The sequence below is a fragment of the Luteibacter sp. 621 genome (assembly GCF_050435445.1).
Classification (GTDB): Bacteria; Pseudomonadota; Gammaproteobacteria; order Xanthomonadales; family Rhodanobacteraceae; genus Luteibacter.
The window spans coordinates 56403-113077 of the sequence record NZ_JBNDKI010000018.1; the positions used below are offsets into that span (position 1 = coordinate 56403).

The 56675-nt window shown below is 64.7% G+C and carries 49 protein-coding genes (2 of these 49 cut by a window edge); 30 read left to right on the top strand and 19 right to left on the bottom strand.

Going from position 1 to position 56675, the window contains the following annotated elements; all coding sequences use genetic code 11:
- On the bottom strand, nucleotides 1–1804 hold the 5' portion of the coding sequence (locus tag ABIE56_RS17315; RefSeq protein WP_429245039.1) for an arylsulfatase. 551 nt of this gene lie to the left of the window's left edge; only the first 1804 of its 2355 coding nucleotides appear in the window; its start codon is at nucleotides 1802–1804; the stop codon falls past the left edge of the window.
- 27 nt (nucleotides 1805–1831) lie between these two features.
- A complete protein-coding gene (locus ABIE56_RS17320) occupies nucleotides 1832–4186 on the bottom strand; it encodes an arylsulfatase (RefSeq protein ID WP_429245040.1) in 2355 nt (784 codons plus the stop codon).
- A gap of 400 nt (nucleotides 4187–4586) precedes the next feature.
- Here ABIE56_RS17320 and ABIE56_RS17325 point away from each other — a divergent pair, with 400 nt between their 5' ends.
- The 3 genes from ABIE56_RS17325 (at nucleotide 4587) to ABIE56_RS17335 (ending at nucleotide 7509) form a co-directional block, all read left to right on the top strand.
- Nucleotides 4587–5666: a sensor histidine kinase gene (locus tag ABIE56_RS17325; protein ID WP_429245041.1), complete on the top strand. Its 1080-nt coding sequence runs from the start codon at nucleotides 4587–4589 to the stop codon at nucleotides 5664–5666.
- Nucleotides 5663–6406 (top strand): LytR/AlgR family response regulator transcription factor, encoded by a 744-nt coding sequence (locus ABIE56_RS17330; RefSeq protein WP_429245042.1) that lies wholly within the window; start codon nucleotides 5663–5665, stop codon nucleotides 6404–6406. Before ABIE56_RS17325 ends, ABIE56_RS17330 begins: the two co-directional genes overlap by 4 nt.
- A 125-nt stretch (nucleotides 6407–6531) precedes the next feature.
- Nucleotides 6532–7509: a hypothetical protein gene (locus ABIE56_RS17335; RefSeq protein WP_429245043.1), complete on the top strand. Its 978-nt coding sequence runs from the start codon at nucleotides 6532–6534 to the stop codon at nucleotides 7507–7509.
- A gap of 134 nt (nucleotides 7510–7643) precedes the next feature.
- Here the strand turns inward: ABIE56_RS17335 and ABIE56_RS17340 are convergent, their stop codons facing one another.
- Complete coding sequence (locus ABIE56_RS17340; RefSeq protein ID WP_429245044.1) at nucleotides 7644–8546, bottom strand: tetratricopeptide repeat protein; 903 nt, start codon at nucleotides 8544–8546, stop codon at nucleotides 7644–7646.
- A 268-nt stretch (nucleotides 8547–8814) separates the two neighbouring features.
- Here ABIE56_RS17340 and ABIE56_RS17345 point away from each other — a divergent pair, with 268 nt between their 5' ends.
- Complete coding sequence (locus ABIE56_RS17345) at nucleotides 8815–9105, top strand: hypothetical protein (protein ID WP_429245045.1); 291 nt, start codon at nucleotides 8815–8817, stop codon at nucleotides 9103–9105.
- Between the two features lie 393 nt (nucleotides 9106–9498).
- On the opposite strand, the gene ABIE56_RS17350 is transcribed toward ABIE56_RS17345, so the two are convergent.
- Nucleotides 9499–10035, bottom strand: coding sequence for a type II toxin-antitoxin system PemK/MazF family toxin (locus ABIE56_RS17350; protein ID WP_429245046.1), 537 nt, complete (start codon nucleotides 10033–10035; stop codon nucleotides 9499–9501).
- A gap of 157 nt (nucleotides 10036–10192) precedes the next feature.
- Between ABIE56_RS17350 and ABIE56_RS17355 the strand changes: the two genes are divergently transcribed.
- Nucleotides 10193–10846 carry a LuxR C-terminal-related transcriptional regulator gene (locus tag ABIE56_RS17355; RefSeq protein WP_429245047.1) on the top strand — a complete coding sequence of 218 codons (654 nt, stop codon included), beginning with the start codon at nucleotides 10193–10195 and terminating at the stop codon, nucleotides 10844–10846.
- A 50-nt stretch (nucleotides 10847–10896) separates the two neighbouring features.
- The gene (locus ABIE56_RS17360) at nucleotides 10897–11436 is read left to right on the top strand and encodes a hypothetical protein (RefSeq protein WP_429245048.1); all 540 of its coding nucleotides are present in this window, start codon (nucleotides 10897–10899) and stop codon (nucleotides 11434–11436) included.
- Here the strand turns inward: ABIE56_RS17360 and ABIE56_RS17365 are convergent.
- Complete coding sequence (locus ABIE56_RS17365; protein ID WP_429245049.1) at nucleotides 11420–14050, bottom strand: hybrid sensor histidine kinase/response regulator; 2631 nt, start codon at nucleotides 14048–14050, stop codon at nucleotides 11420–11422. The genes ABIE56_RS17360 and ABIE56_RS17365 overlap by 17 nt on opposite strands.
- Nucleotides 14051–14164: 114 nt before the next feature.
- On the opposite strand from ABIE56_RS17365, the gene ABIE56_RS17370 reads away from it, so the two are divergent.
- Genes ABIE56_RS17370 through ABIE56_RS17380 form a run of 3 tightly spaced genes read left to right on the top strand, consistent with a single transcriptional unit; the run spans nucleotide 14165 to nucleotide 18068 of the window.
- Nucleotides 14165–15490 carry a dicarboxylate/amino acid:cation symporter gene (locus tag ABIE56_RS17370; protein WP_429245050.1) on the top strand — a complete coding sequence of 442 codons (1326 nt, stop codon included), beginning with the start codon at nucleotides 14165–14167 and terminating at the stop codon, nucleotides 15488–15490.
- Between the two features lie 2 nt (nucleotides 15491–15492).
- Nucleotides 15493–16521, top strand: a complete 1029-nt coding sequence (locus ABIE56_RS17375; protein ID WP_429245051.1) for an alpha/beta hydrolase — start codon at nucleotides 15493–15495, stop codon at nucleotides 16519–16521.
- Between the two features lie 17 nt (nucleotides 16522–16538).
- A complete protein-coding gene (locus ABIE56_RS17380; protein ID WP_429245052.1) occupies nucleotides 16539–18068 on the top strand; it encodes an OprO/OprP family phosphate-selective porin in 1530 nt (509 codons plus the stop codon).
- A gap of 4 nt (nucleotides 18069–18072) precedes the next feature.
- Here the strand turns inward: ABIE56_RS17380 and ABIE56_RS17385 are convergent, their stop codons facing one another.
- Nucleotides 18073–18435 (bottom strand): hypothetical protein, encoded by a 363-nt coding sequence (locus ABIE56_RS17385; protein WP_429245053.1) that lies wholly within the window; start codon nucleotides 18433–18435, stop codon nucleotides 18073–18075.
- Nucleotides 18436–18619: 184 nt separating this feature from the next.
- Here ABIE56_RS17385 and ABIE56_RS17390 point away from each other — a divergent pair, with 184 nt between their 5' ends.
- The 6 genes from ABIE56_RS17390 to ABIE56_RS17415 all read left to right on the top strand — a co-directional run bounded on the left by ABIE56_RS17390 (nucleotide 18620) and on the right by ABIE56_RS17415 (nucleotide 26306).
- Entirely contained in the window at nucleotides 18620–18850 is a 231-nt protein-coding gene (locus ABIE56_RS17390; protein ID WP_429245054.1) for a tautomerase family protein, read from the top strand.
- A gap of 795 nt (nucleotides 18851–19645) precedes the next feature.
- On the top strand, nucleotides 19646–20368 hold the full coding sequence (locus ABIE56_RS17395; protein ID WP_429245055.1) for an SDR family oxidoreductase: 723 nt from the start codon (nucleotides 19646–19648) through the stop codon (nucleotides 20366–20368).
- A 58-nt stretch (nucleotides 20369–20426) separates the two neighbouring features.
- Nucleotides 20427–20807 carry a hypothetical protein gene (locus ABIE56_RS17400; RefSeq protein ID WP_429245056.1) on the top strand — a complete coding sequence of 127 codons (381 nt, stop codon included), beginning with the start codon at nucleotides 20427–20429 and terminating at the stop codon, nucleotides 20805–20807.
- Nucleotides 20808–20875: 68 nt separating this feature from the next.
- Nucleotides 20876–22120, top strand: a complete 1245-nt coding sequence (locus ABIE56_RS17405; protein WP_429245057.1) for a TolC family protein — start codon at nucleotides 20876–20878, stop codon at nucleotides 22118–22120.
- The gene (locus ABIE56_RS17410) at nucleotides 22117–23190 is read left to right on the top strand and encodes an efflux RND transporter periplasmic adaptor subunit (RefSeq protein ID WP_429245058.1); all 1074 of its coding nucleotides are present in this window, start codon (nucleotides 22117–22119) and stop codon (nucleotides 23188–23190) included. The genes ABIE56_RS17405 and ABIE56_RS17410 overlap by 4 nt, the downstream gene beginning before the upstream one ends.
- The gene (locus ABIE56_RS17415) at nucleotides 23190–26306 is read left to right on the top strand and encodes an efflux RND transporter permease subunit (RefSeq protein ID WP_429245059.1); all 3117 of its coding nucleotides are present in this window, start codon (nucleotides 23190–23192) and stop codon (nucleotides 26304–26306) included. The genes ABIE56_RS17410 and ABIE56_RS17415 overlap by 1 nt, the downstream gene beginning before the upstream one ends.
- Nucleotides 26307–26323: 17 nt before the next feature.
- Here ABIE56_RS17415 and ABIE56_RS17420 read toward each other — a convergent pair whose 3' ends face one another.
- Entirely contained in the window at nucleotides 26324–26866 is a 543-nt protein-coding gene (locus tag ABIE56_RS17420; RefSeq protein WP_429245060.1) for a hypothetical protein, read from the bottom strand.
- Nucleotides 26867–27102: 236 nt separating this feature from the next.
- Entirely contained in the window at nucleotides 27103–28002 is a 900-nt protein-coding gene (locus tag ABIE56_RS17425) for an SDR family oxidoreductase (protein WP_429245061.1), read from the bottom strand.
- Between the two features lie 98 nt (nucleotides 28003–28100).
- Here ABIE56_RS17425 and ABIE56_RS17430 point away from each other — a divergent pair, with 98 nt between their 5' ends.
- A complete protein-coding gene (locus tag ABIE56_RS17430; RefSeq protein ID WP_429245062.1) occupies nucleotides 28101–28934 on the top strand; it encodes a helix-turn-helix transcriptional regulator in 834 nt (277 codons plus the stop codon).
- A gap of 14 nt (nucleotides 28935–28948) precedes the next feature.
- Here ABIE56_RS17430 and ABIE56_RS17435 read toward each other — a convergent pair whose 3' ends face one another.
- Nucleotides 28949–29158, bottom strand: coding sequence for a dodecin (locus tag ABIE56_RS17435; RefSeq protein WP_429245063.1), 210 nt, complete (start codon nucleotides 29156–29158; stop codon nucleotides 28949–28951).
- Between the two features lie 136 nt (nucleotides 29159–29294).
- Between ABIE56_RS17435 and ABIE56_RS17440 the strand changes: the two genes are divergently transcribed.
- A complete protein-coding gene (locus tag ABIE56_RS17440; protein ID WP_429245064.1) occupies nucleotides 29295–30902 on the top strand; it encodes a PAS domain S-box protein in 1608 nt (535 codons plus the stop codon).
- Nucleotides 30883–32295 (top strand): PLP-dependent aminotransferase family protein, encoded by a 1413-nt coding sequence (locus tag ABIE56_RS17445; RefSeq protein WP_429245065.1) that lies wholly within the window; start codon nucleotides 30883–30885, stop codon nucleotides 32293–32295. Before ABIE56_RS17440 ends, ABIE56_RS17445 begins: the two co-directional genes overlap by 20 nt.
- 105 nt (nucleotides 32296–32400) lie before the next feature.
- Here ABIE56_RS17445 and ABIE56_RS17450 read toward each other — a convergent pair whose 3' ends face one another.
- Complete coding sequence (locus ABIE56_RS17450) at nucleotides 32401–33414, bottom strand: NAD(P)H-quinone oxidoreductase (protein WP_429245066.1); 1014 nt, start codon at nucleotides 33412–33414, stop codon at nucleotides 32401–32403.
- Between the two features lie 127 nt (nucleotides 33415–33541).
- On the opposite strand from ABIE56_RS17450, the gene ABIE56_RS17455 reads away from it, so the two are divergent.
- From ABIE56_RS17455 to ABIE56_RS17465, 3 genes are all read left to right on the top strand, one after another.
- On the top strand, nucleotides 33542–34306 hold the full coding sequence (locus ABIE56_RS17455) for an SDR family oxidoreductase (protein WP_429245067.1): 765 nt from the start codon (nucleotides 33542–33544) through the stop codon (nucleotides 34304–34306).
- 177 nt (nucleotides 34307–34483) lie between these two features.
- Nucleotides 34484–36091 (top strand): ATP-binding cassette domain-containing protein, encoded by a 1608-nt coding sequence (locus tag ABIE56_RS17460; RefSeq protein ID WP_429245068.1) that lies wholly within the window; start codon nucleotides 34484–34486, stop codon nucleotides 36089–36091.
- Between the two features lie 161 nt (nucleotides 36092–36252).
- Nucleotides 36253–36927: an NYN domain-containing protein gene (locus ABIE56_RS17465; RefSeq protein WP_429245069.1), complete on the top strand. Its 675-nt coding sequence runs from the start codon at nucleotides 36253–36255 to the stop codon at nucleotides 36925–36927.
- A gap of 347 nt (nucleotides 36928–37274) precedes the next feature.
- Here ABIE56_RS17465 and dkgB read toward each other — a convergent pair whose 3' ends face one another.
- Nucleotides 37275–38081, bottom strand: coding sequence for a 2,5-didehydrogluconate reductase DkgB (dkgB, locus tag ABIE56_RS17470; RefSeq protein ID WP_429245070.1), 807 nt, complete (start codon nucleotides 38079–38081; stop codon nucleotides 37275–37277).
- A gap of 100 nt (nucleotides 38082–38181) precedes the next feature.
- Here dkgB and ABIE56_RS17475 point away from each other — a divergent pair, with 100 nt between their 5' ends.
- Both ABIE56_RS17475 and ABIE56_RS17480 read left to right on the top strand, forming a co-directional pair.
- Nucleotides 38182–39084 carry a LysR substrate-binding domain-containing protein gene (locus ABIE56_RS17475; protein ID WP_429245071.1) on the top strand — a complete coding sequence of 301 codons (903 nt, stop codon included), beginning with the start codon at nucleotides 38182–38184 and terminating at the stop codon, nucleotides 39082–39084.
- Nucleotides 39085–39222: 138 nt separating this feature from the next.
- Nucleotides 39223–39993, top strand: a complete 771-nt coding sequence (locus tag ABIE56_RS17480; RefSeq protein WP_429245072.1) for a DNA/RNA non-specific endonuclease — start codon at nucleotides 39223–39225, stop codon at nucleotides 39991–39993.
- A 60-nt stretch (nucleotides 39994–40053) separates the two neighbouring features.
- Here the strand turns inward: ABIE56_RS17480 and ABIE56_RS17485 are convergent, their stop codons facing one another.
- Both ABIE56_RS17485 and ABIE56_RS17490 read right to left on the bottom strand, forming a co-directional pair.
- Nucleotides 40054–41091 carry a L,D-transpeptidase gene (locus tag ABIE56_RS17485; RefSeq protein WP_429245073.1) on the bottom strand — a complete coding sequence of 346 codons (1038 nt, stop codon included), beginning with the start codon at nucleotides 41089–41091 and terminating at the stop codon, nucleotides 40054–40056.
- The gene (locus ABIE56_RS17490; RefSeq protein WP_429245074.1) at nucleotides 41088–42335 is read right to left on the bottom strand and encodes an FAD-dependent oxidoreductase; all 1248 of its coding nucleotides are present in this window, start codon (nucleotides 42333–42335) and stop codon (nucleotides 41088–41090) included. Before ABIE56_RS17490 ends, ABIE56_RS17485 begins: the two co-directional genes overlap by 4 nt.
- Nucleotides 42336–42437: 102 nt before the next feature.
- Here ABIE56_RS17490 and ABIE56_RS17495 point away from each other — a divergent pair, with 102 nt between their 5' ends.
- Genes ABIE56_RS17495 through ABIE56_RS17505 form a run of 3 tightly spaced genes read left to right on the top strand, consistent with a single transcriptional unit; the run spans nucleotide 42438 to nucleotide 44467 of the window.
- A complete protein-coding gene (locus tag ABIE56_RS17495; RefSeq protein WP_429245075.1) occupies nucleotides 42438–43097 on the top strand; it encodes a glutathione S-transferase family protein in 660 nt (219 codons plus the stop codon).
- A 12-nt stretch (nucleotides 43098–43109) separates the two neighbouring features.
- Entirely contained in the window at nucleotides 43110–43808 is a 699-nt protein-coding gene (locus ABIE56_RS17500) for a DUF899 family protein (RefSeq protein ID WP_429245076.1), read from the top strand.
- 50 nt (nucleotides 43809–43858) lie between these two features.
- Complete coding sequence (locus ABIE56_RS17505) at nucleotides 43859–44467, top strand: helix-turn-helix transcriptional regulator (protein ID WP_429245077.1); 609 nt, start codon at nucleotides 43859–43861, stop codon at nucleotides 44465–44467.
- Here ABIE56_RS17505 and ABIE56_RS17510 read toward each other — a convergent pair.
- On the bottom strand, nucleotides 44451–45359 hold the full coding sequence (locus ABIE56_RS17510; protein WP_429245078.1) for a LysR family transcriptional regulator: 909 nt from the start codon (nucleotides 45357–45359) through the stop codon (nucleotides 44451–44453). The two genes, ABIE56_RS17505 and ABIE56_RS17510, sit on opposite strands and share 17 nt — an antisense overlap.
- A gap of 104 nt (nucleotides 45360–45463) precedes the next feature.
- On the opposite strand from ABIE56_RS17510, the gene ABIE56_RS17515 reads away from it, so the two are divergent.
- Genes ABIE56_RS17515 through ABIE56_RS17525 form a run of 3 tightly spaced genes read left to right on the top strand, consistent with a single transcriptional unit; the run spans nucleotide 45464 to nucleotide 48235 of the window.
- Complete coding sequence (locus ABIE56_RS17515; protein ID WP_429245079.1) at nucleotides 45464–46417, top strand: NAD-dependent epimerase/dehydratase family protein; 954 nt, start codon at nucleotides 45464–45466, stop codon at nucleotides 46415–46417.
- 57 nt (nucleotides 46418–46474) lie between these two features.
- Nucleotides 46475–46795 carry a metalloregulator ArsR/SmtB family transcription factor gene (locus ABIE56_RS17520; RefSeq protein ID WP_247430846.1) on the top strand — a complete coding sequence of 107 codons (321 nt, stop codon included), beginning with the start codon at nucleotides 46475–46477 and terminating at the stop codon, nucleotides 46793–46795.
- 36 nt (nucleotides 46796–46831) lie between these two features.
- A complete protein-coding gene (locus ABIE56_RS17525; RefSeq protein WP_429245080.1) occupies nucleotides 46832–48235 on the top strand; it encodes a DUF2867 domain-containing protein in 1404 nt (467 codons plus the stop codon).
- Between the two features lie 3 nt (nucleotides 48236–48238).
- On the opposite strand, the gene ABIE56_RS17530 is transcribed toward ABIE56_RS17525, so the two are convergent.
- From ABIE56_RS17530 to ABIE56_RS17540, 3 genes are all read right to left on the bottom strand, one after another.
- Nucleotides 48239–49804, bottom strand: coding sequence for a methyl-accepting chemotaxis protein (locus tag ABIE56_RS17530; protein WP_429245081.1), 1566 nt, complete (start codon nucleotides 49802–49804; stop codon nucleotides 48239–48241).
- Between the two features lie 74 nt (nucleotides 49805–49878).
- On the bottom strand, nucleotides 49879–51711 hold the full coding sequence (locus tag ABIE56_RS17535) for a GGDEF domain-containing protein (protein WP_429245082.1): 1833 nt from the start codon (nucleotides 51709–51711) through the stop codon (nucleotides 49879–49881).
- Between the two features lie 271 nt (nucleotides 51712–51982).
- Nucleotides 51983–55015: a TonB-dependent receptor plug domain-containing protein gene (locus tag ABIE56_RS17540; RefSeq protein ID WP_429245083.1), complete on the bottom strand. Its 3033-nt coding sequence runs from the start codon at nucleotides 55013–55015 to the stop codon at nucleotides 51983–51985.
- Between the two features lie 433 nt (nucleotides 55016–55448).
- On the opposite strand from ABIE56_RS17540, the gene ABIE56_RS17545 reads away from it, so the two are divergent.
- Nucleotides 55449–55853: a helix-turn-helix domain-containing protein gene (locus ABIE56_RS17545; protein WP_429245084.1), complete on the top strand. Its 405-nt coding sequence runs from the start codon at nucleotides 55449–55451 to the stop codon at nucleotides 55851–55853.
- Between the two features lie 18 nt (nucleotides 55854–55871).
- Here the strand turns inward: ABIE56_RS17545 and ABIE56_RS17550 are convergent, their stop codons facing one another.
- Together ABIE56_RS17550 and ABIE56_RS17555 are read right to left on the bottom strand one after the other, a co-directional pair.
- The gene (locus tag ABIE56_RS17550; protein ID WP_429245085.1) at nucleotides 55872–56489 is read right to left on the bottom strand and encodes a histidine phosphatase family protein; all 618 of its coding nucleotides are present in this window, start codon (nucleotides 56487–56489) and stop codon (nucleotides 55872–55874) included.
- A 40-nt stretch (nucleotides 56490–56529) separates the two neighbouring features.
- On the bottom strand, nucleotides 56530–56675 hold the 3' portion of the coding sequence (locus ABIE56_RS17555; protein WP_429245086.1) for a DksA/TraR family C4-type zinc finger protein. The gene runs 121 nt beyond the window's last position; only the last 146 of its 267 coding nucleotides appear in the window; its start codon lies beyond the right edge, outside the window; its stop codon occupies nucleotides 56530–56532.

The window sequence follows — 56675 nt, forward strand, 5'->3', positions numbered from 1 at the left end:
AGTACACGCACTTCTTGCGCCCCACCGAAATCTGCGGGCGCTCCTCTGCGAAACGCTGCGTGCCGCGGCTATCGATGGGGAGCACGTTGTACTTGCCCGCTTCGACGTACCACATGCCGATCATGGCGATAAGGCGATCCTTTTCCGACGACGCCAGGTCATTTGTTTCCGCGAAGTCCTCGGCGATGTTGTAGAGCTCCCAGCCATGGGCATCCAGTTCGGTGAGCTTGTCGTAGTCGATCGGATCACCGAAGTGCCCGCCGGACTCTTTGAACGAGGTACCTGGCCATGGGCAGACCGCACGCCAGCCATCGTGGTACAGCGAACGGTGCCCGAACATCTCGAAGTACTGGGTGACGTGGAGCGACTCCGCCTTGGGCTCGTCGAAGCACGAGGCCAGGCTGAAGCCCTGCAATGGCGACTGCGATACACCGCGGATGTGGGTGGGCGCGTCCAACCCGATCGCATCCAGCACCGTGGGGACCATATCGATGGCGTGGCAATACTGCGTACGTAGCTCGCCCTTCGCCTTGATGCCGTTGGGCCAGCACACGATGAACGGATCGGAGACGCCCCCGCGGTAGGTTTCGCGCTTCCACCGGCGGAAGGGCGTGTTGCCGGCGTGCGTCCACCCCCAGGGATAGTGGTTGAAGTACTTTGGCCCACCGATATCGTCGATCGCGGCGAGGTTCTGCTCCAGGTTATCCGGCACGTTGTTGAAGAACTTGCCTTCATTCACCGAGCCGGAAGGGCCGCCTTCCGGGCTCGCGCCGTTGTCGGAGATCAGCATGATCAGGGTGTCGTCGTACTCCCCAATTTCCTTGAGGAACGCAATCAGCTCGCCAATATAGTGATCGGCGTGTTCCAGGAAGCCGGCGAACACCTCCATCATGCGTGCATAGAGGCGGCGCTCATCCGCGCTCAGCGCGTTCCAGTCCTGTACGTCCGGATCGTGGCGCGACAGCGTTGTGCCTTTGGGTACCAGCCCTTTCTCGACCTGGCGCTCGAACACGTGCTTGCGATAGTCGCCCCAGCCACCGTCGAATTTTCCCTTGTACTTGTCGGCCCACTCCCTGGGCACATGGTGGGGCGCGTGGGCGGTGCCAAGCGCCAGGTACATGAAAAACGGCTTGTCCGGCGCCACCTGCTTCGAATCCGCGATCATTGCCTTGGCATGGGCGATGAGATCAGGAGTGAGGTGGTAACCCTCCTCCGGCGTGCTCTCGGGTTCGACCTGGTGGTTATCGCTCACCAGTTCGGGGTAGTACTGGTGGGTATCGCCGCCAAGGAAACCGAAATAGCGCTCGAAGCCACGGCCCAGCGGCCAGCGGTTGTAGGGGCCGGCGGCGGAGGTCTGCTCTGCGGGTGAAAGGTGCCACTTGCCAATCGCATACGTGTTGTAGCCGTTCTGCAGGAGGATCTCGGAGATGAAGCCGTTCTCGAAGGGAATGTTGCCGTTGGAACCGGGATACCCCATCGACCCTTCGGTAATGCAGGCCATGCCATTGGAATGATGATTGCGCCCGGTAAGGATGCAGGACCGGGATGGCGAACAGAGCGCCGTGGTGTGCATGTTGTTGAACTGCAGGCCGTTGGCCGCCAGCGCATCGATGTTGGGTGTGCTGATCGGGCTGCCGTAACACCCGAGCTGGCCGAAGCCGGTGTCGTCCAGCACGATGAACAACACATTGGGTGAGCCCTTCTTTGCACGCAGTGGCTCGGGCCACGCGGGTTTGGATACATCGAAGGTGCGGCCAATGACACCGCTGAAGGCCTGCCCGGGCTTGTATTCGTTCAGAGGCATGAGGGTTCTCCGTCGGGTATCGATCGGTTAGTCGTGCGCGCCGGCGAACGCCGTGTGCATCTGGTGCAGCTTCGTTTCGTCTTCGGCCGAGAGACTCCTTGGCCCCAGCACGATGTCCACCTTGTCGATCTTGCCGGTGAAGCGGAACGGCAGTTTGTAATCGTCAGTGACGGGCGAACCCGTGTCTAAGCCGACGCCGAAGGTATCGATGCCGAAGCGGCCGGCGACGGTGTTGTTGATACGCGCGCGGCCGACGGGCTTGCCGTTGATGGCGATGGTGACGTCGCCACCCTTGCCCAGGCCGCCGCCGTCGTAAGCGAACTCGACGGCCACGGTGGATTTGCCGGCCGGTAACTCCATATCCGAGACCACCTTCGTGCGCTCACGCTCGAACCAGTTGTACTGATACACGAGCTTGCCGTCTTTCACGTAGAGCACGTAGCCGGCCGATCCACCACCGGCTGCCACGATCACGCCCTCGCCCCCCTTCTCGGGCAGGTCGATATCGGCGGTGATCCGATGCGACCGGTTCTTGGTGTTGGGTGCCGCAGTTTCGGCCAGCCGCGACGCACCGGCGTAGTAGGTGAAGTGCGTGCGGTTCGGGTCCGAGCCACCCGGTGATGGCTTGGGGACGGCGAGACGGCCCGCACCGCGGTCATCCAGCGGGTAGACGTGGTTCTTCTCCGCCTCTTCGTCGAAGATGGCCTTCAGCTCGGCGAGCTTGTCCGGATGTTTCGCGGCAAGATCGTTCGCCTCGCTGAAATCTTCGTCCAGGTGGTACAGCTCCCAGCGGTCGTTCTCCCAGTGGCCAGGCGCCAGGTCCTGCCGCCATGGCAGCGTGTGCTGCGCGCAGGCGATCCAGCCTTTGTCGTAGATGGCCCGGTTGGTAAAGATTTCGAAGTACTGGCGCTCGCGGACCGGACGCGCATTGGCGTCGCCGAACGTCGAAAGGATGGAGACGCCATCGAGCGCCTTCTGTTCCACGCCATTCACCGACTCAGGCGCAGGGATCTTTGCCGCCGCATAGATCGTGGGCGCGATATCGATCAGGTGCGAGAACTGGTCGCGCACGCCGCCCACGTCCTTGATCTGCGCGGGCCACGACACCACCATGGGGTTACGTGAACCGCCGAGGTGTGATGCCACCTGCTTTACCCACTGGAACGGGGCATTCCCGGCCCACGCCCAGCCCAATGGGTAATGCGGCTCCGTGTTGGGCGCACCGATCTCGTCCATCTTCTTGAGGTTGTCTTCCAGCGACGAGGGGACGCCGTTGAGGTTCATGACCTCATTGAGCGTGCCTTGCGCCCCGCCTTCGGAACTCGCGCCGTTGTCGCCCACGATGTAGAAGATGAGGGTGTTGTCCGCATCGGGCAGCGCTTCGATCGCTTGAATCAGACGGCCACACTCGTGGTCGGTAAAGGCCAGGTAGCCGGCGAAGTTCTCCATGAAGCGCGCATAGAGGCGCTGCTCGTCACCGCTCAGCGTATCCCACGCTTTCACCCACTCGGGCCGCGGCGTGAGTTCGGTACCTGGCGGAATCACGCCCAGTTCCAGCTGCCGCTTGTACGTCGCCTCGCGCACGGCATCCCAACCGGCATCGAACTTCCCGGTGAATTTTTCGCGCCAGGCCACGGGTGCATGGTGCGGCGCGTGTGCGGCGCCAGGCGCGAAGTACATGAACAACGGCTTTTGCGGTGCCACCGACTTGGCGTAGCGCATCCAGTTGATGGCGCGATCGGTCATGTCGGTCATGAAGTGGTAGCCCTCTTCGGGCGTTTTGTCCGGCTCGACCGCCACGGTGTTCTCGAACAGCACGGGGTAGTACTGGTGCGTCTCGCCGCCGATAAACCCGTAGAAGTAATCGAAGCCCATACCCGTGGGCCAGCGATCGAACGGACCGGCGACGCTGCTTTCCCAGTCGGGCGTGTTGTGGTTCTTGCCAAACCACGCCGTGCCGTAGCCGTTGCCTTTCAACACCGCGCCCACCGTCGCCGTGCTGGGCGGGATCACGTTGTTGTAGCTGGGGAAACCGGTGGCCCATTCGGCGAGGAAGCCCACACCACAGTTGTGGTGGTTGCGCCCGGTAATGAGTGCGGCGCGCGATGGCCCGCAGATGGCCGTGGTGTGGAACCGGTTGTAGCGCAGGCCGCGGGCGGCGAGCTTGTCCAGCTCCGGCGTGGGTACCGGGCCGCCAAAGGTACTGACCTGGCCGAAGCCCACGTCATCGAGCAGGATGATCACCACGTTGGGCGCCCCTTCGGGCGGCGTCGGCACTGCCGGCCAGTCTTCCTTCGAGTCGAGGTAGGTTTGCCCGATCTTCCCCTTGAAGGGCGGCATAGGAAGGGGGAGCCTGCTGCGGTCGATCTGTTCTGCGGTCATGGGGACGTCCTCGCGCGGGGCCTGCATCGGAGAGGGGAGCCGGAAGGCACGGGTGTTCGCGCTGCGCGACACAGCCCATTCGCCATCTTGTGTCCGGGGATCTTTACGCAGCGGCCGCGGTGGGCGCCTCCGCGAAAGCACGCGGGCGCGGTCGGTATAACTACTGGGGCAGCCGGTGCGCGTTCACACGTGGCCGCCCGTCACGCGGAATCCGCCGCTTGTCACGCACCGCAACCATTCATCCCACCAGGGACTCACGCACTGCGTACGGTGGTTCATGCTCGTCCCCGCCAGGCCATGGGACCGGGACGGATCCCGGGCCAACTAACGACACTGTGCCCCGACGGGGGCGGCTCACATAATCGGCCCGTTGCGCGGAGGGGCGCCTGTGAACGATCCCATGGCCTGGCCACGTTGGAAGCAGTACGGCGCGGTGTTCGTGTTCTGGACGGTGCTGGGCTTGTCCTACGCCGCCAGTTCCGTGATTTCCGCGCGGGCGGAAGGCCACCCGGCAACCTGGGGCCGGCCGCTGGTCTGGACGTTCAGTGATTTCTACCTGTGGATGCTGCTTACCCCGCTGGTGGGCTGGCTCGGTCGCGTGGGTAGCCGGGGCGGGTGGGTACGTTTCCTCGGCGTACATGTGCCCGCGGGGCTCGTGCTGGCGAGCGGGCAAATGCTGTTCACGGTGTCGCTGTACTGGGGCGTGTTCGGTGCGCCGCCGAGTATGCAGGGCATGACCTTCGCCACCTTCCTGCGCACGAGCATCGTCTACGAGACACACCTTGGCCTGATTACCTATTGGGTGTTGCTGGGCGCGCTGCGCGGTATCGAATCGCAGCGGCGCCTGCGCGATGAACGACTGCGTAACTCACTGCTTGAAACCCAGCTCGTGCAATCGCAACTGCAAACCCTGCGCGTGCAATTGCAGCCGCATTTCCTGTTCAACACGTTGAACGCCATCTCGGCCTTGGCGCTGGCCGATCCGATGCAGGCACGGCTGATGATTTCGCGACTCAGCGATTTCCTCAGGCTCACGCTGGAAGAGAGGAACACGCAGCAGGTACCGCTTTCGCGCGAGCTTGAGTTCCTTGAGTGTTACCTCGGCATCCAGCAGGTGCGCTTCCAGGACCGCCTGGTGACCGAGATGGATGTGGCGGGCGACAGCACCCGCGCCCTCGTGCCGAACATGATCCTGCAGCCGCTGGTGGAAAATGCCTTGCGGCACGGCCTGCTGGATAAGCCCGAACGCGGCACGCTGCGCATCGCAACCCGACGCGAGGGCGACCACCTGCATGTGCAGATCGAGGATGATGGCCTTGGCTTGCCGCCGGGCGGCCCCAGGGACGGTATCGGCCTGGGCAACACGCGCACACGGCTGGATATGCTGTTTGGTGATCTGGCTACGCTGGAGCTGTCGCGCAGGGATGATGGTGGCACGCGTGTGGAGCTGCGCTTCCCTTACCAGGAGCAAGCCGCATGAACGTGCCTGCCATCCGTGCGCTGCTCGTGGATGACGAATTACTCGCCCGCCTCGCCATCCGCCAGGCACTGGCTACGCACAGCGACATCACCATTGTCGGTGAGTGTGGGAACGCGACTGAGGCGAAGCAGGCGATCGAAGCGCTCAGCCCCGACCTCATCTTCCTGGACATCAAGATGCCGGGCATGGACGGCTTTCGCCTTCTGCACGGTATGCGCCGTGACACGGCACGGCCGATGATAGTGTTCGCTACCGCCTACGGACAGCATGCCCTGCAGGCGTTCGATGCCAACGCGATCGATTACCTGCTGAAGCCGATCGACCAGGCACGCTTCGACCAGGCCATGGCGCGGGTGCGCCAGCACTGGGGTGGCTTGAACAACGTTGCGACGGCAGCGAAATCGGCTTACCAGCAACGCATCAGCGTGGTCTGTGGTGAACACGTGCGCGTCATTGCCGCGTCGGATATCGACTGGATCCGCGCCGATGGCAATTACGTGCACATCCACGCAAGCGGAAAATCGCACCTGCACCGGGAAACGTTGACCGGCCTGCTAGCCAGCCTGGATCCGGCGCGCTTTCTACGCATTCATCGCGGCATCGTGGTGAATGTGGACCGGATCGCCGAGGTGCACCCCCTGTTCCAGGGCAGTGCCGAGGTGGTGCTGCACGATGGCACGCGACTGAACCTCAGCCGCCGCTTTCGCGCCAGCGCCCGCCTCGCACTGGGGATGAGCTGACCGCTCACCACGCGCCGCGTGCCGCTCGTCCCTGCGCCGGTGCCACCAGCCCCAACGCGCATGCGCCACCCGCAACAGGCGGGCATCGTTGGCTGAGCAACGCTCACCGACAAGGACCTGACGCCATGCGCTATCACGCCATCCTCCTGACCATCCTCTTCCTGCTGGCCGGCATCGCGCCACCGGTGGAAGCGGGGGAACTGTTTGCCCCCGGGGTTATCTCCACCGGCCTGCAGGAAACGTCTTCTGCCTTCAGTCCCGATGGCCATACCGTGTACTTCATGCGTTCGGACTTCATGGAGAAGGATGACACCATCCTTGTTTCCCGCCTGAGCGGCAGCCAGTGGTCCGTGCCGGAGGTGGCCTCGTTCTCGGGCCAATGGCACGACTCGGAACCGGCCATGTCACCCGATGGCAAGCGGCTGTACTTTGTCTCCAACCGGCCGGTTTCACCGGGCGGTGAGCCGCTTACTGTCGAGATGATGGGGCAGCGCTATCCCGGCACGAACCTCTGGTATGTGGAGCAGCTGGCGAACGGCAAGTGGGGCGAACCGGTGCACGTCGATGGTGCCATGAACGACGGCAACCAGGTCTACAACCCGTCGGTCGCCGCGAACGGAAACATCTACTTTTCCGCACACCGCCCGGATTCCGGCAAGTTCTATCAGGTGTATGTGGCTCGTCGCACGGCCACGGGCTACGCCGCGCCGGAGAAGCTGGACCTTGGTGATGTGGAGCAGAACCGCATGGACCCGGGCGTGGATCCACAGGAACGCTATATCGTGTTCGCCAGCAGCGGCCCGGATTCGCTCGGCAGCGCCGATATCTACATCAGCTTCCGCAACGCGGACGGCAAGTGGGGCAAGCCCGAACACCTGCCGGGCGACGTCAACAGTGCTGCACTGGAGAACGCACCGGTGCCCGGCCGTGCCTTTGGTGAGCTGTACGTCTCAAGCAGCCGCTCCGATGCGCCGACGTATCCGAAAGAGCGCGATACGCTCGCCACCCTGCAACACCGCCTTGCTGCGGCCGCGAACGGATCGCGGAATATCTGGCGGTTCGACATCTCCGACGTGCTGAAGGCGCACGGCATCACGCTCTGAGCACCTGGCGATCCATGGATGAATTTCCTCGCACAGGACGGGCGCACTGCCTCCAGCAAACCACGATGTAATCGAGGGCCGGAGGGACGATGTCCGCTTCGCGGCTCCGTCCTTCCGGCCATGGCGCTACGGGCTTACCACTGGTTATCGTCAAACGATCCGCCATCATCCGATGACGAGCTGCTGTCGTCCCATGAGCTGTCGTTGTTACCCATGTCGATTGGATCGTTGCGCAGGTCGTTGTACGCATCGCCGGAGGGGTCGCGTTGCACGTCGCCGGTGTTGCCACCCACGTTGCCCCAACCGCCCGCGTTGTTGCCTTCGTTCTGGTTGTGTCCGCGCAGTGCTTCGTCCAGCAGCATGCCGGCGGCCAGGCCGCCCACACCCGCGGCGATGGTCGAACCGACACCCGACGACGGCGGCGGCGCGTAACCGGGATAGCCGCCCGGGGCACCGCCGTACGGCGCGCCGCCATAAGGGGAGGCCGGCGGGGGCGGTACGGAACCGTATCCCGGGAACTGGCTATCGGCGGCGCGGCGGCGGCGCGACCACAGGAAGGCGATACCGCCAATCACCACGACGAGCAGCACAATGCCGCCCACGCCGAAGCCACCACCGCTCTCGCGGCCGCCAGCCGGGCGGGTTTCCGCGTAGCGCACGGGGCTGCTGGCCGAGCGGTTGGCCGACGCAGGGGCGAGTGCCTGGCCCAGCTTCTGCTGGAAGGCCTGGAACTTGGCCGGGTCGGTGAAGTGCGTGCCCGGATCGAGCACGGCGGCCTTGTTCGCTTCGGCCTGGGCTTCACCGATGTTGCCTTCGTGGGCGAGCACTTCGGCGAGCACATAGTGGGCCTTGGCACTCTGCGGGTGATCGGTCACCGCCTGGCGCAGCGCGGCTTCGGCACCGGAGTAGTCGCCGCGGGCGATCATCGCCTGCACGTCCTTCGGCGAATCAGCGGCGCTGGCCACCGAGGCGGCAACCAGCAGGATCAGGGAAAGCAGCAGCTTTTGCATGATGTTGTCCGGGCTCCAGGAAGCCATGGTGAATAACGCCGTGTGGCGCTGAGACTTTGGGGGGAGGCGCCGTGCCCTTCAAGGGACATGTGTCATACGGCACGGACGCAAGAAATTGCAGTAGACCGGCATTAAGCGTCTTAAGGCCACTGAGACCATCGTGAAAAAAGTGTGGTGGCAAGCCTGAACGAAACGCCTTTCTCCGGTCTTGCTGATTCATCCCGCCGCAAGGAATCCAAAGGCAGACTCGAAGAGGCAGTGAACCCGGCCTCGTGCCTCGTACGGAGATATACCCATGCGCCATTCCGCCCTCCTCCTGGCCGCCTCGCTCGGCCTCATCATGGCTTCGCAGGCGTTCGCCTCGGACCGCCCCGATCCGGGCAAGCTCACCACCAAGTGCCTTGATTCGGCCGCGAAGAAGTTTGATGTGAAGAACGACTACATCCAGCTGCAGCCGATCCAGGCCGCCGATTCCGGCTATTCGATCGCCGGCGTGGCCGATGCCGGCATGGATGGCAAGAAGAATTTCACCTGCGAGTTCGACAAGAAGGGCAAGCTGGCCAATCTCGTTCCCGAGGGCAAGTGATATAGGTACACGGCGCCGGTCAATCGAGCGGCGCCGCACTTATCTCTGTCGTGCATCACCGAAAGACCCGCTGCGTGTCGGTCGAGCCGACAAGCGGTCGTAAAAACGCGATTGAACAAGACGACCTGGCCAGCGCGGCAACCTGCCGTAAAGGCCGGTCTGCTCGTGTTCAAATTTCGAACACCAGAAATGACTGAGCCCAGGGCCGAAGCACCTGGGCTCTACGAGGGAAGATCTGGAAGGGATGTCATGCCCTCCTTCCCTGCCTGGTTGCCGCCAAAAAGGCCTGACCTAGGTCTTCGAGTGTCCGTGTGTATTGGACGCTTGACATTCTGACTCCGAATGTCACGCATTTCAAGCCTAGCAATCAACAACTTATAGCGCCCGCTCGGCTCATTCAGCCTCCGGTGCAGCTTCGGCCGCCATCGGAGTGCCACCGTCTATCTTCGCCATGGCCGTGTGGAGCTGGTCCTCAGCAGCACTGGCCGCTTGCCCATACTCCCAGAGGCTCTTGCGAATGCCGAAGACGGAAGCAACCGCCTTCTTTAACCTCACGACCGTTTCTTGATCGACGTAGCTATCGTAGTAGGTAACTCTCCCGCCGCGCCGGGGCCCCTCATAACGGTTGAGGCGACTCCACCCAACGGTCACGACCATATCGCATTTTGCCCACCGCGTTCCCTGCTTGCTACGAGCAGGTGCTGGAATGCAATCAAGGGGAATTTCTACGTGCCATGGCTCAAGCACCTTGGGAGGCGTCATGCTGATCGGCACTACATGCAGAAGCTTTCCACGGCGCTGGTGCTGCGGCGAAAGTACGATGACTGCACGCGTCTTGACCATGTTTCCGTCGCTAGCCAGCTCAAGCTCATGCGGATTGAATTCGCACATCAGGATGGCGCCGTTTCGAGGGCTGCCGAGTATCGCCATCGCTGGCCTCCATGCTCTTCGATTAGTGCGGGTGAGTATATCGAGCACCGTTCGCCTAAGAGCGCTTGCTGGGTACGTACCGCGTGACGCCAATGACGTCGACAGACCGCCGGTTCCGCGGCACCGGACGGTATGCTCCGAGCGCTACAATGTGTTCATGCCCCTGACGCTCCTGATCGCCGACGACCACCCCATGTTCCGTGGGGCCTTGCTCCACGCACTATCGGCATTGCTTGTCGATGGGCGCGCGCTGGAGGCGGGTAGCCACAGTGCGATGGAAGCCGTGCTTGCCCGTGGCGAATCCGTGGATCTTGTCCTCCTGGACCTCACCATGCCGGGTGCGATGGGCTTTTCCTCACTCCTATGGCTGCGTGGCGAGCATCCGGATATTCCCGTTCTTGTGGTGTCCTCCAACGATCACCCGCGCAATGTGCGCCGTGCGCAGCAGTTTGGCGCGGCAGGGTTTGTTTCGAAGTCGGCACCGTCCGAGATCCTGCGTGAGGCAGTCGAAACCGTGATGGCCGGCGGTACCGCGTTTATTGGCGCGCGAGCCGAGCGCAGTGACGACGATGCGAAGCTGGCTGCGCGGCTGGCCAGCCTCACCCCACAGCAATTCCGTGTATTGATGCTGCTGGCCGAAGGCCTGCTCAACAAACAGATCGCCAGCGAGCTGGGCCTGGCTGAGAACACGGTGAAGATCCACGTGACCGCGGTGCTATCGAAGCTGGAGTGCCGCTCGCGTACGCAGGCGGCCGTGCTGGTGAAATCACTCGACCTCGACGAGGGTGTCGAGGGCTCGCACCCGGGCTAGCCCGCTGCTGATACCATCGCCCCACCAAGGGATATGGGGGGGATGAATCGATGACAAATGAAGCCGATTTGGTCGCGGGCGTTCGGCGACGGTTCGCCGAAACCGATACCGACGTTCTTCGCGCCATGTGGGGCTCTGAAGACCGGACGGACTGGGCCGAGGCCGCGCTCCGTGATGAGTTGATCGCACGCGGCGACTCGCCCGAGGTCCTGGATGCCATCGCTGCGCGCCGCGAGGAAATCGCGGCTAATGCGCCCCCGGATGCCAAAGAACTTCGCTGGGAATACGGGATACAGGGCCGCCTGTTGACCATGGCCGCGGTCTTCCTGTGGTGCTTTCTGGTGCACGTGACCGTTCGTTGGGCCCCCCCTGGCCTGGGCCGGCAGCACCGCGATCATCGCCGTCTACGCTTACCTCCTTACAAAACGCACGGCGCGACAGGCAGCCCACCCTTCAAACGGCGTGACGAGGTTTGCCTGGGGATGGCAGCTTTTCTGGACATGGGCTTTCGTTGCGTTTGCCGCGATAGGCATGTTGTTTTCGTTCTTTTGAACCAACTGCTGGGCATGGCCGCTAGTTGTGAACCATAAGTAGGCGAGTCAACACCGCACGGACGCGGGCCGGAGCGAGAGGCTTCACCAGATAACGCAGGCCTTGGGCGGTTGCGCGCTCGATATCGGCCTGGCGTGGCGCGGCGGCCATGAGCACCGTAGGCGGTAATTGACCCCACCGCGAAGCAAGGCCCGCCCGCAGGGCGTCGCCATCGCGGCCATCCAGCGGGTCGTCCATCAGGATCAGCGCCGGCGCCTCATCGGTTTCCGCGTAACGCAGGGCGCCGCGCTCGCTGCCGACGCCGGTCACGTCGCAGCCCCAGCCCAGCAGCAGGTCCATCGCCTGGCGGCGCGTCAGCGGGTCGTTGTCGATGACGAGTACGCGTTTGCCAGCGAAGGGCGACTCGTCGTCTGCCGGTGCCGCGGGTGACGCCAGCTCGGCACCTGCTTCGCCCAGTGGTAGCGTGATTGAGAACACGCTGCCCCGCCCTTCCCATGAGCGAACCGCAACCGTCGCGCCAAGCAAACGCGCGATACGATCGACGATGGAAAGGCCCAGGCCCGCGCTGCGGCGGTCGCGATCCACGCCGTTATCCAGGCGCAGGAATTCATCGAAGATGGCGCGTGTCTTCGCTTCGGGAATGCCGACGCCGGTATCCCACACTTCGATACGGGCATGCCCCGCGAGCCGCCGTACACCCACGAGCACGCGGCCGCGCGGTGTGTAATGAATGGCGTTGCTCAGGAAGTTTTGCAGCACGCGACGCAGAAGCAGCGGGTCGCTGCGGACGGTGAGGCAGGTACCGACGTGGTGCAGCACGAGGCCACGCGTTGAAGCAAGCACGGCCGATTGACGCGCAAGATCACGCAATAGCGGATCCAGTGGCACGCTGGCAAAGCGGGGTGCCACGGCACCGCCTTCCAGCCGCGAGATATCGAGCAGGCTGGCCAGCAACTCGTCCTGTGTATCGAGCGCACTCCGCACCTGCTCGACCAGATCATGCCCTTCCTTGTCGAGCTTGCCCCCGGCCAGGCTGCCCACGAACATGCGTGCCGCGTTCAATGGCTGGAGCAGATCGTGCACGGCGGCAGCGACGAACCGCGTCCGCGAGCGGTTGGCTTTGTCCGCTTCCGCCTTCGCAGCGATAAGGTCACGCGTGCGTTCTTCCACGCGCCGCTCCAGCGACGAAGCGAGGCCGCGCAGCTCGCGTGCGGTGGCCTTGTACGCCGTGATATCCGCATAGCTGGTGACGAAGCCGCCACCCGGGAGCGGGTTGCCACGGATTTCCAGCGTCGTGCCATCCGGTCGTTCGCGCTCGTACATATGCGGGCTGCCCGCACGCAGGTATTGCAGGCGGCGCTCGATCGCTTCATCCGTATCGCCCGGCCCCAGCAGTCCTTTGCGCGCATTGAAGCGGAACATGTCCTCGATGGGCCGGCCCACCTGCATGTATTCATCCGGGAAGCCGAAGATCTGCTGGTACCGGGAGTTCCACGCCACGAGGCGCAACCCGGCATCCACCACGCTGACACCCTGCGGCAGATGCTCCAGATTGCCGTGCCCGCCTTGCGCTGCTTCGTTAGCCGCAGCAACCACGCTGTCCTGGGCCGAACGCAGTGCGGAGGCGTGATGCGCCACCATTCGTTCGAGCTCGTCACGGCTGCGCTGGCGCAGGCGTGCCAGGCGCACGCGCTGCTGCATGAACATGCCCAGCAGCAGCACGGGCAACCAACCCGCCAGCACGCCAAACACCGCGTTGCGCGCGGCGGCGACCGCCGGCCGGGTGTCGGCGAGCAGGTGCAGGGTCCAGGCCTGGCGTGGCATGGCCAGCGAGCGCCACATGGTGTCGTGGGCCAATGCGGGTGACGTCATGCGTACGCGCAGGGTTTCGGCGCCTTGCGGTTCCAGCACTTTCCACACCATGGGTTGCAGCGGGCGCGTCCCGTACTGGCGCGTGGCCGCGATGGCGGCGGCATCCGCCGGGGAAAGCGGGAACAACACCCGATAGACCCATTCAGGGCGGTTGGCCAGGAACACGACGTTGTGCGCGTCGGAAAGAAACACCAGGTCACCGCCCGGCACCCAGTCTTCCTGCAGCGCATCCAGCGAAATCTTCAGCACGACGACGCCGATACGCTGCCCAGCCCCATCCTCCACGGCCTGCGCGATGAAGTAGCCCGGTACATTGGTGGAGACGCCCAGCGCGTAGAACGTGGCGAAGCCATCGCGCATGGCATCGCGGAAGTACGGCCGGAACGCGTAATCCAGGCCGACGTTGCTTTCGGGGGTGTTCCAGTTGTTGGCCGCGAGGGCTTTGCCATGGCGGTCCAGCAAGGTGAGCGTGGAAGCGCGCACGGCATCGTTTGCGCGATCCAGCTTGGCGTTTAGCGCGGCGGTATCCGCCGCGCCAGGCGCACCTTCAAGCGCTGCCTTCAGCTCGGGATCCAGTGCCAATACACGAGGAAGCACCCGGTAGCGGTCGATCAGGCGTTGCACCGCCAGGGCGTGCAGGCTCAGCCGTTCGCCAGCCTCATCGCCGATAGCGCCCAGTGCCCGGCGCCATGCCATCCACCCGCCCAGCGCCGCGCTGCCCGCTACCAGCAGCAGGAGAAGCAGGAGCCACAGGGCGCGTGGGGAGCGGGTTCTGGCCATATTCGTGGGGGTGATCGTCGCACAGCCGGCGGGCACCTAGCCGGAATGTGCTATGGGGCTCCGGCGCCCGGCGGGCTACAAAGCCACACCCCTCGCTGTAAGCCGCCGTACGCCATGCTTGTGCAGACCACCTCCCCCGCCACCCCGGTGCCCTTCTACCGCCAGACCTACGTGCAGGTCCTGGTGGCCATTGCGCTGGGTGCCATCCTCGGCCACTTCTGGCCCGCGTTCGCCGAGCAGATGAAGCCGCTCGGCGATGCCTTCATCAAGCTGGTGAAGATGGTGATCGCCCCGGTGATCTTCCTGACCGTGGTCACGGGCATCGCCGGCATGCCGCACCTGAATGCGGTAGGCCGCGTGGTGCTGAAGGCGATGGTGTATTTCCTGGTGTTCTCTACGCTGGCGTTGATCGTCGGCATGGTGGTAGCCAACGTGGTCCAGCCGGGCGCGGGGCTGAACATCGATGCGTCGACGCTCTCCACCAAGGAGATCGCCACGTACGCCTCCAAGGCGCACGACATGACGCTCACGCATTTCCTGCTCGATATCATCCCGGATACCGTGTTCGGCGCCTTCACCTCGGGCAATATCCTGCAGGTGCTGCTGTTCGCCGTGCTGTTCGGTATCTCGCTGACCCTGGCGGGTGAACGCTCGAAGCCAGTCATCGCGTTCTTCGAGGCACTGACGGCACCCGTGTTCAAGCTGGTGCATCTGTTGATGAAGGCCGCACCGATCGGCGCGTTCGGCGCCATCGCTTTCACCATCGGCCGTTACGGCATCGGCTCGCTGTCGAACCTGATGTACCTGGTAGCGACGTTCTACGTCACGGCGCTGCTGTTCGTCATCGTGATCCTCGGCACCGTGGCGCGGATCACCGGTTTCTCCATCTTCCAGCTGCTGCGCTACCTGAAGGCCGAGCTGCTGCTGGTGCTTGGCACGTCATCGTCCGAGGCGGCGTTGCCCTCGCTGATGGAAAAGATGGAACGCGCCGGTTGCGACAAGTCCGTCGTCGGCCTGGTCGTGCCCACCGGGTACTCGTTCAATCTGGATGGCACGAACATCTACATGACCCTGGCCGCGCTGTTCATCGCGCAGGCCACCAATACGCCGCTCACGCTTGGCGAGCAGGTCGCGCTGCTGCTGGTGGCCATGGTGAGCTCCAAGGGCGCCGCCGGCGTCACCGGCGCGGGCTTCGTCACGCTGGCCGCGACGTTGTCGGTGGTTCCATCGCTGCCCGTCGCGGGCATGGCGCTGATCCTTGGCGTCGATCGCTTCATGAGCGAATGCCGCTCGCTGACCAATTTCGTGGGCAATGCCGTGGCCACCATCGTGGTGGCCCGCTGGGAGGGTGCGCTCGATCGCGAGGCGCTGAACCAGGCCCTGTCCAATCGTGCCGGGGAGAGCGGCACGCCTTCGATCATCGCTACCCAGGGGGAATAACCATGACGTTACTTCGCACCGCGTTGCTCGCGGCCGCCGTGGCACTGGCCAGCACCAGTGCCACGGTAGCCCAGGCCGCGCCGCCGGCCGGCAAGCCCATTACGTACGACCTGTGGCCCGGCACGCCACCCGGCGGTGGTGGCCCCAGCGGCCCCGAGCGCATCGGCCAGACCGGCACGGGGGTGGGTGCGGTATCGAACATCAGCCGCCCGCGCATCGAGGTGTATAAGCCGGCCAGCCCGAATGGCGCGGCGGTGCTGCTCATCGGTGGCGGTGGTTACTTCCGCATCGGTATCGGCCATGAGGTCATGCCGACCGCACGCTGGCTTGCCGCACTTGGCGTCACGCCGGTGGTTCTCTACTACCGTCTGCCCGCCGATCGCTGGCCGGCAGCAGCGCCCTTCCAGGATGCGCAGCGTGCCGTGCGCCTGGTTCGTGCGCATGCGCAGGAACTGGGTATCGATCCGAAGCGCGTGGGTGTCATCGGCTTCTCGGCGGGTGGCAACCTGGCAGGTATCGCCGAGACGCGCTTCGCCGATGCGTTCTACCCCGCCGTGGATGCCAGCGACACGCTCTCGGCACGCCCGGACTTCGCCGGCCTCATTTACCCGGTCGTGTCGTTGCAGAAGCCGTACGACACCACGCGTTCGTTCCGCGAGCTCTCGTCGCAGAGCGATGCGGTGCAAGCGTACTCGGTAGAACTGCATGTTACGCACGACACACCGCCCACGTTCCTGGCGCAGGCCGCGGATGACCCCATCGCCAGCATCGGCAACAGCCTGGTGATGTTCGATGCGCTCCGCCGCAACAGCGTGGATAGCGAGCTGCACGTGTTCGACAAGGGCGGCCATGGTTGGGGGCTGGGCGATCCGGGCAGTGCGCCATCCGCATGGCCACGCCTGTTTGCTGCCTGGGCGCGGCGCGCTGGCTTCTTCAGCGCCGTGGATGCCGGCCCGTTCGCCACACCGGCCGCGACGCCGGCCTCCCCAGCCGCATCGTCCGACGATGCCGGCGGTGTCGACGACAACTAAACGCAGGGAACGCCAACATGATGATCAAGTCCCGCCTTTACCCGGCGCTGGCTGCGGTGTTGTTCGCCGGTGCCTGCACGCCCGCCTTCGCGGCACACGAAGTGACCAACGCCGAGTTGTTAAAGCTCATCAAGGCGCAGTCGGCCGAGATCAACGAGCTGAAGCAGCGCCTTGCCGCGGTGGAAGGTGCACGTGGAAATACGGTGGCTACGGCAGCCGCCAACCCCAACGCTGCCCCTGGTACGGCGGCCGCGAGCGCTTCGTCCCCCATCGCTCCAGCCACTGATGAAACCGCCCGCCGCCAGGCCCAGGTGGACAACGCCATTGCCGACACCCGCGAAAGCGAGATGGCCGTGGCCATGGCCCGCGGTACGGGTAAGGCGGGCGGTGGCTCCGGCGCGCGTTGGGGCCGCGGTGGCGAAGCGGGCCCCATGTTCCGTAGCGACGATGGCTTCTTCACCTTCAAGCCCGATGGCCGCCTGCTGTTCGATATCAGCCGCACGTCCGGGTCAGGCTACGAAACACGCAACATCACCGGTTCGCAGATCACCAGCGCACGCCTGGGTGGCGAGGGCACGATCGGCGCACTCGGTTACCACATCGAGGCGGACTTCGCCGATAACGAAGTGGCGCTGCGCCAGACGTACCTGACCTACACCACGCAGGTGTTCGGCAACCGCACGAAGTTCTACCTCGGTAACTTCCTCAAGGACCTTGGCACGGAAGGCTCATCCGAATCCGCGCGCGTGCCGTTCATGCTACGCAACGCCGCGACGGCAGTGGGCCAGCCAGTGGTGAGTTACTTCGGTATGGGTGGCCAGATGCGCATGTACGGCGACGGCTGGCACGTCAGCCTTTCGGTGAATGGCAACGCGCCGAACAGTTCCACTTCAGGCACGAACACCGACAGCACCACCTACCTCACCCGTGCGCACTGGAACCCGCTGAAGGGCGCGGATGGCTTCATCCACATGGGTGCCTGGTACTACTACGAGAAAATCAGCGATGGCGTCACCAGTATCAATAACACGCCGGCCATCGCTGCCGACTACAACGACAACCTCGCTGTCTCGGCCAGCTCCATCGCTAACCCCACGCAAGACCACGGCAAGGGCTTTGAGCTCGGCGGCGTGTACCGCAACTTCTGGATGATGAACGAGTACGGCAAGCGCACCATCGATTCCAGCACGGCGGACTCGGTGAGCCGGCATGGTTCGTCATTTGCCGCGGGCTGGATGATTACCGGCGAAGCACCCGGCTTCTCGAGCACCTCGGGCAGCTGGAAGGCGGTGAAGGTGACCAACCCGGTGACCTCCGGCGGTTGGGGCGCCTTCGAACTGGCCGGCCGCGTCGATCACTACGACTATGCCGATGCCCCACGCGGCGGCAAGGGCAAGAGCTACACCCTGGGCGTCAACTGGTACCTCAACGACTGGTCGCGCCTGATGATGAACTGGGTGCACTGGAACACCGCTAACAAGGTGGGCAGCTTCCAGGGGCCGGATGCGGGGAATACCGTATCGATGCGGGCGCAGGTGGTGTTCTGATGAATCAGGAAGGGCGCCGGTCCTGAAGGCCGGCACCCTTCCTGCGCGCAGCCATGGTCAGGACGACGCCCAGTACGGCAGACGCTACGCCCTTCGCCACGGACGGCCACGCGATCACGTCATACCCCGATGGTGCGAAAGAAGCGTTCAGCACCGCGTGTCCTATCACCACCACGAGGCAGACGGCCAGAGCGTGTTCCCAGAGGCGCTCCGCGAGCGAGCGAAGGAACACTAGGTAGACCACGACGAGGTTTATTACCGTGCCCACCGCCACGCACAGGCGAAAGATCACCGCTGCGGCATCGGCCCGGGCAGCGAGGTCATAGACATGCCGGCCCATGAGAAAGCCCAGGAGGATATCGGGCAAGAGCGTTACGAGGAACGCCACTAACGAAAAGACTGCGGTCCGCCCCAGGCGCATGTGCCCTCCCTGACAAAGTCTTGAAGTACCCGCTTGTTCCACGCGGAGGAACGATGTTGTCCACGTCGGGGGGATTATGTGTCAGGAAGGATGCGCAAGCATAGGCCTCCTACCTTACGGGACCCACACCATGCCTTTTGCCAACTTCAAAATGCCCCAGGGCGTGCTTAACCACGCCCAGAAAGAAGAGATCATCCACCGCACCACGGCCCTGTTCGTCGAGTACTTCGGCGAAGGCGTGCGACCTTTCAGCATGGTGCTGATCGACGAAGTCGCCGACGGCGGTTGGGGTCGCGCTGATGAGGTATTGACCATGGAGAAGATGGGGATCGGAGATGCCGCTCACGAGGCAAGCGACTAAGCGGCCTCCTTCACGCATCTGGATCTCTTAATCCGGGCGGTAGGAAACACTCGAAGAACAACGGCGACGCGTTCGCCTGTGACGACGGCTGTCGCGCTCTGCCATCAGAACCTCAGCCTCTTTTCGTAAGCGCGCCCAAGCCTCCTCGTGAGGAACCATCGTCATGGTGCCTGCGTCAACCTGGCGGAGGGTTTCGCTTATCTCAGCACGTACCCACGCGCCATGGTCGAATGATGCCTCGATTTGAGAAGATTGATACCCGTTCGCCGCAGCACATGGCGAAGATTCTTCGTCACTGTGATACCCAGACATGTCAATTGATTGCGGAACAAGTCCGATTCGACCAAGCACGTCCACGGCGTTGGCGGACGTGGCAAATTGCCATATACGGCCGCCCCTGCTCGCAAGGACATACTCGTACTGCCCAGCACGCACATGAACAGTAAAGCGCCCCGTCTGCGGGAGAAGGATCGCGGATGCGACGACGCCACACTCGACCATAGCGCGCAACTCTGCCAGACAAATCGGCTCTATCACCGCACACCCAATCAACATTCGTCTGTACTCCATGAGGTATCAGTCGATTCCAACATGCAAACAACCAAGCGTCTGTCAGAGATCGCCCCGCGAGCGTGTAGGTGGAGCCCAAGCACGTTCGCCGGCGCCCCCCGCATGCTCGCGATTGAAAGACGTTCGAAATTCCTGAAAGAGTTGTTCGATCCCTTCGGTTGTATTCCTTCTGGCGCGTGACCACGTTCGGGGCCGTGGGTGGAGTTGAAGACCAGAAGGTGAACCATGAAAACCCGTACATTTCTTATTACTGGCGCCAGCAAGGGCATTGGCCGCGCGCTTTCCGACATGCTGGCCGCACAGGGCCACCGGGTCGTGGGTGTTGCGCGCAATGCGGACGATCCGACGTTTCCGGGCGAGCTGGTCGCCATCGACCTTTCCGATCGCGAGGCGACCGATGCCGGTCTGAAAGCGCTGGTGGCGCGTTATGACTTTGATGGCGTCGTAAACAACGTCGCGCTTGTCCGGCCGCAGCGAATCGGCGAGGTGGATCTGGACGAGCTGGACCTGACATTGCGCGTGAACCTGCACCCCACCGTCCAGGCGGTGCAGGCACTGTTGCCGGGCATGCGCGAGCGTGGCTGGGGCCGCATCATCAATATCTCCAGCCTCACTATCCTTGGCATGGTGGAACGTACCGCGTACGCCGCCGCGAAGAGCGCGATGGTCAGCTTCACCCGCTCGTGGGGCCTGGAACTGGCGCGCACCGGCATTACCGTCAATGCGGTGGCACCGGGCCCCACCGAGACCGTGCTGTTCCGTGAGAACAACCCGCCGGGCAGCGAGGGCGAGAAGCGTTACCTGGCCTCGGTGCCGATGAATCGCTTCGGCAAGCCGGAGGAGATCGCCGCAACGATCGCGTTCCTGCTGGGCGACGAGGCGTCCTTCATGACCGGCCAGACGTTGTTCGTCGATGGTGGTGCATCGATCGGCAAGCTGCCGTTCTGATCGCCGGCTGGTGGTGCGTGATTGTCTAACACGCAGGAGGCTGCTTATCCTGTGGCCCATGCATGCTCGCACCGCCAGCCTGTTCCAGCGCCTGCGCTCCCATAAGGGGGCGTGGTTGCTCGTGCTGGCAGCGATCATGATCAAGGTCGCCGCGGCGACGGTGTGCGTCCTCGATGGCCCCAAGGTGGTCGCGCTGGCTACGTCGCAGGCCGTCGCCGCACAAGCCGACGCTACGCACGCCAGCAGCGCCACGGGCGATGAAGACTGCCTGCTCGGCGAAGTCGGTGGCTGTCACTGCGCCTGCGCCCACGCGGCCACGTTGCCGGCCACGGCGCCGTTCGTCGCATCGCTCGTCATTCCGCCGACAGTCACGGCGCATCCGCCGGTATCACCCTCGCCGCGCGTCAGTCCTTCGCCGTTGCGCCCCCCTATCGCCTGAACACGTGAACTGGCGCGCCATGACCCTTCGGTCGTGGTGCGGATCTTCCGTGCTTCAGGAGAAAGCCCATGTTCCCCATGCGTGCAGCGCCGCTCGGCGCGGTGTGCGTATTCCTCGTGGCGTCCGTCGCCGCGAGCCCCTCACCGCCGCCCCTAAAAGCCGCGGTGGAAGCGCTTTGGCGCGATAACCCCCAGGTCCAGGCCGCTGACGCCAGCCTGCGTGCCGCGCGCGAGCGGGCGAATGCCGCCGCGCAGCCCTTCTACAACCCCGCGCTGCAACTGGAAGGCGAGAACGCCGATGTCGACCGTCGCACCGCCGGTGCCAGCCTGGCACTGGATGTCACGGGCAAGCGTAAGGCCCGAGTCGCCGAGAGCCATGCCGATGTGCGCGCACGTGAGGCCGAGAACGACCTGGCCCGCCGCGATGTCGCGCTCGATTGGCTGAAAGGCTGGACCGGCCTCACGCTGGCGCGCGAGCAAGTCGCGTTGGGGCGGCGCCGCCTTGAGCTCATGCGCACGTTCGATGCGCTCGCGGCACAGCGCCTGAAAGCCGGCGATATCAGCAGCCCGGAACGTGATCTCGCCGCGCTCGCCCTGGGCGAGGCACAGGCCCAGCAGGCGACGCTGGAAACACAGGAATCGGATGCACAGGCCGCGCTGGCGGTCACCGGCGCCACGCACGGCGATGACGTTCCGGTATTCATATCAACGCTCCCCCCGGTGGCGGCCAGCGTTACCCCGTTGCCTGCCACCGAACGACCGGAGCTGTTGCTCGCCCGCGCCGAACAGGAGCGTGCCGATGCCGCCGTGACGGTGGCCGATCGCGCACGTCGACCGGATCCCACCCTCAGCCTCACCGGCGGCCAGGTACGCAGCGGCCCACGAACGGATCGTGTCATCGGCGTGAGCGTTTCCATGCCGTTGCCGATTCTCGATGCGGGGCGGTACGGCGTAAGCGCCGCACGCGCCGAAGCGGATGCGACGTACGCCTCGGCACGCGGCGCCATGCTTCGCGCGCAAGCACAGCTTGCACGCGCGCAGACGACTTACACCGCCGTGCGCACGGCAAGCGAATCGTTCCGCCAGGGCCGCGCAAGCGCCTTCGACGAACGCGCGCGCCTGCTCGTGAAGCTGTGGCAGGCCGGCGAGATCACCACCTCGGATTATCTGCTGCAACTGAAGCAGAGCCTCGATACCGCCGTTTCCGGCGTCGCCCTGCAGAGCCAGGCCTGGCAGGCGTGGTTCGACTACCTCGCCGCCGCGGGCCGCCTGCCCGCATGGATCGACGGCACCTACCAGGACACTTCCCCATGATGCGTACCCTCTTCTACCTGGCGCTGCTCAGCGCCGCGCCGGCAGCGTTCGCCGAACCAGCCAATCCGCTGGTCCTCGACGCGAAAACCGTCAAGGCCGAAGGCATCACGCTGAGCATCGCGAGCCTGCGCACGCTGGCTGACCAAGTGCGTGCACCGGGTGAAGTGCGTGCGGATGCCTACGCCACGGCACTGGTGTCGCCACGCGTGCCTTCGCAAGTCGTCGCCCGCAAAGCGAAGCTCGGTGATGTCGTTAAGGCAGGCCAGCCGCTGGTCGTCCTCTCCAGCGTTGACGTCGCCGAGACGCAGGGGCAGCTCATCGTGGCGAGCCAGGATTGGGCGCGCGTGTCGTCACTAGGGCCGCAAGCGGTGTCCGCGCGGCGCTACAACGAGGCGCTGGTGCAGCGTGACCAGGCCCGCGCGAAGCTGAAGGCCTACGGCCTGTCGGATGGGCAGATAAGCCAGCTCACGCGGCGGGGCTCCGGCGCAGCCGATGGCAGCTTCGAACTGCTCGCACCGCAGGCCGGCCGCATCACCACGGATGATTTCATGCTGGGCGAGCGCATCGAGCCGGGCCGCACGTTGTTCACGCTTGTCGCCGAGTCCTCCGTGTGGGTGGAAGCGCGCATGGCCCCTGGGCTCGCCGAGCAGGTGCGCACGGGCGCAGCGGCCACCATCACCGCCCACGGCAAGGATCTGAAGGGCACGGTTATCCAGCGCTCTCATCAGACCGACGAGAAGACCCGCACGGTGAACGTGCGCATCCAGGTCCCGAACGAAGGTGACCTGCTGCACCAGGGTGAACTGGTTGAGTGCCGCATCGCTGTCGAGGGCCAGTCGCGCCAGCTGGCGGTACCCGCCGAGGCCGTAGTGCTTCTGCAGAACCAGGCCACCGTGTTCGTGAGCGGCAAGCAGACCGGCCAGTTCGAACCGGTATCGGTCGATGTCGGCGAAACACGCGATGGCTGGACCGAGATCAAGCGCGGCCTCGCCGAAGGCACGCCCTACGTCAGCAAGGGCGCCTTCGCCTTGAAGGCACGGCTACTGCGCTCGCAGCTGGGAGAGGACTGATGCTCGCGCGCCTCGTTGAACTCTCGCTCAAGTACAAGGTACTGGTGCTGATCGCCTTTGCCGCAGTGGCGGCGTTCGGCTACCAGGCCGCGCGTACGCTGCCGATCGATGCCTTCCCGGATGTCACGCCGGTGCAGGTGAACGTATACACCGAAGCCCCGGGCCTGGCAGCGGAGGATGTGGAACAACTCCTGACCACACCAGTAGAATCGGCGCTCGGCGGCCTGCCGAAGGTGCAGGAAATTCGCTCGGTCAGTCTGTTTGGCCTGTCGTACGTCTCGGTCTATTTCGACGACAGCATGGATATCTACTTCGCCCGGCAACTGGTGAACGAACGCCTGCAACAGGTGGGCGAGCGCCTGCCCGCGGGCTACGGCAAACCCGAGATGGGCCCGAATACCTCGGGCCTCGGCCAGGTGTTCTGGTACACCGTGGAGCGCGGCGACAAGGCATTGAAGGACAGCCCTTCGGACATGGACCTGCGCACCCTGCAGGACTGGACCGTGCGTTTGATCCTGCGCACGGCGCCCGGCGTGGACGACGTCACCTCGTGGGGCGGCCAGGAAAGGCAGTACCAGGTACGCGTGGATCCGTTACGCCTGATCGCCCACGAACTGGGCTTCAAGGATGTACTGCAGGCGCTGGAAACCAACAACGCCCAGGTCGGTGGCAACTTCATCGACGTGGGCCGCGAACAATACCTGGTTCGCGGCCTGGGCCTTGTAAAGAACGCCGCCGACATTGGCAACATCGTGCTGAAAACCGAGGACGGCACTCCTGTATATGTGCGCGATGTGGCTACCGTGACCGAAGCGGGCGCCCCCCGCACAGGCGCGGTCACCCGCGATGGCAAGGAAGTGGTGATGGGCCAGGCGCTGGCGCGCATTGGCGAGAACGCACGCAGTGTCGTGGATGCGGTGAAGGCACGGCTGGATACGGTGAAGCAGGCCTTGCCCGAGGGCGCCGTGGTCAAGCCGGTGTACGAGCGTACCGACCTCGTGAACGCCGCCGTCGGTACGGCAGTGCGCGCATTGATCGAGGGCTCGGTGCTCGTCGCGCTGGTGCTGTTCCTGTTCCTCGGCGAGCTGCGCAGCGCGCTGGTCGTGGTCATCACCCTACCCCTGGCCATGCTGATTGCCTTCATTGGCATGGAGAAGGTGGGCCTCTCGGCCAATCTCATGTCATTGGCGGGGCTGGCCATTGGCATTGGCATGATGGTGGATGGCGCCGTCGTGGTGGTGGAAAACGCCTTCCGGCTCATGGCGGAGAAGCGCGCGCACGGCGAGACCGTCGACAAGACGGCCGCCGTCCTGGCCGCCGCCCGCGAAGTGGCCAACCCCGTGGCCTTCGCGATCCTGATCATCATCGTCGTGTTCCTTCCGCTATTCGGCCTGCAAGGGCTCGAAGGCAAGATGTTCAAGCCGATGGCATTCAACATCGCCTTCGCCATGGGCGGCTCCCTGCTGCTCTCGCTTACCTTGGTACCCGTCCTCGCGGCCATGGTGCTCAAGCCGAAAGAGGAGAAGGACACGCGCCTGGTGGCTTACCTCAAGCGCGGCTACGCACGGGTACTGAGCTACGCGCTCGCGCGTCGTCGGGCGGTCGTTATCGTTGCCGCGGCGTCACTGGTTGGTGCGCTCGCCCTGTTCCCGTTCCTGGGTAAGGAGTTCATGCCCAACCTGCGCGAGGGCGCCATCATGTGGCGAATCACGTCCATTCCTTCGGCGTCGCTGGAGGAATCGATCGACGTGTCGCGGCGCGTGGCCGAACGGATCAAGGCGAAGTTCCCGGAGGTGGATACGACGCTGGCGATGATCGGCCGCGCCGAAAAAGGCGAGACGGCCGACGTGAACTACATGGAGGTGTACACACCGCTGAAGCCGAAGGACCAGTGGCGGGATGGTGAGACGCTGGAATCGCTGGAGGAGGCCATGCAAGCCGAGCTCACCGAGCTTCTGCCGACGGCCGTGGTCAGCTATACCCAGCCGATCCAGATGCGCATTGAGGAACTGATTTCCGGTGTCCGGGCGACGCTGGCGCTCAAGGTCTACGGTAACGACCTCGGCGAACTGGACCGGCTTGGCGCACAGCTAAAGGCCACGCTGGGCCGCGTCCCAGGCGTGGCTGACCTCGCCGTCGAAGCCAACATTGGCAAGCCACAGGTGCGTATCGATGTCGATCGCGATGCGCTAGCCCGCTATGGGCTCAATGCGGATGACGTACTTACCGTGGTCCGCAACGGTATCGGAGGTGAACCGGTCGGTACCCTGCTCGATGGTGTCAAACGCTTTGCTATCGCCGTACGCCTTGATGATGCCAGCAAGGCAAACATCCAGGCTATCGAGCGAATCCCCATCCGCACGCCTTCCGGCGCGCTGGTGCAGTTGAGCCAGGTGGCGAGCGTCACGACAGCGGAAGGGTATTCCTTCATCCGCCGGGAGCAGCTGCAACGCTACGCCGTGGTGCAGATGGATGTGCGCGGACGCGACATCGATGGTTTCGTGCAGGAGGCGAACGCCGCGATCGCACGCGAGGTGAAGCTTCCCCCAGGCTATTACACCGAGTGGAGCGGCGCCTTCGAGAACCAGCAACGGGCGCTGGCCCGGTTGGCGATCATTGTCCCGGCGACGATCTTCCTGATCTTTATCCTCCTCTATACCGCGTTCAACTCGGTGCGCTATGCGGCGCTGATCCTCGCCAACGTACCGTTCGCCACCATCGGCGGGATCGTCGGCCTGTTCATCACGGGACAGTACCTCTCCGTCCCCTCGGCCATCGGCTTTATTGCGGTATTTGGCGTGGCCATGCTCAACGGCATCGTGCTGGTGAGCTTCCTCAATGAACAGCAGCACGCGGGGCTCACCGTGCGTGATGCCGTGCTACGCGGCACGGCGCTGCGCCTGCGTCCCGTGCTTATGACCGCGAGCGTGGCGATTCTTGGCCTGGTGCCGATGCTGCTCTCCACGGGCGTGGGTGCGGAAACACAACGACCACTGGCGACGGTAGTGGTGGGCGGCCTGATCACCTCGACCCTGCTCACGCTGGTGTTGCTGCCGGTGCTGTACGACTGGATGGAGCAGCGGCGCGTGAAGGCCGGGGCCGGGGCCGGGCGGTAGGCAACGCTTGAACCGGTCTAGTTTCCAGCCAGCTTTGCCGCACACAACCCGGCAGGCTTCCACGTGGAAACGCGTGTCGTCGCAGGCAGCGTCGAATCATGCAGCACGAGCGCGAACGCCTTGCGCGGTGTCGTGCCGATCGCCATTAGCAGCATCGGCTCGCCACCGTTCATCACAGCGGTATTGCCCTGGCCGTAGCCGGTGTGCGCGCCGCCAGGCATTTCGAGGCACGTGTCACCCTCGATCGCATAGAAGCCCTCGGGCCCCGAATGCTTGTGAATCGGTGCCGTCGTCCCGGGGGTAAAGAAGGAGTGCACGTACTCGGCGGTGAACGCGTCCGCTTTGTCCACTGGCAGCGGCCCGATCGTCGCGACATGCGTTCCCCCCTTCGCGTGCCAGGCTTTGCCCGCGATAGTGAACAGCCAGACCTTCCCGAAATCACTGACGACGGTGCCGGCCGCATCCTTCGCCATGAGCGCGCTGCCTTCGTCGGGGAAGGTTTCGATGTGCCAGTAGACCGGCTGATTCGACAGCGCGCCGATATCGTTGCGCGCGAGCAAACACGCCGGGCCCGGCGCCGGGGGGGCGTTGCCAAAGTCGCATGGCCGCGAGGTAACGACGGCGGATGGGTCCTGCGTGGTTGGGGGGCTTGTCGCGCTCGCCACGCTGGCAAGGCACACGATGACGCTGGCGCTTACTAGTGCACGTACCATCGGAACCCCTCCTGGCGTGGTCGCGATAACCTACGCCAGGAAAGTGCCCCGGGCCATTCGCCAAAAGTGACAGGGACGCTCCGTCAGGCAGCCACGGCCGCGTAATCCATATGGCGCAGATCTTCCAGCAGCGACGGTCCGACCGGGTTCCAGCCCAGGCGCTCGCGGGTGAGCTGGCTCGATGCACTGAGGTCCAGGCCGGCGAACATGCCGAGCCAGCCGAAATGCGCCTGCGCCTCTTCCGGCGTGAGTGATTTCACCGGCAGGTTCAGCCCGGCACCGAGCACATCGGCGATCTCGCGCACCGCCACACCTTCTTCGGCGACGGCGTTGTAGCGCGCGCCGGCCTCGGCACGCTCCACCGCAAGCCGGTAGAGCAACGCCACATCATCGACATGCGCCGCGGGCCAGCGGTTGCTGCCATCGCCCAGGTAACCGACCAGACCCTTCTCGCGCGAAATCTCGATAAACGGCGTGATCAGGCCCTGCTTCTTTGTGTCATGCACCTGCGGCAGGCGGACCACCGAGACATTCACGCCGGCATCGAGCTGCGCCTGGCCTTCCTGTTCGGAGGCGACGCGCGGATTGGGATGAGCGAAGTTCACAACATCCTCCCGCGCGAGTTCCCCGTGGTTGGCCTGGCCAAGCCCGGTGCCGGAGGTGATGAGCAGCGGGCGGTTCGAGCCCTTCAGCACCGAACCGAGGGCCGCGATCACCCGGCGGTCCTTCTCGCAGTTGGCTACAAAGTTGGAGAAATCATGGTCGAACGCCGTATGGATCACGGCCTCGGCGTTGGCCGCGCCAGCACGGATGCTGTCTACATCTTCGAGGGTGGCGCGGTGTGCCTCGGCGCCGTTTTCGCGCAACCACGCCGCGCCGCTGTCCGAACGGGTCATGCCCAGCACCTGGTGCCCGGCGGCGAGCAGCTGCGGAACGATGCGGGAGCCGATGAAGCCGGTGGCGCCGGTGAGGAAGATACGCATGGGTTGTCTCCAGTGGGTGGCTGGTACCCAGTCTGGCGGCCCGTTCTTCCATGTTAAAGTAGTGGCGTTATCATGGTATAGGAACCACCTGCCTCACCATGCCCCTCGACTTCGGCAACCACCTCGGCACCTTCCTGCGCGACAGGCGCGCCCGCCTGGACCCGGCGACGTTTGGCTTTGTTCCCGGCCGCCGGCGCACCCCGGGCCTGCGCCGCGAGGAAGTGGCCCAACGCGCGAACATCAGCCCCACGTGGTACACTTGGCTGGAACAGGGCCGCGGCGGCGCGCCGTCGGCCGATGTGCTCAACCGCCTGGCCACCGGCCTGATGCTCACCGAGCCCGAGCGGGAGCACATGTTCATCCTGGCGCTGGGCCACCCCCCGGAACCCCGCTACAGGGAACCGGAAGGCATCACCCCACGCCTGCAGCGCGTGCTCGATGCCATGCCCACCAGCCCGGCGATCCTGCGCACCGCGACGTGGGAGGTGGTGGCATGGAACCGCGCCGCAGCCGCCCTGCTCACCGACTATTCGAAACTGCCACGCGAGAAGCGGAACATCCTGCGCCTGATGTTCTCCGACCAGCGTGTGCGCGCGGCCCAGGAGGACTGGCTGCGCGTGGCACAGTTCGTCGTGGCCGCTTTCCGCGCCGATGCCGCGCGTGCTGGCGCCACCGCGGAAATCACCCAATTGGTCGAGGAGCTCTCACGCACCAGCCCGGAGTTCGAAGCGCTCTGGCGCAACAACGACATCGCCAGCCACGGCGATGGGTTGAAGCGCTTGCATCACCCAATGCTGGGGCCGATCGAACTGGAGTTCTCGACGTTCGCCGTGGAAGGCCGGCCAGACCTCACCTTGATGATCTATAACCCGAGCACGGCCGAAACCACCGAGGCGGTGCGCAAGCTGGTCGAGAGCGGAACACCGGGATAACCCCGGGGCCACGCTCACTCTTCGAGGGTGAACCCCACCTTCAGCGTGACCTGCCAGTGGGCCACCTTGCCGTCTTCGACGTAGCCGCGGGTTTCCGTCACTTTGAACCAGCGGATATCGCGAATGGTCTTGGAGGCGCGCTCGATCGCGCAACGAACGGCGGCGTCGGTACCGTCGGGCGAGGAGCCCGTGAGTTCGACGGTCTTGTACACGTGGTCGGTCATGGCAGCACCCTCTGTGGACGAGGCGTCAACGATCCGATATGCCGCGTTGTAACGGCGTGAGGCCAGCACGGTCGCGGGGGCTGGCGAACGGCTTGCGTCCGGTCCATGCTGCGCGGTGTCGATAGGGGTGGGGCGCATGGTCGAGGGACAACTCAAGGGCACGGGCGGCGGCATGCCGCTGGGCCAGAGCGACACGCAATTCCGCCTGCTGGTGGATGGCGTGGCCGACTACGCCATTTACATGATCAGCCCCGAGGGCCTGGTGGCAAGCTGGAACTCCGGTGCGCAGCGCATCAAGGGCTATGCACCGGCCGAGATCATTGGCCACCACTACAGCCAGTTCTATACCGAGCACGACCAGGCCACCCACGAGCCGGAGACCAACCTGCGCCGCGCCGCCACCGACGGGCGCGTGGAGGCCGAGGGCTGGCGGGTACGCAAGGACGGCACGCAGTTCTGGGCCCACGTGATCATCGACCGGATCCTCGATGACGAGGGCAAGCTGCTCGGCTTTGCCAAGGTCACCCGCGACGTCACGGAACAGCGCCTGGCGGCGCAGCAGCTGGAAGAAGCGCGCGAGGCGCTGTTCCAGTCGCAGAAGATGGAAGCCATCGGCCAGCTCACCGGCGGCATGGCGCACGACTTCAACAACCTGCTCATGGCCATCCAGAGTTCACTCGATCTGCTCGGCCGCTACCTGCCCACCGACGAGCGCGTGCAGAACCTCATTGGCGCGGCGCAGGCGGGGGTAAATCGCGGCAAGAACCTCTCGCAACGCATGCTGGCATTTGCCCGGAAACAGGAGCTACGGCCGCAGGCCATCGATGTGGTGGAGCTGGTTTACGGCATGTCCGAGCTGATCGATGGCGCGCTCGGCTCTCGCTTCCAGCTGGCCACGCGCTTTGCCTTCCGGCTGGATCGGGTCATGGTCGACCCGCACCAGTTGGAACTGGCCCTGCTCAACCTGGTCGTCAACGCACGCGATGCCTACGGCGACGAGGGTGGCCGCATCTCGATCGAAGCGGACATGAGCGAGGCGCCGCACGGCGATGTTCCGGGCCTCGCCCCAGGCACTTATGTGCGGCTGTCGGTCATCGACCAGGGCCCGGGCATGGACGAACGTACGCTGGCGCGGGCCACGGATCCGTTCTTCACCACCAAGGGTGTCGGCAAGGGGACGGGGCTGGGCCTGTCGATGGTGCACGGCCTCGCGGCGCAGTCGCGTGGCCGCCTGGTGCTGCGCAGCCAGGTCGGTGTGGGCACGCGGGCCGATATCTGGCTGCCCATCGTGACCGCGAGCGAAGCCGCAAAACCGGCCGCGCCGGCCGCCCCCACCCCCGCGCCAGCCAGGGCACCCGTCGAGGCCCTGCGCGTACTCGCCGTGGATGACGACGTGCTGGTGCTTTCAACGCTCAAGGCCTTGCTGGAAGACATGGGCCATGTCGTCATCGCGGCCTCATCTGGCCAGCGCGCCATCGAACTGTTGCGCGGCGAGGAGCGCTTCGACCTGCTGCTCACCGATTACGCCATGCCCCAGCTCACCGGCGGCGATGTGGCACTGGCCGCCATGGCCGCGCGGCCCGGCCTGCCCATCGTGCTCGCCACCGGCTATGCCGACATGGCGATGGAAGATTTCCCGGGCATGCAGCGCCTGGGCAAACCCTTCGACCGGGATAACCTGGCACACGCGATCGATCGCGCCACGGCGCAAGGTGCCGCGAACGATGTCCCTACAAGAGGCTGACTGGCGCGCCGCGCTGGACGAACCGGGTCCGCGCTACCTGCAGATCGTGCGGTTCATGGAGAACGCCATCGCCGACGGCCGGCTGCGCCCCGGCGACCGCTTGCCGCCCCAGCGCGAACTGGCGAGGGCACTGGGCATCGATCTCACGACCGTAACCCGCGCCTATGCCGAGGCGCGCGGGCGTAACCTGCTGCACGCGCGCGGCGCCTTGGGCTCGTTCGTTTCGGCACCGCGGTTCGATACATCTGAGTTGCTCGACCTGGGTATGAACCTGCCGCCACCACCGCTCGGCGTGGACCTGGGCGAACTGCTGCGGCATGGCTTCGAACAGGTACTCACCCACGTTGAAACCCATGCCTTGATGAGCTACCACCCCGGCGGCGGCACGCTGGCCGATCGGCAGGCGGGCGCGGCGTGGCTCACCCGGCCGCTGGGCAAGGTTGACCCGGAGCGTATCGTGATCTCACCCGGCGCCCAGGTGGCGCTCTCGGCGTTACTGCTCACGCTAACCGGCCCCGGCGAACCCATCGCCTGTGAACCATTGATCTATCCGGGCGTATTGAGCGCAGCTCACCAGCTCGGCCGCCGCGTGCTGCCGTTGCAGGCCGATGCCGAAGGCATGCTGCCTGAGGCCCTTGAAGAAGCCATCGCGCAAGGCGTACGTATCGCGTACCTCAACCCGACCTTGCGCAACCCCACGGCAACCACGATGGGTGCCGCGCGGCGTGACGCGCTGGCGGGCGTGGCCAGCCGGCATGGCCTGGTCTTCATCGAGGACGATCCGTACTGGCCCTTGGCCACGCAAGCGCCCGCGCCACTCGCCGCGCGCGTGCCCGACCGCACGTATTACATTTCCACGCTTTCAAAGGCGCTTACACCCGGCCTGCGCACGGCGTACGTTGTGACACCGGACCGCGATGCGCGCGCACGCTTCCTCTCCAGCCTGAGCGCCCTGGTGCTTATGTCCACGCCGGTGATGACCTCGTTGGCCACGCAATGGATCCATGATGGCACCGCGGCGCGCATCGTCGATGGCGTGCGTGCAGAAGCCAGCGAACGCCGGCGCATGGCGGTCAATACGTTACTGCTTGATCCCACGGTGCCAGGCGAAGGCATCCACCTGTGGCTGCCGCTGCCCGCACAGTGGACTGCACAGGCGTTGGCCATGGCGGCACGCGTGGAAGGCCTGGCGGTTACGCCATCGCAGGCCTTCGCAGCCGAACCACCGGCGACGGAAGCGATCCGCGTTTCGCTTGGCGGCATTCGCGAACGCTTACGCCTGAAACACAGCCTCGAGCGACTCGCGCGCTTGTTAAACGAAGCCGGCCCCCACGATGACACCCTGCGGGCTGATGCCGAACCCGCTGCGCCGATGCCAAATCCGCCGGCCTGACGCCAAACCCGCCAGCTGACCCTGTAGGAGCGCGCTGCCGCGCGATGGGACGTTGCCGCAAGCACCCATCGCGCGCCAGCGCGCTCCTACAAGAGCGTTGTTTACTCAGGGCGTGAGCACGATCTTGCCTACGCTCTCGTTGCTTTCCATACGCTCATGCGCCGCGGCGGCTTGCGCCAGCGGGAAGACGCTATCGACCACCGGGTGGAGCTCGCCATTGGCGAAGTGATCCAGCCACGTATCGCGGAAGCGCTTGGTCATTGCCTGCTTTTCGGCCTGCGAGCGTGATTTCATCACGGTGCCGAAGATATGCAGGTGGCGGTAGAGCAACCGCTTCAGGTCGAGCACGGGCGTTTCGCTGCCACCCAGCAAACCCACCTGCACCAGGCGGCCGCCAAAATCGAGCGACGCTAGGTTGCGCTCGAAATACGGCGCGCCGATGAAATCGATGATGACGTCGACGCCGTCGCCTCCTGTCGCCTCCTGGATGGCGTCGGCGAAATCGGTAGCCGTGTAGTCGATGCCGACATCCGCGCCCAGTTCGCGTACGCGATCAAGCTTCGCACCCTTCGCGGTGGCGAAGACACGCGCGCCGCAGGCCTTGGCCAGCTGCACGGCGGCGGAGCCGACACCGCTGGCGGCGGCGTGGATCAGCACGGTTTCCCCGGCGACAAGGCGGCCCAGGTGCACCAACGCTTCGTGCGCCGTGACGAATACTTCCGGGATGGCGGCGGCCTGTATGTAATCCATGCCACCTGGAATGGCCATGGCCATGCGGTAATCGATGCGTGCGAACTCGGCGTAGGCACCCCCGCCGACAATACCCATCACCCGGTCGCCCAGGCGCCACTGCCGCACGTCGCTGCCCATGGCCACTACCTCACCGGCGATCTCCAGGCCCATCAGGCTGGAATCGCCAAAGTCCGAGCGGCCGTAGTAGCCCTCGCGGTGGAGCACGTCCGCCCGGTTCACCCCGGCGGCGCGCACCCGCACCAGCAGGTCGTGCGGGCGTACGGCGGGTTCGGGGAGGTCGGCCAGCTGCAGGACCGAGGCGGTGCCAAATTCGCTGAAATCGATGGCTCGCATGTGCGTCGTCACGAAGGTGAAAGCGCATAGCATGCGCCACTCCGTGCATGCGTGTCGTCATGTTCGATCCGGTCGAACGTTCCCGCCATTGGGGTGGAACGACAATCCCCGGTCGGCGGTGCATCGTATCTCCATCCTCAAATGCACCCGGAGTTACGCCATGTCCCGCCTTGCCAACAAAGTTGCCATTGTCACCGGTGCCAGTTCCGGTATCGGCCGCGCTACCGCCAAGCTGTTCGCGGCCGAAGGCGCACGCGTGGTCGTCGGTGCCCGTCGCGAAGCCGAGCTGCAGTCGCTGGTCGCGGAGATCGAAGCGGCTGGCGGCCAGGCCGTCGCCCTTGCAGGTGATGTGCGCGAAGAGAGCTATGCCAAGGCATTGGTTGAGCTTGCCGTGGCACGTTACGGCCGTCTCGATATTGCCTTCAACAATGCCGGCACGCTGGGGCAGACCGGCCCCTCCACGGAAGTGACCGAATCCGGCTGGGCCCAGGCCATCGATATCAACCTGACCGGCTCGTTCCTCGGTGCCAAGCACCAGATTGCGCAGATGCAGAAGAACGGCGGCGGCTCGGTCATCTTCACTTCCACCTTTGTGGGCTATTCGTTCGCGTTCCCAGGTACGGCGGCGTACGCGGCCAGCAAGGCCGGCGTCATCGGCCTTACCCAGGCGCTTGCGGCCGAATACGGCCCGAACAACATCCGCGTGAACGCGGTGCTGCCGGGTGCCGTGGAAACCGATATGTACCTGGAAATGAACAACACGCCGGAGTCGCAGGAGTTCATGTATCGCCTGCATGCGCTGCGCCGCGTGGCCGCACCGGATGAGCTGGCCAAGGCCGTGCTGTTCCTGGCTTCGGATGATGCCTCGTTTGTCACCGGCACGGCCTCGCTGGTGGATGGTGGTGCTTCGATCAGCCGCAGCTGATACCCCTCGCCGTGACTTTCGCCACGGCGAGGGTTCAGGAGGGCGCGCTACAATGCGCCCTCCTTTCGCCCTGTAGAGGTGTGCGTCCGATGCGCCAGTAATGCCGCCGTCCTTTGACGGCCAGCCCTCCTCCCGCCCCGTATCCGCGGGGAGTGCACGGCATGCCTGGTGATTTCCATGACGCGATCCCTCCTGACGCTCGACGGCGTCTCGTATTCCCTGCCCGATGGCAGGATCCTCTTCCACGATCTCCACGAAACCCTCGATGCCCGGCCTACCGGTCTGGTCGGCGGGAATGGCGTGGGCAAATCGGTGCTCGCACAACTGTGCGCGGGGCTACGTACTGCCACCTCGGGCCGGTGCGAACGCGACGTATCCGTGCACTACCTGGCACAACAGGCCGATGCAGGCGCGGGCACGGTGGCAACGCTCGCCGGGGTTGGATGCATCATCGACAGCCTGGCCCGGATTGAAGCGGGTAGCGTGGATGCCGCGGATTTCGATACGGTCGGCACCCGGTGGGATATGCGAGACCGGCTGGCCGATGCGCTCGGCGATGCGGGCCTTGCTCACCTCGATGCCGCCGCCCCTGCAGCGCGGCTGAGTGGTGGCGAGGCCATGCGTGTGGCCTTGCTTGGCGCGCAACTTTCCGGCGCCGGGTTGCTCATTCTCGATGAGCCGACCAACCACCTCGATGCGCCCAACCGGGCGGCACTGATGGCATGGCTCGCTTCATGGCAAGGCGGCCTCATGGTGATCAGCCATGATCGCGCGCTGTTGGAGAGGATGGAGCGAACACTGGAGCTTTCGCCTTCCGGCCTGCGCTCGTTCGGCGGTGGATACACGTTCTACGCTGAACAGGTTGCACGCGAGCGCGAGGCCGCGCAGCGCGAGCTCGCCAGCGCGAAGGCCGAACGTCGCCGTGGTGAAGACGCCTTGCGTGAGCAAGCCGAACGCCAGGCACGGCGTGCTTCACGTGGTAACCGCGAGGGAAAGACCGCAAATCTTGCGCCTATTCTTCTCGGGCGGCGCAAGGAAAAGAGCGAGGGCACCATGGCGCGCCTGCGTGACCAGGCAAGCGATGTGCGCGAGCGCCTTGGGCAACGCGTCGCATCCGCGGCCGCCGTAGCGGGGCATGAGGCAGGCGTGGTCCTTCGCGCACCCGGCGCGTCGGTGGCACACGGCCGCGTGGCCCGGCTTGCCGATGTGGTGTTGCCCTGGGGACCACCTCACCTGCGACAGATCGACATCACGATCGGTGGCACGCAGCGCATCGGCATCCTCGGCCCCAATGGCAGCGGCAAGTCCACGCTGCTGAAGGTGCTGGCTGGCTACATCGCACCCGTATCCGGCACGGCTGAGCTTTACGTGCCGTTCGCGCGACTGGACCAGCGCCTGTCCCACCTTGAACCCGAGCGCACCCTGCTCGCCCAGCTCATCGACGCCGCACCAGGTGCGCCGGAGGGTGACCTTCGATCAAGGCTTGCATTGCTGGGCCTCGATACCGAAACGATCACCACGCCCACATCCCGACTGAGTGGCGGCGAGCGACTGAAGGCCGCCCTCGCCATGGCTCTGTTAGCGACGCCGCCCGCACAACTCCTGCTGCTCGATGAGCCGACGAACCACCTGGATATCGCTTCCACACTCGCGGTTGAGGCGATGCTTCGCGAATACCGCGGCGCATTGGTCGTCGTCTCCCACGATGTGAGTTTTCTAGACAAGGTCAATCTCGCGCAGCGCCTGACCGCCACGCCCACGGGATGGAAAATGGAGATGTGGTAACGGCAGCGCCTACAGGCTTTGTCGTCATTCCCTGACTTGCTCATCCATTTCATGATCGGCAGGATGTCTGCATGACGATCCCCTTATGCACGCAGCATTGCGTCCGTGCCCGGGGCGGAGACACTGGCCTCGGCCGGCGTTTTCTTTTCAAGGAAGAGAGCATGCGCACAATCGCTTACGTTGATGGGCAAAATCTGTACTTCAGCTGCCTCAAGGGCACAGCGTTTAAGTGGATCGACCTTGAACGCCTCCTCAAACGCATCGTTTGCGAAGTCAAACCTGAAAGCGAGTTGATATCGATCCGATACTTCACCTCGCCCATCAAGGGGAACCTCGCGCGACACGGCAAGATCTCGGCGCATGCGCAAGCTGAGTATCTCCGAGCACTTAAGTGCAACCCCATGATTGACATCATCGAAGGCCGGTTCTCAGTCCGAGGCGTGCACGCTCTCCGACACCTCATCCCACCCGATCTAACGGCCCGGGTAAGGATATGGCGCGCTGAGGAAAAGGAAACAGATGTATCCATTGCAATGGCCATGTACAGGGACGCTCGCGACGGCGCCGCCGACCATCTCGTCTTAGTCACGAACGACAGCGACCTTTTACCAGCCCTCAGAGCCATTCGCGATGATGCAACGGTGATGGTGGGGGTAATACTTCCCTTGAAGAAAAAAGTTGCCAGTGAGTCGGCGGCGCCTCGACCTAGCACCAGCTTGGCGCTACACGCTGACTGGTTGCTTCCCCACATTGCTGAGGCGGATCTGGCAGCTTGCCAACTGGCCCCGCTAATTCATACGCGCAGGCGACCCGCACGCCGGCCTGCACACTGGTGATGCCCACCTTGCACAACGTAGGCATCGGCCTACGCAAGAAAGCGTACAACGCCTATGGCCAGGGAAAATGAAGCTTGGCATCATGCGTTCTGTGATCTGTCCCTTGCGTGCGCAGCATTGCGGTCATGCCTGGGCCGAAAGCGTCCGTCAATCTCGGCGCTTTCTTCCAACCGCGTTGAGCTTTTGTATCGTCATGGTCAACGCGGGCTCGTAGTCTGAGTGGGTTCCGAGGTTTCAGCTCGGTGGATGGAGCACTCTCTGCTACGCCCCTCTCGCGCCCGCATGGCTGCGATCGTGCCTGAGGACAAAACACCGGCTTCGGCCGGTGTTTTTTTGTGCCCGGGTGATCAATCATCCCAAACCGGCGCCAGGCCTTCCGGGTTCACCTCACGCCCATGGCGCTCGAGCATCGCGATCGCCGCCATGTCCTCGTGCGTGAGCTCGAGGTCCTGGGCCAGCAGGTTGCTCGCGAGGTTCTCCCTGCGGGTGGAGGAAGGGATGACGGCGTAGCCGCTTCGCAGCGCCCAGGCCAGCGCGACCTGCGCCACGGTCGCCTCGTACTTGCGAGCGATCGTTTCCAGGACCGGATCCTTGAGCACTTTGCCGTAGGCCAGCGTCATGTACGAGGTGACCGGGATACCGCGGGATGCCAGGAACGCGACGAGCTTGCGGTTCTGCAGGTAGGGGCTGAGCTCGATCTGGTTAGTAGCCAGTGTGCCCTCGCCGACCACGCCGATCGCGCGGCTCGTGTGCTCGATATTGAAGTTGCTGATGCCGATGGCGCGGGTGAGACCGCTGGCCTGGGCCTTTGCCAGCGCCTCCATCGTCTGTTCGAGCGGTACGGCGTGGCCCGGCACGGGCCAGTGGATCAGGGCCAGGTCCACGCGATCGGTGCGCAGCTTGACCAGGCTCTCCTCCAGGCTGGCTGCGAGCTTATCGGGGGCGTGGTGGTCGATCCAGACCTTCGTGGTGAGGTAGAGCTGGTCACGCGGTACGCCGGAGTCGACGATGGCCTGGCCAATCTCGGCCTCGTTGCCATAGATCTGCGCGGTATCGATGGCGCGGTAGCCAAGCTCCAGGCCCGTGCTGACGCTATCGATGACGGTCTGGCCGGTGAGCCGGAAGGTGCCCAGGCCGAAGCGGGGAAGTGCCATGAGGGTAAGCCTCTGAAGGTTGCGATGAGCAGATTCTCCGGGGCTTACCTTTGACAAAAAAGCCGCGTATAAGCGAATCACACTTACCGCGAACGCAACGATGAACATCACGCTCGACGAGATCCAGAACTTCATCGCCGTGGTCGATACCGGTTCGATCACCAGCGCGGCGCAGCAGCTCGACCAGACCGTATCGGCCGCCAGCCGCACGCTGGGCCGCCTGGAACAGAAGCTGCAGACCACGTTGATCCGCCGTACCACGCGGCGCATTGAGCTGACCGATGAGGGTGAAGCGTTCCTCGAGCGGGCCCGCGATATCGTCTCTGCGGTCGAGGGTGCCGAAGAAGCCATGGCGACACGCCGGGCGCGGCCTGCGGGCCGCCTGCGCGTGGATGCGGCCACGCCGTTCATGCTGCACGTGGTGGCACCGCTCGTGGCGGGCTACCGCGAGCACTTTCCTGATGTGGAACTCGAACTGCACACCAGCGAGGGCTACATCGATCTGCTGGAACGCCGCACCGATGTCGCGCTGCGCATTGGCCGGCTGAAGGATTCCACGCTGCATGCGAAGCCCATTGGCAGCAGCCGCATTCGCCTGTTCGCCAGCCCTGCGTACCTTGCCAGTCACGGTACGCCACGCAAGGTGGCCGACCTGGCGGGGCACGCGCTGCTGGGCTTCACCGAGCCGGATTCGCTCAACGACTGGCCGCTGCTCGATGCGCAGCGCCAGCCCGTGCACATCAAGCCCACCATCTCCTCATCCAGCGGCGAAACGTTGCGTCACCTGGCCTTGGGCGGCAACGGCATCGTCTGCCTTTCCGATTTCATGACCTGGGAAGATCGCGAGGCAGGCACGCTGGTGGAAGTGCTTGCGAAACAGAACATCGAACATCGCCAGCCGATCAATGCGGTGTACTACCGCAACACGGCCATCTCTGCGCGCATCGCATCGTTCGTGAATTACCTTGCCGAAACCATAGGCGAAAACGGCTTCGATCGCTGAACGAACGATTGATAAGTGCGTAAGCGTGACCGCGGTCGCACTTCACCGCGCATGCGTTGACCACAAGCGTCACATGAACATGGCAAGTTGTCCGGGCTCGCGAACAGGGGACTCCGCGTCCATTTGGGGAACAGCACCATGTTCAAACGCCATGCGCGCGCATTTTGCGCCGTCGTCGCCTTTGTGCTCGCCGGTGCGGCACATGCCTCGGAATCATCGTGCCCGCAGTTGTTCCAGGGGTCACAGGCACCCGATCTGATCGATACATCGCTCGCGGAACGGACCACCACGCTGTGCTTTGATGCCTATTCACTCATTGCCTCAGGCGTCACCAAGGGCCCGCTGTGGTCCGCCGAACACCTCACCACGCAGCAGATCGAGGATGCGCAGGACACGCCGCGCAAGGATGCGTTCCATGCCGAAACCGGCATACCGGCAGACGATCGCTCCGAGCTCGCCGATTACAAAGGCAGCGGCTATGACCGCGGGCACATGACACCCAGCGGCGATGAGCCGAACGCGACGGCCCAGCGCGAAAGCTTCTCGCTGGCGAACATGGTGCCGCAGAACCACACGCTGAATACCGGCAAGTGGGAGCGTATCGAAACCAGCCTGCGCAACATGGTGCTGGATGATGGCGAGATCTACGTCGTGACCGGCCCGGGCTTCGATGGTGCCACACCGGATACGATCGGTGACGATGCGGTCGTGGTGCCTAACTACACGTGGAAGGCGATCTACGACCCGGCTGCGGGTGGCGCGGCGGCATGGCGTTGCACGAACGTGGATACGCCGGTGTGCACGGTGGTGTCGATCGAGGACATCACCGACGAGACGGGGGTGGATCCGTTCCCGGCGTTGAGCGCCAGCGTCAAGGCGAATCCGATCTCGTTGCCCTTGCCGAATTGAGGCGTCGCGGGATCGCGCGCAAGCGCGCTCCTACAAGAGCGCGCGTCGTCGGGGCGCGTCTTACGGGGCGCGCTCGGGCGGGTTGGAATCGATGACCTGCACCTTGGGGCCGGTGGTGGAAGGCAGGATGCGCTCGTCGGTAGCGAGGAGTACATCGCCGGGCTTCAGTTCGGGCAGGATCTTTTCCATGAACTCGCGCGGGGCCGCCACGCGATCCGCCAGGGCTTCATCGACCACCTTGCCGGCTTCGTCACCATGGCCGGGAATGCCAATCGTGATCCAGTTCGGCATGCGCAGGCCTTCGCGCGTGGGGGAATTGGCCATGTAGCCCTGCGACACGATGTAGGCGTGGGTGCCAACCAGCGGATTGCTCACCTCGACTTTTGCACGGCCGATCTCGATACCGTTGCGCAACACGATCACGCGCTGGTCCGGCACGCTCAGCACCATGGAGATGGGGCCGGTCGGTGACGCGTCGGGATTCCAGCTGTACATCTCGCCGTTCATCAGCGGCGCGACCGCCAGATCCTTGCCGTTGCGTGGATCGATCGGGATCACCGCGCTGGGATGAACCACGGTGACCGGTGCGGTGCCCTCTTCCGCGACGACCACGGTCATGCCCATGTTCGTGGCGGCAAAAAGCAATTTCGCGAACTCGGTGGGCATGTGCACGCAGCCATGCGATTCCGGATAGCCAGGCAAGCCACCTGCGTGCAGGGCCACGCCATCCCAGGTCAACCGCTGCTGGTAGGGCATCGGTGCCGCGTTGTACACGTTGGACTTATGGTCCTTGTCCTTCTGCAGGATCGTGAACACGCCGGTCGGCGTTTCGTGGCCCTTCTTGCCCGTGCTCACCGTGGTGACACCGACCAGGATGCCGTTGCGGTACGCGTAAGCCTTTTGCTCGGTGAGGCTCACGATGACCGCCATCGGGCCCGGCGCCATCGGTGCCCCACCCCAGATCCATTCCCCGGGCTTCAGCGACGACGGCGGCGTATCCGCGGGGCTGGATTGCTTCGCGCCCCACGAAGGGACGGCGGCGCTGGCGGTGGTGCCCAGGGCCAGGAACAAGGCCAGGCTGGCGAGCAGGCGGGTCATGCGGAAACTCCCTGGGTGCTTTGGGCGTCGAGATTACCTTCATCGGCCGGCGGATGGCTTTCAGCCAAAGGTATGGTGCGCCGGTGGCCGGCCTCGCCGGTGAGGATGCTGAGCATCGCTTGCCGTGCACCCGGGGCGCGGCCAAGCGGACCGAAGACAGCGTCGCGGCACCAGCCCAGCGCGGTGTAGTCGGACTGGAACAACGGCGTCAGCCAACGGCTCATGCGCTGGTAGATACGCACGTGCGCATGGCGTTCGCGGCGGTACGCCGCGAGTGCCTTGTCGAGGGATGCATGCGCGGCGAGCGCGTCCGTCAGCGCGGCGGCATCGAGCAATGCCATGTTCACGCCCTGGCCTAGCTGTGGGCTCATCGCGTGGGCGGCGTCGCCAATGATCACCAGCCGTTCGTGGTGGGGTGCCTTCAGCAGGACGTCGCGGTAGCGCGCGCGGTTGAGCTGGTCGGCCCGCTCCAGGTGTGCCAGGTGCGGCGAAATCTCCGGCCAGATACCGTGAACGGTGGCCTTCATCGCTGCGACGGCCGCATCGTCGAATGCGTCCACGGCCGTGCCCGGCAGGCTCCAGTAGAAGGTGACCCATTGGCCATCGTGGCCGGGGCGCGTGCCGGCCGGGAGCATGCCGATCATCGCGCGCGTACCGGCATAACGTTGCAACAAGGTGTGTGGCGATGGCCAGTCATCGATCCGCAGCAGGCACCACACCGCACCCCACGGATACAGGGCGGTGCGGCGCACGTTGCCGGTGCAGTGCGGCCGCAGCGCGGAATGCGCGCCATCGGCGGCCACCACCAGGTCGAACGGCCCGTGCTCCGTACCTGCGGCGTCGCGCAGGGTGTGGGCTTTCGGGTCATAGCTATCGATACGCACACCGGTGCGCACGTTCGCGGCTTCCGCGTGGGCACCGCGCAACAGTTCGAACAGCGCACCGCGCGTCATCCCCAGGCCAAAACATCCTTCGCGGCGATCGCGGTAGCGCATGGCCATGACCGCACGGCCCCGCGGCGTGCAGCCGTGCAGTTCATCGATGCGCTGGCCCAGCGCCTGGGCCTTGTCGGCCAGCCCCATTCTGCACAGCACGGCCAGCCCGGTGGGCTGGAGCAGGAAGCCCGCGCCCACCGGCCCCAGCGACGGGCTCTTCTCGAAAACGGTAACCTCATGTCCTTGTCCGGCGAGCAGGATGGCACTGGCCTGCCCTGCCGTTCCGTAGCCCACGATCGCGATTTTCATGGTTCCTCCGTGTCGTGCCGAGCATAACAAGGCGGTTTGTCGAAAACGCCACGGCCCGTTCGACGAAGGAAGAGAACCCCCGTTCGTAGCGAGGACCCGCCCGTGACGCTGAAGCTGTATGCGCACCCCTTCTCGTCGTACTGCCAGAAGGCGCTGATCGCCCTGTACGAAAACGGCACGGCGTTCGACTGGAAGATGCTTTCGCCGGAGCATCCGGAAATTTACGCGGAGTTCGCCGATCTTTGGCCGCTGAAGCGGTTCCCCGTGCTGGTCGATGGCAAACGCGTGGTGACCGAGGCCAGCACCATCATCGAGCACCTGCAGCTGTACCACCCGGGCCCGGCGCCCATGCTGCCGGCCGAGCCCAAGGCGGCACTGGAGGTGCGCAACCTGGACCGGTTCTTCGATAACTACATCTCGACGCCGCTGCAGGCGATCGTCGGCAACGCCCTGCGCCCGGGCCACGAGCACGACGCCTACGGCGTGAAGCAATCGACCTGCGTGCTCGATGTCGCGTATGCCTGGCTCGACCGTTACATGGAGGGGCGTACCTGGGCCGTCGGCGATACGTTCAGCCTGGCCGATTGTGGCGCGGCGCCCTCGCTGTTCTACGCGGACTGGACGCACCCGATCGATCCGGCGTTCACCCACGTGCACGCCTACCGCCAACGCTTGCTGGCCCGGCCATCGTTCGCCCGGGCCGTGGATGAGGCCCGCCCCTACCGCGCGCTATTCCCCCTTGGCGCGCCCGACCGCGACTAACCGGAGAACCCCATGAGTGCACAACCTTTGGTTCCTGCCGCCGAACTGGCCGCGCGCAGCCCCATGCGCATGCCGAACGAGAGTGCTGCCTACCGCGCCGCGCGCACGGCGCTGCTCGCCGAGGAAATTGAACTGCGCCGACAGATCGAACGCGTGGCCGAACAGCGCCGCGCCCTGCCACCCGGCGGCGAGGTCATCGGCGATTACCGGTTCCTTGGCGCAGATGGCCCGGTCGACTTCGCGGGGCTGTTCGGCGACAAGCAGACGCTGGTGACCTATAGCTGGATGTTCGGCCCGCAGCGCGAAAAGCCTTGCCCCATGTGTACATCGTTGCTCGCCTCCTGGGATGGCGAGGCACGCGATGTGGAACAGAACGTGGCGCTGGTGGTGATCTCGCGTTCGCCCGTGGAGCGCATGCAGGCGTTCGCGCGCTCGCGTGGCTGGCAACACCTGCGCTTTTTCACCGATACCAACGGCAACTTCAGCCGCGATTACTACGCGCTCGACCAGGGCAACGATATCCCGGCGTTCAACGTGTTCACCCGGCGCGACGGCACGGTGCGCCATTTCTGGGCCGGCGAGATGAATTTTGATACGTCGGACCCGGGCCAGGACCCGCGCGGCGCGCCCGACCTGATGCCGCTGTGGACGATCCTGGACAGCACGCCGGAGGGCCGCAAACCCGACTGGTACCCGAAGCTGGACTACTGAGCGAGACAGCTGGCTGGACAAAAAATCTCGCCGTGGCGATGATCCGGGGCATGCCTGATTCGCTTGCCCCGTTTATCCCCGTCGCCGACGCGGTCGCCACGCTGTTGAAGCCGCACGCCGAGGTGGTGATACACGACCTCGGCAACGGCACGATCCGGCATATCGCCAATCGCCTGTCGCGCCGCGCGGTGGGCGATGACTCGCTCAACGAGGTCGATGAGCTCCCGACGGCGGAGGAAACGGTCATCGGGCCCTACCCGAAGACGAATGCCGATGGCCGCCCCATGAAGTCGGTGACCGCCGTACTGCGCGACGGGCGCGGCAAACCTACCGGCCTGATGTGCATCAACCTCGATGTGTCGATGTTTGCCTCCATGCAGGGCGTGCTGAAGGACTTCCTGCGTTTCGCCGACGATGCGCCACGGCCCGCGGCACTGTTTCGCGAAGACTGGCGCGAAGAGGTCAACGACCTGGTCGGCCAGTTCCTTGGTGAACGGGGCACCAGCCTCGCCGCGCTGGCGATCGACGAACGTGAGGCGCTGGTTCGCTTGCTCGCTGCGCACGGCCTGTTCGATCGCCGCCATGCGGCAAACTACATGGCACAGGTACTCGGCGTATCGCGCGCGACCTTGTACAAGACCCTCAAGGCTGTTCGTTGACGTAGGCCGCCAGACCCTCGGCAAGCGCGGCGAAGGTCACGGCGCAGCGCGCACTGCCGCGCAGGTCCTCGTGCATGGCGATCCACGTATCCATGGTGAGCGAGAATTCGTTGCGCAACACGCGAACCAGCCGCGCATCGCGGGCGGCCAGCGCGGATTGGCAAATGCCGATGCCGAACCCCGCGCGGATCGCGGATAGCTGGGCCAGGTCGCTATCTGCCCGGAACGAAAGCCGATCACGCGAGAACGTCGGCACCTGTGCCTGGAAGCGGCGGATGAAGTCGTTTTCCTGGTCAAAACCGATGACCGCGTGCTGCGAAAGCGCGTCTATCGTTGCCGGGATACCACGCGCGGCCAGGTAGCGTTCGTGTGCATGCAGGCCCACCTCGATCCCGCCCACGCGCTTCACCACCAGTGCATCCTGGCGCGGCCGGAACATGCGCACCGCGATATCCGCCTGGCGGTGTAGCAGATCGTCCGCTCGGTTGGAGAGCACCAGCTCGATGACGAGCCCGGGATGGTTCGCGTGCAACGACGCGAGGATGGGCGGCAGGATTTCCACACCGACCACTTCGCTGGCGGTCAGGCGTACGGTGCCGTGGATCCCTTCCCCATGGCCACTGGCTGCGCGGCGCAAAGCCGCCGCCGTGGCGGCGAGGCCGGCGGCATACGGCCGCAGCTCGTGCGCGGCATCGGTGGGCGCGAAGCCATCGAACGACCGGGTGAACAGCTTCAGCCCCAGCGCCGCTTCCAGGCTATCGATATGCCGGCCCACCGTGGGCTGGGTAAGCCCCATGGCCCGCCCTGCCGCAGATAGCGACCCGGTCTCCAGCACGCCAAGAAAGCTCCGGTACCACTCCCAGTTCGGTTCGTTGCCAGCCACGGTATGCATTTCCGTATAGACGGTAACCGATTCTAGGCAATTTTCTTTATCCAGGTCGATCCGCAGACTGGCTCCATCGCAGCCACCTCACCCATCCGAAGAAGGAACCCGTCATGTCCAGGATCGCCCTGCTCGGTGCCGCCGGCGCCATCGGCCAAAGCATCGCTACCGCCCTGTCGGCCGAAGGCCGTCCCTACCGCGTCGTGGGCCGCACCGAATCGAGCCTGCGCAAGGCGTTCGGCGCGGATCCGCTGGCCGAGATCGTGACCTGGCATCCGGATTCGCCGGCCTCCGTGCGCGCCGCGGTCGAAGGCGTGGACACGTTGATCTACCTGGTGGGCGTGAATTACTGGCAGTTTGAGCTGCATCCCGAACTGATGCGCAAGACGCTGGAGGGCGCGATCGCTGCCGGGGTGAAGAACATCCTCCTGATCGGTACGGTATATCCCTACGGCCGAGCCATGACGAACCCGGTGCGCGAAGACCATCCCCGCGCGCCGCACACGTTCAAGGGGCGCATGCGCAAGGCACAGGAAGACCTGCTGATGCAGGCGCACGCGGAGGGCCGGATCCGCGCCACCGTGCTGCGCCTGCCCGATTTTTACGGCCCGGGCGTAGAAGCCAGCCTGCTGCATGGCGTTGCGAAGGCCGCGGTGCAGGGCGGCACCGCCGACATGGTCGGGCCGATCGATCCGCCGCACGAGTTCGTCTTCGTGCCCGATGTGGGGCCAGTGGTCGCGAAGCTGGCGACGGCCGACGCGGCGTTCGGGAAGATCTGGCACCTGGCCGGCGCTGGCGTCACGAGCCAGCGCGCCATGGTCGCGGAGATGGAGCGGCAGACGGGCAGGCCGATCAAGCGGCGCATTGCCGGGAAGGCCATGCTCCGCCTTATCGGCCTGTTCAACCCAATGGTGCGCGAGATGGTGGAGATGAATTACCTGATGACCGAGCCGCTGATCATGGATGACACCGCCCTTCAGGCGTTGCTTGGCCCGGTCCACAAAACACCCTATGCCGAAGGCATCCGGCAGACCCTCGCCGCCATCCCGCCGAAAGAAGGTACTTGACGGCGGCGCCAATAGGCGCTTAGATAATTAGCAATTTTGCTAACTAACGAAGCATACATGGCCATCGACCAGGTCTTCGAAGCCCTCGCCTCCCGGCCGCGCCGGGAAATCCTCGCCTACCTCTCGGCCACCGAGATGACCGCCGGTGAGATCGCCAGCCGCTTCGACATGAGTGCGCCCTCCATTTCCCGGCACCTTTCCGTGCTGGAAAGCGCCGGCCTGGTGAGCAGTGAGAAGCGCGGGCAATACGTGGTTTACCAGCTCAACCGCGACAGCCTGGTCAACACGCTTACCGGCTTCGCCTTCGAAATCTGCCCGGTGGGCAAGCCACTCAAGCGCGAATCACGCCGTATCGCCGCGAAGAAGACCACGGGTTAAGCGGCGCAGCGCGCCATCGGAAAGGGAGGGGTTTCCATGTCGTACCGTTCGCATGCCACCGCATCGTTTCCATCGGCCACCATCACGCCCGCGCAGGGTGGGTTGCCGGTCGAGGTAAACCTGATTGCCCAGCTGGGCCACGGCGCGGGCAGCCAGCTTGTGGCCTCGGCCCAGGCGCGCCAGCGCGCCCATCCCTCCTTCATCGACGAACTGGATGAGCCTTCCGCACAGCTGGGCGGCATGCACCTGGCGCAGGGTGATACCACGTCGCTGTACACCTTCGCTGTCGGCGCCAAGGGCCACCCCTTCCACCGCCATGCGGGCCATCGCGTCTTTACGGCGGTATCCGGCAGCGGCGGTGCCCTGCTCCGTTTCAGCACCGCCACGACGGACGACCTCGCGGCCGACCCGGCCAACTTCGCCCGCTTGCTACGCCACGTGAGCATCCCGCCCGATTGCCTGTTCACCGTGCGCTTCGGCGGCGGCACCTGGCACCAGTTCCTGCCGCTGAACCCGCGCAGCCAGCACCCCGCGTTCTTCGCCTTGTCCTGCCACACCAACGAACTGGGCGGTGAGCTCGACCCGGCATTGCGCCAGAAGGTGATGGATGGGGAAGCCAGCATCCCCGCCCTGACCGAGGTGCTACCGGCCGCTGTCCAGGCGTGGATGGCGCACACGCCGCCCGATCAGCTGCACGTTCCGCTCATGGCGCTGGCGCTCGAGGCCGCGCCGGATTCGTTGCAGGTGAAGCTGTGCGGCTTCGCACGGCGTATCGTCGGCACGTTTCGCGCGAGGCTTGCTGCACTCGGCCACGCGGGTGGCTTCCTGCGCGAGACGCTGGGCTGGCAGACGGTGGTTGAGCTCGATGGGCCCGACACGGATTCCCTGCTCCGTGCGGAGCTGGCAGACGGCTTCGACCACGAAGATGCCTTTCGGCTGGCGGTATCGCAGCGCCAGCCACGTGGCGTGCGTGCGGAGATGCTGCTTGCCGACGTGCTTGAGGGTTTCGTCAACGATCCACCACGCGGCGTCTCGCATTTGATGGCCCTGCGCAATGCCGTGGTGAAGCCGCTTGGCTTGCGCACCTCGCACCTGGGTTGCCCGGTGTCCTCGCTACTTGGGCCGGTGGACAAGCATGTCTTTGCCGGCCGCTTTCCGGTGCATACGCAATACGTCTCCCCCGATGGCTCGTACGCCCAGGTGATCCTTGGTGCGAACGATCGCCACCTGCGCTTCCGCTCGTGTGTCGCCGTGCGGATCACCGATGGCCGCGTCGACGTATCCATGGGCACCCGCGTTCGCTGCCATAACGCGTTCGGGCGCCTGTACATCCGCGCCATCCGTGGCGTGCACCGGCGCTACGTCAGCCCGGCGATGATGCGGCGGGCGGTAGCGTACGCGTTGCCCGCGCGTACGCTTCACAAGGCGGCATGGACGTAAGCGTCAGGCGGCTTCCAATGTGAAGTAAGCCACTTCGCGGCGCAGGATTTCAGCGCTCTCGCGCATGGCTCGGCTGGCCGAGGCGGCCTGCTCCACCAGGGCGGCGTTTTCACGGGTGGTTTCGTCGATCACCACGATGGCGCCGTTAACCCGTTCGATGCCCTGGGTCTGGCCCTGGGTCGCGGCCATCACATCGGCTACCAGGGCCGAAAGCGCGCTAACGCGCTCGCCGATGCCCGATAGCACCGCACCTGCGCGGTCGACGGATGCCACGCCCGCCTGCACCGCTTCGTCACTGGCACCGATGAGCGCACGGATATCCCGCGCGGCCATGCCGCAACGCTGGGCGAGTTCACGCACTTCGTAAGCGACCACGGCGAAGCCACGGCCGTGTTCACCCGCGCGCGCCGCTTCCACCGCCGCGTTGAGTGCCAGCAGGTTGGTCTGGAAGGCTACCTGGTCCACGAGATCGAGCACTTCGCCCATCCGCTCGCTGGTCTGGCGGATGGCGCGCATGTTCTCGACGGCATCCATGGCAACGCGGTGGCCCTCATCGGTCATCGTATGCGCCTCCATCACGGCCAGGTTGGCCGCCGTGGCGTGCCCCAACCCGCCGCGCACGGCCGCGGCCATATCGCGCATCGAGGTGGACGTGTGTTCAAGGTGTTCGGCCTGCGTACGCGTGCGGTCATTCAAGGCATCGTTGCCCCGCGCGATCCCGCTGGCCGCGTTTGCGACGTCATCGGCACGATCACGCACCTGCACCACCACATTGCCGAGCTGTGCATCCATCGCGGCCAGGGATGAAAGCAGCTGGCCGATTTCGTCATCACGACCTACGTTGATCGATGTGCCGAGTGACCCGCGAGCAATGGCCGCCGCCACCTCCGTGGCCTGGCGCAGCCGGCGGTGCAACGAACGGATGATGGTGATATCAACGACGCTGGCAAGCAAGAGTGCGATGCCAAGCAGGATCGACGAGAAAACCGCGCCGTGGCTTACCGCGGCCTGCTGTGCATCCGCCTCGGCCTTGCCGCCGGCAAGCGCCAGCTGGAACAGGTTCGAGAAGTCACTCTTCAGAGGGCCCACGGCCGATTGCACATCGTTGGAAAGCTGTAGCGGTGCGATCTCGTACTGCTCGGCCTTCAGGAGCTCCACGACGCCATCCACCGCCGCATCGGCGGCCTTGCGGTGTTCCGCCGCGAGGGCCACGAGCTTCTTCTGCTGCTGACCGAGGCCGCTGGCCTCGAGCTCCTTCCACTGCTTGTCGATGTCGTGCCGGTTGGCGCCGATCGCCGTGACGGCATCGTCGGTGGCCGAAGGCAGCTTGGCCAGCGTGGCGTGGACCAGTGCATCGAGCAGGTCGTTGTAGTCGTTCTGGATGTGGCCCACCGATGCGACCGGGGCGAGTGTTTCGCCCACGACCGATTGCAGGCGGGCGTTGGCCTGGCGCAACTGCACCCCGCCCACGATCCAAAGGGCCAGGAGAAGCAGGATGGTGCCGGCAAGGCGAAGGGCGAGGCGGGCGCGAAGCGACAGCGTGGGTAACGTGGCCTGGGGAAGGCGCATGGCGGTGCTCGGGGCGGGTGGGGATACCCCGGCATCGGCGGCATTTCCGGCAACTTTAGCGCTATTTTTGAAGATTACTCTTTTATTTCAATAGCTTGAATTCTTCGTGGCCCAAGTATGTCGGCGTCGTTTCGCCACTCGACCACGTGCATGCCTAACTGAGCGTTCTTGGCCACGCGCTTGGCCGAGGCCGCGAGGCTGGCGACCATCTCGGCATCGGCGGGAAAGGCATCGCCGAAGCAGGCGACACCTACCGCCACCGTCGTGACGGGGAAAAAGCGGCGGTGCCCGTGACGGTCCTCGCTATCGATACCGCCGCGCTCCCGGTCGCCTTCATCGAACAGCCCGCCCGCGCTGGCGTTGAAGCGCTGGCGCATGGCATCACAGCGTGCCGGCCAGTCGGTGCCCTGGAACACCACCATGAAATCGTCGCCGCCGATGTGGCCAACGAAATCCGCATCCTGGCGCAGGTCGCCGGTGAGTACGCTGGCGAGCAGGCGAATCATTTCATCGCCGCGGAAGTAACCGTACTGATCGTTGAAGGGCTTGAAGTTATCGAGGTCGAAATACGCCACCGCGAACGGCCGGCCCGTCTGCAGAAGGCGGTTGATGTGCTCGGTGACCGGTAGGTTCCCCGGTAGGAATGTCAGCGGATTGGCGTAGCGCGCCGCCTCCACCCGGATCTCGGTCACGCGCCGCACGAGGGATTCACCGGTACCCAGGCCGAGATACAGGCCAGCGGAGGTGATGACAAAGCCATCGCTGAGGTAACGCTGGTCTTCCCCGCGCAGGATGTCGGCCATGCTCTGCAGCGGCATGTCCTCCGGGCACACCAGCGGCTCGGCGTGCATGAAGCTCGTGCACGGCTTGCGGCCGTACAACTCGCGCGCGAAGGGCTGCGCCATGCGTTCGGTGAATGTACGGCGGTTGATGATGCCTACCGGCACGCCCGCATCGACCACCGCGACGGCGTGCAAGCGCGGGTGTGCGACGAAGATGTCGGCCACATCATCGTTGCTTTGGCGCGGCGCGACCGGGGGTGCCTCGACCAGCATATGCCCCGCCGTAAAGGGCCGTGCCGACACGGGACCGACGGGTTGTGGCGGCACGGGGACGTGCGTGCGCGTGAAAGCCGCCGCCAGGTGGGCCGGCATGTCGCCGCCCGGCTCACTGGTTGGCCGTGCGATGAGGAAGCCTTGCGCATAGGGGATGCCGAGTTCGCGCAACATGTGCAGGTCAGCTTCATCCTCCACGCCCTCGCCGACGAGATCGGCACCGAGCGTCTCGGCCACCGAGCATAGGGCGCGCACGATTGCGAGGCGTTCCGCGCTGCTGGCCAGGCCGTTGATCAGGTAGCGGTCGATCTTCACCACCTCCGGGTGGATTTCGTTCCACATCTCGAAGTTCGAGTGGCCGTTACCGAAATCATCCAGCGCGATCCGCACGCCGCGTGCTCGCAGGAAGCCCAACGCATGGGCAAGCCTTGCCGCGTTCTCCACGATATCGCGCTCGGTCAGCTCGATCGTGACCCGGCCGAGATCAAGACCCGGCACCGACAGCGCAGCAATCACGTCATCGGCGCCCAGCCCTTCGTGCATCACCGCCTGCGCGCTCAGGTTTACCAGCAGGCGCCCCGGCAGGCCGAGCGCCACGAATCGCTCAGCGACGCAATGCGCGGCCACGAGTTCGAATTCCCCAAGCCGGCCACGCGCCCGCGCCAGGTCGAGCAGATCGGTCGGGGATAAATCCAGCTGCGGCGCGGCGCAACGTATCAACCCTTCATAGGCCACGACCTCGCCATCGTCCACGCGAATCACCGGCTGGAACACAGCCGACAGCGCAGCCCCCGAGAGCACTTGCTCGATCGGTGACGGTTCACGGCTGGGAGGTGGCTGGCTGTTGGGCATGGCGGGATGGCCGGGGAACTGTTCCGTTAACGGCAACCCTGCTTATTACTTTAGAAACTCTTTCTAAATCAATTATTTCTGATATGTGACAGCGCTTGTTTCGGGCGCATAAAAAAACCCGCGTTCGGGACGCGGGTCATGGGGAGATTCAGCGAATTCGGTGTTCGTGTTCGCCGCCGGCAGTGGCAGGGTTCTGGTGCCCCACACTTCCTCCCGGACTTGCGGATCGGCAGCCATCCCTGGCTGCCTTTCCTTGCGTCAGCACATGACCTTAGAAATCGTAGGTCAGGCCGAAGCGGACGTAACGCGGCGTGGTGCGGTACAGCGCGCTGTCGTAACGCGACAGCGGTGCCGCCGAGCTGCCGTAGTAGGGGTAAGCCGTGGTCACGACGGTCTGGTTAAAGACGTTGTAGACCATGACGTTGAACGCGAGCTTGTGGTCGGCGAAGGCCGGACGGTACTCGGCGTTCAGGCTGACGTTCTTCTGCCACGGGTAGCGGTACGTACCCGGGGGCGACGGCTCGCCGCCGCACCAGTGGTAGTACGGGCCGGGGTACGCAGGCGATGTCTCACCCTCACCGTAGTAGCCGAGGCAGGTCCGCGGCTTGCCGGATGCCACGCTGATTACCGCACCCACCAGGAACTCAGGTGTGATCTGGTACGAGCCGTACAGCTTAAGCACGTGTTTCTGATCGTTGGACTGTGCACCATTGGCGTAGCTCATCAGGGAGGCGAAGTCCCAGTCCTGCGTCGCCGAGATGTCATCCTGGCCGATATCCGACTTCACCTGGCCTTCGGAGTTGCCGTAGCTGCGGCTGAACGTATAGATGGCCTTCGCCTGCCACTTGCCATCGAACGGATGCTCGAGCGAGAGGTCGACGCCGTAGTACTTGCGCTTGAGCTTCTGGAAGCCGAAGTCCGCGTTGGTCACCGGTACGTCAAAGTAGCCGCCGTTGCCGTCGGAAATCTTGAACGTGTTCGAACGGCCCGGGTTGAACAGGTAACCGCCCTGCACGTTGGCCGGATCCACGTCGTAGCCGAGCGAAACGGCCTTGTTGTAGATCGTATCGGCGTCGGCCACGTCATCGATCGCGTTGCGCAGCTTGCGCCAGGTCACCTTGGCACCGGCCACCCACTCCGGGGTCAGCTCCGTCTGGAAGCCAAGGATCGCTTCATCCTGGAACTCGGACTTGAGGTTGCTCGATGCAGCGGTCTTGGGATCGCGCGGCTGGCCGTACTCGGCGTTGCTCGATACCGGGCCGCCCGTCGAGGCGGTGATCTCGGTCAGGCCGGTCGGCACGCCCAGCGAATCGATGCCGGTATAGGTGTAGTACTGGTTCGTGTACAGCGACGAACCGGCCGAACGCAGCGCCACGCTGGCAGGCAGCGCGAGGTAGTAACGGCCCACGTTCGCGAACACCTTCATCGACGAGTCGCCGTTCACATCCCACGTGGCGCCCAGTCGCGGAGCCCACTGCGGGCTGGTGAGCTTAAGGTAGGCCACGCCATCCGGGTTGTAGTTAGTGAACTGATCGTTGCGCAGGCCGATCTTCACCAGCCAGCGGTCGTTCACCTGCCACGCATCTTCGATGTACTGCGCGCGCTGCGTTACCTTGACCGATGCGGCGGTACGGTAGATTTCGTGGTTGACGATGTAGCCTTCGCCACCGTTCGGATAATCGCCAGGTGCGCCGACGAAAGCCGTGCCGTTATCGAGGAGCGGCGTCGCCGGATCCACATGCGAGTAGATCCACTCGTAGCCCGGACCAGAGGTGGTGTCACCATCGTTCAGGTCACGCACGGTCTGGTTATCGATGCCGGCGGTGATCAGGTGATCACCGATGTGGTAGGTGACATCGAAGCGCAGGTTCGTGTTCCGCGAGGTGTGGCGCGGATCAGTGAAGGTTGCAACCGTCTGCGCGTTGCCAACGTTGGTGCCATAGGCCGGGTTCTGCTGGTCGCGACCGGAGATGTAAGGCAGGGTCGGGTCGTAGCCCGGGATCTGCGAGAAGTACGTCGAACGCAGCTTGCCCCACATGGCACTGACCGTGAGGTCATCGGTGATGTAGCCGGTGTACTTGAACACACCCAGGTCACCGGAATTCTTCAGCGACGTATCGCCGCTGTTATACGCGCCGGTCTGGCGGGTGTCGTAATCGAAATCGTAGAGGTTGCCGGCGTACTGGTCCTTGCTCGACGCGAATGTCGCTTCAAGGTGGTGATTATCCGTGATGTTCCAGTCCAGCTTGCCGTAGTAACGCGGATCGCGGTAGCTGTACTTCGTGTTGTACGGGAGCGTGACAGCACCCACGTTGTTGCCCTGGGTCTTCTCATACTCAGCGGCGGCGAAGAAGAACAGCTTGTCCTTGATCAGCGGGCCGGAAACGTAGGCGCTCGTGGTGGCGACCCACGACTTGTTGTCGCTGAACTGGCGGTAGATCTTGCCGGCGTTCGCGCCCTCGGTGTAGTAGGTGTCCTTCGGGTCACCCTTGAGCGAACGCGGGGTCCACAGCATCTGGGCGCCGAAGTGCCACTCGTTGCTGCCACGCTTACCGATCTGGCTGATAACACCACCATCGGAACGACCGTAGGCGGCGCTGTAACCGCCGGTCAACACTTCCTGCTGATCGATCACGTTGTACGGCAGGGTAATGCCGCCGAAGCCGCTGACCGGATCGGTGGTGTTGAAGCCGTTGATGTAATACGCGTTCTCCGTGACCGACGAACCGCTGAACGAAGCCAGCGCGTTACGGGTCGGGCCCTGGAAGTACGAGCTGCCGGGGACAACGCCCGGCGCGAGCAGCGCGATGGCTTCCGCCGTGCGGCCCAGCGGGTACTTGGCAAGTTCTTGCGACGTCACCACGGTACGGGCATCGACGCTCGATACGTCAATGGCGGGCAGCGTGTTGGCCGATACCGTGACGCTCTGCAGGTCCTGCGCCTGGGCGCTGGCGGCTGCGGCGGCGAACGACACATCGACACCGCGGCCGACGACCACGTTGACGTTATCGCGCGAATCGACGACGGCACCGTCTTTCAGCAGCGACACCTTGTACGAGCCGTTCTGCAGCTGCGGGATCGTGTAACGGCCGCTCGCGTCGACATCCACCTCGCGCACCTGGCCGGTGCTGCTCTCGATGCGAATGGTTTCGCCCGCGGCGGCGGGTGCCTGACCGAAGATGGCGCCGGTGGTGGCCTGCGCGAATACCGCGGCGGCAGGCAGGGCCAGCGCCGTGGCAACGGCGACGTGGAGCAAAGAACGGCTGAAGACGGTCGCCTTACGCGACCGAATGGATGAGAACATCAAATTTTCCCCCAGAAAAGATGCGTGGCGCGAAGCGACGCAAAGCAAAGTGCCTCGGCAGGCCCTCCCTTAAGAGCCCTGCCGGGGACGTGACGTAGCCCGGATAGCCCCGGATACTTCACGTGACAGGTTTTTTAAACGGCCCTGTCATGCAACGTCAATAATTTTTTTACGTTCTTGCGGGCGCGTACGCTGGGGATCGACGCTTTCGTACATTCGGGCGGTACGAAATTGCGCCCGTTCCAGATAGACGTCCATTTGACAGAACGGCTTCCGGGTGTAACAACTGCCGCGTGCGGCACGCGCCGGAAGGTGCGTCGCCGACGGGCAGAATGGCGCCATGGCGCCGTTGAGAGGTCGTTCTACCGGGTGAATTCGGCCCGGCACGCATCCGTTTTGTGACGGGATCGTGGTTCAAAAGGGGTAGCAACCTATGGTTAGGGGAAAAGGTTGCAGTGATCAGGATAGGAATTTTTCGTACGCCGCAGGATCTGACGCGGCGACGGCCAACGCACTGGCGGATCGCATCCGCCAGCTGCGCCAGGCCCGCGGAAAATCGCTGCAGGAAATTGCCGATGCACTGGGCATGTCGAAATCCCACGTACATCAGTTGGAACGCGGCACGAGCACAAATCCGTCATTTTCAGCACTTCGAGCGCTGTCAGCCTACTTCGGCGTCACTATCGGCTTTCTTGTCGGTGAGGTCGAAGGCGATGGCGGTGGCGACGAGAGCGAAGAGGTTCGCTTGTTGACGCGATGGTTCAGCGAGGCACCGCCGCGCGACCGCGGTGCGGTGATGGCACTGTTGCGCTACCAACGAAACGCCGCGCTGAAATAGGCCGGCGTTCGTCGCTGCTCAGGCGGGCGTTTCCGCGGCCGCCACGGCCAGGGGGTCCAGGTTCCAGGCGTCGACCTGGAAGCTGCCCTCGCGCACGTGCAGCGGGGTGTAGCCACAGTTGCCATGCCGAAACGTCGAAAAGTCGCTGCTGCCATGGAGCGTGCCCAGCAGCGCCGATATCGATTGGCCGTGCGTGATCACGGCAACGCTGCGGTAAGGGAGCATCAGCACGTCTTCGAGCGCCGCGATCACCCTTGCCGCCACCTCGCGCAACGATTCCGAGCCCGGCGCCGTGGCATCAGGATCCGTGCACCGCACGACGGCCGTCCATTGCGGATCGAGCGCCATGGCATCGAAGTTCTGGCCTTCCAACTGCCCGAACGAGCGCTCCACCAATCGCTCGTCGACGGACACCGCACAGCCAGCAATCGAGGCAACGATTTCCGCCGTATGCAATGCACGGCCGAGCGTTGACGACACCACATGCTCGATGCCCCGCGCCGACAGTGCCCGGCCCAGTGCTTGCGCCTGTTCGATGCCAGCGGCCGTGAGCGGGCTATCGGCCCTGCCCTGCGCCCGGCGCTCGATATTCCATTGGGTTTCGCCGTGGCGGCAGACGATCAAGTGTTCAAGCATCGTGGGGGCTTCGTGGCACGGGGAACGCCCATGGTAAACCTCAGCGCAACTGGCTGTCCTTGCTGCCGCGCCGGTTGTAGCCAGCAAATGTGGCCGCTTCGCGGTCGGCGGCCTCCTGGCAGGCGACGCACAGGCGAACGCCGGGGACGGCCTTGCGCCGGGCGTCCGGAATCGGTTTATCGCATT

Bases quoted from the DNA above. Each gene is read 5' to 3' on its own strand.
- ABIE56_RS17320 (WP_429245040.1), bottom strand. From the start codon at position 4,186: ATGACCGCAGAACAGATCGACCGCAGCAGGCTCCCCCTTCCTATGCCG.
- ABIE56_RS17325 (WP_429245041.1), top strand. From the start codon at position 4,587: ATGGCCTGGCCACGTTGGAAGCAGTACGGCGCGGTGTTCGTGTTCTGG.
- ABIE56_RS17330 (WP_429245042.1), top strand. From the start codon at position 5,663: ATGAACGTGCCTGCCATCCGTGCGCTGCTCGTGGATGACGAATTACTC.
- ABIE56_RS17335 (WP_429245043.1), top strand. From the start codon at position 6,532: ATGCGCTATCACGCCATCCTCCTGACCATCCTCTTCCTGCTGGCCGGC.
- ABIE56_RS17340 (WP_429245044.1), bottom strand. From the start codon at position 8,546: ATGGCTTCCTGGAGCCCGGACAACATCATGCAAAAGCTGCTGCTTTCC.
- ABIE56_RS17345 (WP_429245045.1), top strand. From the start codon at position 8,815: ATGCGCCATTCCGCCCTCCTCCTGGCCGCCTCGCTCGGCCTCATCATG.
- ABIE56_RS17350 (WP_429245046.1), bottom strand. From the start codon at position 10,035: ATGGCGATACTCGGCAGCCCTCGAAACGGCGCCATCCTGATGTGCGAA.
- ABIE56_RS17355 (WP_429245047.1), top strand. From the start codon at position 10,193: ATGCCCCTGACGCTCCTGATCGCCGACGACCACCCCATGTTCCGTGGG.
- ABIE56_RS17360 (WP_429245048.1), top strand. From the start codon at position 10,897: ATGACAAATGAAGCCGATTTGGTCGCGGGCGTTCGGCGACGGTTCGCC.
- ABIE56_RS17365 (WP_429245049.1), bottom strand. From the start codon at position 14,050: ATGGCCAGAACCCGCTCCCCACGCGCCCTGTGGCTCCTGCTTCTCCTG.
- ABIE56_RS17370 (WP_429245050.1), top strand. From the start codon at position 14,165: ATGCTTGTGCAGACCACCTCCCCCGCCACCCCGGTGCCCTTCTACCGC.
- ABIE56_RS17375 (WP_429245051.1), top strand. From the start codon at position 15,493: ATGACGTTACTTCGCACCGCGTTGCTCGCGGCCGCCGTGGCACTGGCC.
- ABIE56_RS17380 (WP_429245052.1), top strand. From the start codon at position 16,539: ATGATGATCAAGTCCCGCCTTTACCCGGCGCTGGCTGCGGTGTTGTTC.
- ABIE56_RS17390 (WP_429245054.1), top strand. From the start codon at position 18,620: ATGCCTTTTGCCAACTTCAAAATGCCCCAGGGCGTGCTTAACCACGCC.
- ABIE56_RS17395 (WP_429245055.1), top strand. From the start codon at position 19,646: ATGAAAACCCGTACATTTCTTATTACTGGCGCCAGCAAGGGCATTGGC.
- ABIE56_RS17400 (WP_429245056.1), top strand. From the start codon at position 20,427: ATGCATGCTCGCACCGCCAGCCTGTTCCAGCGCCTGCGCTCCCATAAG.
- ABIE56_RS17405 (WP_429245057.1), top strand. From the start codon at position 20,876: ATGTTCCCCATGCGTGCAGCGCCGCTCGGCGCGGTGTGCGTATTCCTC.
- ABIE56_RS17410 (WP_429245058.1), top strand. From the start codon at position 22,117: ATGATGCGTACCCTCTTCTACCTGGCGCTGCTCAGCGCCGCGCCGGCA.
- ABIE56_RS17415 (WP_429245059.1), top strand. From the start codon at position 23,190: ATGCTCGCGCGCCTCGTTGAACTCTCGCTCAAGTACAAGGTACTGGTG.
- ABIE56_RS17425 (WP_429245061.1), bottom strand. From the start codon at position 28,002: ATGCGTATCTTCCTCACCGGCGCCACCGGCTTCATCGGCTCCCGCATC.
- ABIE56_RS17430 (WP_429245062.1), top strand. From the start codon at position 28,101: ATGCCCCTCGACTTCGGCAACCACCTCGGCACCTTCCTGCGCGACAGG.
- ABIE56_RS17435 (WP_429245063.1), bottom strand. From the start codon at position 29,158: ATGACCGACCACGTGTACAAGACCGTCGAACTCACGGGCTCCTCGCCC.
- ABIE56_RS17440 (WP_429245064.1), top strand. From the start codon at position 29,295: ATGGTCGAGGGACAACTCAAGGGCACGGGCGGCGGCATGCCGCTGGGC.
- ABIE56_RS17445 (WP_429245065.1), top strand. From the start codon at position 30,883: ATGTCCCTACAAGAGGCTGACTGGCGCGCCGCGCTGGACGAACCGGGT.
- ABIE56_RS17450 (WP_429245066.1), bottom strand. From the start codon at position 33,414: ATGCTATGCGCTTTCACCTTCGTGACGACGCACATGCGAGCCATCGAT.
- ABIE56_RS17455 (WP_429245067.1), top strand. From the start codon at position 33,542: ATGTCCCGCCTTGCCAACAAAGTTGCCATTGTCACCGGTGCCAGTTCC.
- ABIE56_RS17460 (WP_429245068.1), top strand. From the start codon at position 34,484: ATGACGCGATCCCTCCTGACGCTCGACGGCGTCTCGTATTCCCTGCCC.
- ABIE56_RS17465 (WP_429245069.1), top strand. From the start codon at position 36,253: ATGCGCACAATCGCTTACGTTGATGGGCAAAATCTGTACTTCAGCTGC.
- dkgB (WP_429245070.1), bottom strand. From the start codon at position 38,081: ATGGCACTTCCCCGCTTCGGCCTGGGCACCTTCCGGCTCACCGGCCAG.
- ABIE56_RS17475 (WP_429245071.1), top strand. From the start codon at position 38,182: ATGAACATCACGCTCGACGAGATCCAGAACTTCATCGCCGTGGTCGAT.
- ABIE56_RS17480 (WP_429245072.1), top strand. From the start codon at position 39,223: ATGTTCAAACGCCATGCGCGCGCATTTTGCGCCGTCGTCGCCTTTGTG.
- ABIE56_RS17485 (WP_429245073.1), bottom strand. From the start codon at position 41,091: ATGACCCGCCTGCTCGCCAGCCTGGCCTTGTTCCTGGCCCTGGGCACC.
- ABIE56_RS17490 (WP_429245074.1), bottom strand. From the start codon at position 42,335: ATGAAAATCGCGATCGTGGGCTACGGAACGGCAGGGCAGGCCAGTGCC.
- ABIE56_RS17500 (WP_429245076.1), top strand. From the start codon at position 43,110: ATGAGTGCACAACCTTTGGTTCCTGCCGCCGAACTGGCCGCGCGCAGC.
- ABIE56_RS17505 (WP_429245077.1), top strand. From the start codon at position 43,859: ATGCCTGATTCGCTTGCCCCGTTTATCCCCGTCGCCGACGCGGTCGCC.
- ABIE56_RS17510 (WP_429245078.1), bottom strand. From the start codon at position 45,359: ATGCATACCGTGGCTGGCAACGAACCGAACTGGGAGTGGTACCGGAGC.
- ABIE56_RS17515 (WP_429245079.1), top strand. From the start codon at position 45,464: ATGTCCAGGATCGCCCTGCTCGGTGCCGCCGGCGCCATCGGCCAAAGC.
- ABIE56_RS17520 (WP_247430846.1), top strand. From the start codon at position 46,475: ATGGCCATCGACCAGGTCTTCGAAGCCCTCGCCTCCCGGCCGCGCCGG.
- ABIE56_RS17525 (WP_429245080.1), top strand. From the start codon at position 46,832: ATGTCGTACCGTTCGCATGCCACCGCATCGTTTCCATCGGCCACCATC.
- ABIE56_RS17530 (WP_429245081.1), bottom strand. From the start codon at position 49,804: ATGCGCCTTCCCCAGGCCACGTTACCCACGCTGTCGCTTCGCGCCCGC.
- ABIE56_RS17535 (WP_429245082.1), bottom strand. From the start codon at position 51,711: ATGCCCAACAGCCAGCCACCTCCCAGCCGTGAACCGTCACCGATCGAG.
- ABIE56_RS17540 (WP_429245083.1), bottom strand. From the start codon at position 55,015: ATGTTCTCATCCATTCGGTCGCGTAAGGCGACCGTCTTCAGCCGTTCT.
- ABIE56_RS17545 (WP_429245084.1), top strand. From the start codon at position 55,449: ATGGTTAGGGGAAAAGGTTGCAGTGATCAGGATAGGAATTTTTCGTAC.
- ABIE56_RS17550 (WP_429245085.1), bottom strand. From the start codon at position 56,489: ATGCTTGAACACTTGATCGTCTGCCGCCACGGCGAAACCCAATGGAAT.